This window comes from Promicromonospora iranensis (assembly GCF_028994775.1).
GTDB lineage: Bacteria > Actinomycetota > Actinomycetes > Actinomycetales > Cellulomonadaceae > Promicromonospora > Promicromonospora iranensis_A.
Genome location: NZ_JAJQMN010000023.1, coordinates 1 through 42677 on the forward strand (window position 1 = coordinate 1; position 42677 = coordinate 42677).

A 42677-nucleotide genomic window follows, 5' to 3' on the forward strand; every position below is an offset into this window, starting at 1 on the left:
TCCAGGGCATCATGAAGCGCATCAAGGCCAAGGGCGTCGAGGTCATCGTCTACGAACCCACCCTGGACGAGGACCAGTTCTACGCCTCCGAAGTCGTCCGCGACCTGGACCAGTTCAAGACCCGCTCCGACGTCATCATCGCCAACCGCCGCACCGAAGCCCTCGACGACGTCGCCGACAAGGTCTACACCCGCGACATCTACGGGCGAGACTGAGTCACGGCCTGCCGACATGACGAAGGGCTCCACCCGCATCGCGGGTGGAGCCCTTCTCTGTCCTGAGCGGCCGCTGTCCTGAGCGGCGCATCAACCCGATGCGCCGGCCAGGGAGCGGCGCCGATCAGTGCGGCTGGAACCTGATGGCCTTGCCGACCGCGGCGATCCTGCGCAGACGGCGGTTCCTACGGAGCATCCGGGCGGCGAGCCGACGGGCGCGGCGCTCGACTCGCGCGCGGTACGGCACCGCGACCGGCTCGACCACGGCCACGGCCTTCTCCTCCGCGGGCGGCTCCGGATCCACGAAGTACTTCGCGGCCCACGGCGCCTGCTCCAGGAGCGCCGCACGGCGCTCAGGAGACGGTTCCTCGAAGTGATCGGGCTGCATCGCCTGCGCGACCTCGGCGACGAGCAGCTGCACGTCGATCGCCGGGGGCTGCCGGACCGAGATCGCTCCGACCTCGTCCCACTCGACGCGGTTCAGCCGGACGTCCGTGATCGCCAACGGGATCCGGTTGCTGTCCTTGAAGCGGGGCAGACGTCCGAGAACCTTGTCCACGCCCACGGTGTAGCCGGTCATACCGTACGTCTCGACCGCCGTGGAGAGACCCGTCGAGAAGCAGCCGATCGCCACGGCGGGCCGGAGCCGGTCGTAGAGGATCTCGACGGGGACCGGCTCGTCGAGGACCTTGAGCTCGACACCGAGCGATCGACCGAGGTCGATCAGACTGTGGGTGAAGGCCGGAGGAGCGCTCGGATGCGGCTTGAACGCGATCGAGGAGTAGCCGAGCGCGACCGCGGCGCGGAGGAACTCCCGGTGCAGCTCCTCCTCCTCTTCCTCGGTGACCAGGCCGAGCGCGGCAAGATACTGGCCCAGCATGATCGCCTCGACGGGCTCGTCGACCATCGCACCGACGGAGGCGTTCTCGAACGCCACCTTCCCGTACTCCTGGACGACGGCGCGGAACGACTCGGCGGGTACGACGACGTTCTCGATGCCGTGCTCGCTGAGCAGCACCGGGCGCAGCCCGCCGGCGAGGTCCAGGTACAGCAGGCGGCGCAGGTTCTCCGCGACGCTGGGCCGGATGGGCTTGCGGGTCGGGCCGTAGCTCATCAGGCCGTCCGAGACGACGTCGATGGGCGCACCCCTGAACAGCCTCGTCAGGGTCGTCGAGGGCCGCACGGGCAGCGACTGGAGCGTGATGCCGAACTCGCCCTCGATGCCCGCGGCCTCGAGGAGGGTGTCCCGCCACATCGGGATCTTGCGTGTCGGCGGGTTCCATACCCGCGGGTGGTACGGGAAGATCAGCTCGTTGAGGTACACCACGCGGTCGAACCGGCTGGCCAGGGAGTCGAACCCCTGCTGCTCGATCAGGCTCCGGCCGATCTCGGGAATCTTCGCGTTGTTGATCACCAGCAGCACCCGCTGCTCGGTATCTCGGTAGAGCCCGGAGTCGATCGCGGCGGCCATCGTCGCCGCTGCCATGAACGTGGGTGCAATGAACAGCTGGTCCATTCAGCGAACCTCGATCCGGATAATCTTCTTCAGCACGATCCGCGTCGGCAGGTCGAAGTGAGTGAGCGCGGCCTTCATCGCCTCCTTGGGGAAGGAGTTCAGGAACGCCGAGGACCGGTGGAACAGCTCGCTCTGCAGCTCCGGCGAGAGCCTCGCCCGCATCGAGACATGGAAGGCGACGATCCGGCTCGCGCCGTAGGCCGCCTTCTCGATGTAGTCCCTGTTGCCCGTCTGCAGCGCGAGGTCACGGATGCCCGCGTAGGCGTCCAGGAAGTGGAGCGTGCTCGCGTTACCCGCCTGCGTCAGTGCCGTCGGGTTGGCGTCCTTGCGGTAGAAGTAGCCCTTGAGGCCCACCACCGCCGTGCGCTCCGTGTTCAGGTGGAGCCGCCAGAACCACGGCCGGTCGGCCGCCGTGCGCAGCGACTCGTCGAAGGCGAACAACTCGGGAGCGATGCGCTCCCGGTCGTACATCCCGGCCCACAGGTACGGGTAGTCGACCATCGTGCGGCTTCCGCGCAGCCCGATCTGCGTCTTCGGGTCCAGCGCGACGTCGCGCACCTCCTCAGGGGCGCGGCGCACACTGCGGTTCATGGCGTCGACACGCACGTGGTCGGTCCGGACGAAGTCGACGTCGAGCCGCTTGAGGCTGTCGAGCGTCTCCTCGAGATGTCCCGCCTGGTACCAGTCGTCAGCATCCAGGTACGTGAGGTACCGGCCGTCTGCCTGCTCGAGCGCGAGGTTCCGGGAACGAGCGACACCGTAGTTCTCGGGATTGCGGATCAGCGTGAGCCACGGCATCTTCTCCGCGGCCTGCTCCAGGAGCTCAGGCGTCGCGTCCGTCGAATGATCATCGATAATGATGAACTGGAAGTCGTCCCGATAGTTGCTTCGAATAGTCGCCAGACAATTCGGTAGAAAAGTGGCCGCGTTATACACCGGCACGATCACACTGAGAGTCGTCAAGGCTCCATCCTGAGGTAAGTTGCTACGGCAGAGTACACGGGAGCACATTCGGGGCTGTGCCCGGACTCACGCGTCAGTCGGCAAGTGAGCCTGCTGGCCCAAGTAAAGTATCATCGATCCCCCGCCTCCCCGGCGTGCTGCGCGAGGGATCCTGCAGCCGGCCAGAGCGCGTCCGCGATGTACGGACGCAGGCTGCGAGCATAGGTGTCGGTGATGTGGTTGTGGTCCCGGTAGACCATGACGTTCCCCACCACCGGCATGCACTGCTCCGGGCCGCAGAAGCGGTCGGTGAGGTCCAGCAGCTGCACGTCGGCCGCCAACCGGACCGCCGCGTCGAACGTCGCGTGCCCCGGGTCGGCGAAGGCCACCTCGCGCGGCACCGCACAGTCCTCCGGGACCGTCGAGTGGTCGGCCACGCACTCGAGGACGTCCCTGCGCGGGCGGGGCGCGTCCTTCAGGGCCACGACCCGGGAGCCTGCCTCATGGAGCGCGTTCCACATCCGGACGAGCCCGTCGACACCGTCGGACGGGCTGGCGAACTCGGAGTCACCGTACATCCCCGTCACCACGATGTCGGGGGCGTCAGCGCGCAGCGCGGCCAGGGTCTTCACGTTGGCCTCATGGCAGGGCTTGGCGAACCGCGCCACCCTGGGCTCGAGCGAGAAGATGCACGAGTCGTGCAGGTACGTGACGACGCGCCAGCCCCGCTCCTCCGCCGCGCTGACGATCGGCGAGGCGAACATCCGGACGTGCGAGTCCCCCACCACCGCGATCGTGCGGGTTCCCGCCGGGTCGCCGAACTCGCAGACGGGAGTGACGTCGGATGCGGCGCCGCCGGCGCAGGCCGCGTACGTCCGGCTCAGCTCCTTGTGCACGTCCCTGAGGTTCGGCACGATCACCGGATCCGGTGTGACGAAGGCGGGGACGCGGGTACCGGAGATCGCCTCGGCACCGTAGCCGGAGCCAGGTCCGACGACGATGCCGACCGACTCCTGGCGCCATTCCTGCTCGATCACCTGGGCCCGGATCGTCGGGGTCACGGCGATGGCCGCCGTCATCGCCATCGCCCCCGCCGCGGCGATGAGCATCCTGCCGTTCGGCCTCGCCCAGCGGCCCAGGCGGACCGGTCGCTCCACCAGGACATAGCTGAGCTGGGCCAGGAGCAACGAGAGCGCGAGGAGTCCGAGGGACTCCAGAGCGCTCGGCCTCCGGTCCGCCCAGATCCCGAAGCAGATGATGACCGGGAAGTGCCAGAGGTACAACGAGTACGAGACGTTGCCCAGCCACTGCACCCCGGGCCGGTCGACGAACCAGGTCAGCGAGCCCGGACCAGCCGTGCGACCCGCCGCGACGACCGCCACCGCTCCGAGCACCGGCACGAGAGCCGCGACGCCGGGGAACGGGCTGGCCGCCGTCAGCAGGAACGCACCCAGCGTGATCGTTCCCAGCCCGGCCAGGGCCAGCACCGAACGTGCCGCCACGAAGCGGTCGGTGTGCCGCAGCACGACCGCGAGAAGACCACCGACCCCCAGCTCCCACAGCCGGGTCGTGGTCGCGAAGTACGCCGCGGGGTCGCCGGCGTTCACCTGGAGCACGCTCCAGGCGAACGAGGCGGCCACGATCAGACCGAACAGGACGAGCACGAGCGCGCGCAGGGCACGCGTCCGGTTGCCCCGGACGCGACGCACCGCGAGCGCGGCACCCACGACCACGAGCGGCCAGAGCAGGTAGAACTGCTCCTCGACCGCCAGGGACCAGAAGTGCTGGAACGGCGTCGCGACGTTGTCGGCGGCCAGGTAGTCGACCGCGTCGCCGGCGAGCACCCAGTTCTGCACGTAGAAGATCGACGCCAGCGCCTGGCGCTGCAGGTTCGCCCAGTCGGTGACGGGCACCACCGCGGTCGCCACGACCACGGTCACGCCGATCGCCACGAGGCTGGCCGGCAGGATGCGTCGCGCACGGCCGGCCCAGAACTTGGTGAGCGAGAGCCTGCCCGTCTGCTCCACCTCACGGAGCATGTGGCCGGTGATCAGGAAGCCCGAGATGACGAAGAAGACATCGACGCCGATGAAGCCGCCGGGGAGCATGGTCGGCTCGAGGTGGTAGATCACCACCAGCGCGACGGCGACCGCACGCAGCGCCTGGACCTCCGGAAGGAAGCGTCGCCGCTCCGTGGGGTTCTCGCCCGTGCGCGTGCGTCCGGGCGCGGGAAGAGGGCTGGCCACGGATCCTTGCATGAAGTGCCTTTCGCTCATCGGGCACGAGGGCCCGCTGAATTTTCGGGGCGGCAGGCGGGGGGCCCGCTGCCCTCGGCACTCCGGTCAGAAGTCTCGGACCAGGCCGATCCCGCTCACCCGTACCTCGTCGCCCCCGATCGCCTCCAGCGCGATACCGCCGCTGCGGCTGCTCTCCAGGTCGACCGTGAAGACTCTGTGGTCGGAGGAAGCTCCGGACAGGTCGATGACGCCCACGCTCGATCCGGCGAAGATCACTCGTAGGCGACCGTAACCGGGGCTGGTGGGTGCCACCACTCGGACCTGCGATGTCTGTCGGACGTTGCTGATCTTGATCCGCGCACCGTCCCGCGCTGTCCGGTAGGCGTGCCCCGCGTGGTAGTCCGGGTCGGTGACCTTACGCCACGCGGAGTCGATGGACCACTGTGCCGGAATGGTCTCACGAGACGTCCGCACGAGCGTCCGCATCGTTCCCCGGTGATGGCTGCTGTTCAGGGCCCGGACCGCGTACCAGGTGGATCGCCCCGGATCGCTCTCGAGCACCGCGGACGTACCTGTCACCGTACGTACCGAGTACCAGTACGGCCGCGTCGGCATCTCCGCAGAGTACCGTGCGGTCCGCGCGAGGATCTGATAGCGGGCAGCGCCGGGCACCGGGTCCCAGCGGTAGCGCTGCTTCGCGCTCCATTGGATCGGTGCCTGCGCGGACGTGGGCCGGTGCACCGCCGGGGCCGGTAGCGACCGAGGCCGCCCGTACCGTGCCCGTGCCGCATCGACCCGCTCGTCGACCGCACGGCGGATGTCAGCCAGCCGCTGGTTCAGGTAGCGACCGGGGCAGGCCGTGGCGTTGGTCCGCCCGTGCGGGAGGATGCGCGGTACCCGGACCCGGTCTCCCGGTGAGGTGCGGGACGTGTCGCCGGCCGTGCCCCGGTCGGTCAGCACCGTCGTGCCCAGCGGGTCGAGGCCGTACTGGTACGCCTTCCACGCGTAGACCCTGACCATTCCGGTGATCAGTGCCGAGGACGGCCGCGCGCTGTCGAAGCTGCCGATCGCCGAGACACCGATGGTCCCGGTGTTGAATCCGCCTGCTTGAGCGCCGATCGGGTTGTCGTACACGGCACCGGTACGCCCCTGGAAGATTCTGCCGAACCGGTCGACGAGAAACTGGTACCCGATGTCCGGCCAACCTCGCGACCTCGTGTGATAGGCGTGGATCCCCCGGACGATCGCGGACGACTGGCTCCTGCCGTACGAATTGGTCCCTGCCGTGTGGTGCACGAACATCGCCTGCAGGTCACCCGACACCTCGGGCCACGGCTCGGACATGGACTCGTCCGCTCCCCACGCCGAGCGGCTGACCGTCCTGGGTCGGATCTCGTAGCCGGTGGCCGCGGTGGCGGTCGCCGCTGGGCCGGTGGCCTGCCCCACCGTCGCATCAGCGGCCGAGGCACCCGGATCGATGACGGCGACACGCAGTCCCGCCGGTGTCCGGCCGCTGGCGGTGCGCACCCGCGCCTGCACGGCGTCGGCGCCCGTGGAGACGAACGGCTCGGTACCCGCACGCCCGCCGACCTCCTCGGCGTCGTCGAAGCCCACCGCCTGCCAGTCGCCCCAGGAGCCGTCCTCGCGGACCCGCAGCGCGACCTCGGTGACCTCCTCGCCGGCAGTCGCCTTCCAGGTGACGCCCGCGACGAGGAACTCGATCGTCCCGGTCCTGGCGCTCAGTGCCGCGAGGCGCCCTGGGCTCGCGTGGGCCGCGGCGTCGTGCCCGTGTCGCGCCACGTCGCCCAGCGCCGTCGGGTCGCGTCGCGCCACGGGGTCGACCCCGGCCAGCCGCAGCTCTACGAGCTCCGGCGACACGGCCGTCGCCTCGGGCGCAGGCAACGACGCGACCGGGAGGACGAGCCCACCGAGGGCGAGCAGGACCACGAGTACCGGTGCGGTGAGATGGCGCGCGGGATGCCCCATGTCATGACCGTAGCCAGCAAGGCCTGTCTGCGCCGCTCAGAACCACCGGGGTGCCGGCGAGTGCCCACGCCGCCCGGAGATGCCGCGCCGTGCCGGGTGAGGCACAGTGGCAGGGACGGTGGAGGTGACGTGATGGTTGTTCGACGACGGGCCACACGGCGAACCGCTCAGGGATCCACGGCCCGACAGAGCCGGGCAGGGCCGTTTCGTACGGCCGCCGGAGCGGCGGTGATGACCGCTCTGCTGCTGCTGGCGCACGCGGTGCCGGCGTCCGCCGCCGTGCCGGGAAGCTTCGCCATCAAGGGCTCGGGCTACGGCCACGGGATCGGGATGCCGCAGTACGGCGCCTATCAGATGGCTCGCGAAGGAGCGTCTGCCACACGCATCCTGCGCCACTACTACACGGACGCCTCGGCGAGCCACCGCTCGACGCCTGTCCGGATCGGCGTCCAGGTGCACGGCCCGGACCCCTACGGCTTCCGCGGCTACGGAGACACACGGGACAGCACGAGGATCACCGTCGCGCACGGCTGGTGGCGCCTGGTCGCCGGGGGCAAGCAGATCGAGTCCGGCCCCGCCGGCAGGCTCTCGGTGACGGCGTCCGACGGGTCCGTGGTGGTCCGGGCCGACGGCCGCAAGCTCCGCCGCGACCGGATGGTGCTCGAATGGGCGGGCACGCCGCAGTACAAGCCCACCGCCCGCCCCGCGACCGTCTCGGTCGGGGGCGCGCACGGCACCTACCGGCACGGCCGGATGGTCATCTCCGCGAGCCGCGGGGTACCCAATATCGTGAACGAGCTGCGCCTCACCTCCGAGTACCTCTACGGCATCGCGGAGATGCCGTCGTCCTGGGGCGCGACCGGAGGCCGGGAGGCGCTGCGCGCGCAGGCCGTCGTGGCCCGCTCCTACGCGGTGCTCAAGGCGCGCGACTGGAAGCCGAGATGTCGGTGTCATGTCGTCGACGACGTGCGGGACCAGCAGTTCTCCGGCTGGGAGAAGGAGGCCGAGGCCACGTACGGCAAGTACTGGCGGTCCGCCGTCGACGCGACGTGGACCTCGGCTCGCCGAGGACGGGTCCTCACCTCCGAGGGTCGGCCGGTGGAGGCGCACTACTTCTCGTCCAGCGGTGGGCGGACGGCGAACTCCGAGGACGTGTGGTCGACGGCGCTGCCGTACGAGCGGTCCGTGTCCGACCCGTACAGCAAGAAGGCCCCGGGCAACTCGTACGCCTCGTGGACACGGGTGCTCCACCAGTCCAAGGCCCGGGAGCTCTTCGGGCTGGGCAACGTCGCGTCGATCAAGGTCACCTCCCGCTACTCGAGCGGGCAGGCCCGTACGCTGACGGCGACGTCGGCACGGGGCGCCACCTCGACCATCAGAGGGAAGGCCGACCAGGTCCGGACGACCGTGGGTCCCTACACCGTCGCGGGGAGCCTGCCCTCGGCGTGGATCGGCGCCGTCCGGTCACGCTGACCAGGTCACGCTGACCGGGCGCCGGCCCGCACCCGTCAGAGCGGCCGCGCGTCCGACTCCAGCAGCACCGGGATCCCGTGGCGGACCGGGTAGGCGAGGGGATGGTCGGGGTCGGTCGAGTGCAGCTCCGGCTCGCCCCCGGGCCCGACGCCGTCGGTCAGCGTCGCACCGGTCACCGGGCACCGCAGGATCTCGCGGACCCACGGGTCGAGCGTCTCGGTCCTGCCCGTGCTGGTCTTGTCTGTGCTCACGATGCCTCTTCTTCCTCGGTCGGGACGGCCGGCTCGCGCACGAGCGACAGGACGTCGTCGCGCACCTTCTCCATGATGTCCTGGTCCGCGGCCTCGACGTTCAGCCGTAGCAACGGCTCGGTGTTGGACGCACGCAGGTTGAACCACCACTGGGGGTGGGACTCCCAGTGCGAGACCGTCACACCGTCCAGGGTGTCCACGACGACCTCCGGGTACGCGGCCCGGTAGGCGTGCAGCACCCGCTCGGTCGCGGCGGCGGCGTCCGCGACCGTGGAGTTGATCTCCCCGGAACCCGAGTACGGCTCGAACATCTCCGCCAGCTCCGACATCGTGCGGTCCTGCGAGCTCAACGCCGCCAGGACGTGCAGCGCGGCCAGCATCCCGGTATCCGCGAACCAGAAGTCCCGGAAGTAGTAGTGCGCGCTGTGCTCCCCACCGAACACCGCACCATGCTGCGCCATCTGCGCCTTGATGAACGAGTGCCCCACCCGGGTCCGCACCACCGACGCACCCGCAGCGGACAACAGGTCCGGCACCGCACGCGACGTGATCAGGTTGTGGATCACCGTCGGAGCACGACCCGCGGCCAGTTCCTTGGTCACCTCCGCCAACCCCACCAGTGCCGTCACGGCCGACGGCGAGACCGCACCACCACGCTCGTCCACCACGAAGCACCGGTCCGCGTCCCCGTCGAACGCGAGACCCAGGTCGGCCTCGTTCGCCACCACGGCCGCCTGCAGATCGATCAGGTTGGCCGGCTCCAACGGGTTCGCCTCATGGTTCGGGAACGAACCGTCCAGCTCGAAGTACAGCGGCACCAGCTCCAGCGGCAGGCCGGGCAGGCCCGCCGCGTCCCCCAGGACCGCCGGGACCGTCAGACCGGCCATACCGTTGCCCGCATCCACGACCACCTTCAGCGGCCGAGCCCCGGAGAGGTCCACCAGCGACCGCAGGAAGCCCGCGTAGTCCGCGAGCAGGTCCCGCTCGACGACCTGGCCGGCGTCACCCGCCGGGTCCGGGATCCCGTGCTCGAGGTAGCCCTGCGCCAGCTCGCGGACCTGCGCCAGGCCGGTCTCCTGCCCCACCGGACGCGCACCCGACCGGCACAGCTTGATCCCGTTGTACTCCGCCGGGTTGTGACTCGCGGTGAACATCGCCCCCGGCAGATCCATCTGCCCCGACGCGAAGTACAGGCCGTCGGTCGAGCACAACCCGATCAGCGTCACATCCACCCCCGCCGCGGTCAGACCCTCCGCGAACGCGTCCACCAGCTCAGGACCCGATTCCCGCATGTCCCGGCCGACCACGACGCCGGGCCGGGCATCAGCACCCGCGTCCGGCAGCACCACCGCCGCGGCGAAGGCCGCCCCGATCGCACGTGCCACCTCCCGCGAGAGCTCCGTGGGCACCAGTCCCCGTACGTCGTATGCCTTGATGATTCTGCTGAGGTCGAGAGCCACGTCGCCAGCGTACGCGGATCGGCGGCCCGGGAGGTCGAGTGGCGGGCCCGGGTCTCGTCCGGGCCCCCGCACTTCACCCCTCCCTCCTGCTCCGACAAACTGCTCTCACATCTCCTGACCAGTGGCGGGCTATTCTGGCGCGGTGCTTGCCGTAGCCCAGTTTCACGCGCCCCTGCCACTGACCAACACGATCCAGCGGTACGACTGGGGGTCCGTCGAAGCGATCCCGAACCTCCTCGGCGCCGACCCGGACGGTGGACCGCAGGCCGAGCTGTGGCTCGGCGCGCACACCAGCGCGCCGTCGGTCAGCGTGATCCAGGACGAGGATGTCGCGCTCGACCGCCTGGTGCGCGAAGCACCCGTGCAGACGCTCGGCCACCGCGTGGCGGAGCAGTTCGGCCCGCGCCTCCCCTACCTGCTGAAGATCCTGGCAGCGGGCAAGGCGCTCTCGCTCCAGGTCCACCCGTCGCCGCGGCAGGCCAGGGAGGGCTTCGCGCGCGAGAACAAGGCGGGCGTGCCGCTGTCGTCGCCGAAGCGGTCCTTCAAGGACGACCAGCACAAGCCCGAGATGATCGTCGCGCTGTCGCAGTTCGAGGGGCTCGCGGGTTTCCGCACGCCGCGCATCATCCTCGACGTGCTGGACGGCCTGCCGGGCGACCTCGTCGAGGGCGTCCGCGCCGCGCTGCTGCGCGACCGCAGCCACGACGGCATGCGCGACGCTTTCAACCACCTGCTGTCGGCACGCGGCTCCGATGCCTGCGCCGCCGACATCCAGATCACCCTTGACTCCGTCCGGGCCCGCCTGGCCGCCGGCTCGCCGTTCGAGCGCGCCGACCGCACGGTGGTCGACCTCGCCGAGCAGCACCCGGGCGACCCCGGCGCCATCGCCTCCCTCATGCTCAACCGGTTCTCGCTCGAGCCGGGCGAGGCCGCGTTCACGCCCGCCGGCGTCGTGCACGCCTATCTGTCCGGGCTGGGCATCGAGATCATGGCCAGCTCCGACAACGTGCTGCGCGCCGGGCTCACCACCAAGCTCGTGGACGAGGAGAACCTCGTCGCCTGCACCGTGTTCGCCCCGCAGCAGCCGTCCATCCCGGAGATGACGACGGCGGGCAGCCGTGGGCAGGTGCACACCTACCGCGTACCGGTCACGGAGTTCGCCCTGACGACCGCCGACGTCGACCCCGCCGAGCCGGTCACGCTGCCCGCCACTGGCCCGCGGATCCTGCTGTGCCTGGCGGGCGACCTCAAGCTCGAAGCGGACCGCTCGGAGGACGGGCCGCAGCGCCTCGTCCAGGGCGAGTCGGTCTTCGTGCCCCACGACGCGGGCAACCTGGTCCTCTCGGGCGCGGGTCACGCGGTCTGCGCCTGGGTCCCATAACCGCCTCACCCCCACCCGTTGAGTGCTGGGTATTTGTGCACTCGAACCGTTTCGAGAGCGCAAATACCCAGCACTCAACGAGTTGGGCGGGCGTCAGGCCGAGGAGTCGTCGTCGGCGCGCAGGACACGGAGGTGTCCACGGCGCGCGGTCTCCGTGACCGTCGGCGGCTCGGCCGGCCGGCGCACCTTTCCCGCCTCGCGCACGGCGTCGGCGAGGGCGGACAGGTCGTCAGGGCTGGGCCCGGCGTCCTCGAACTCGGGCATCAGGCGGACCACCTCCCACCCGCGCGGCGCGGTCAGCCGCTCAGCGTGCTCCGCGCACAGGTCGTAGCTGTGGGGCTCGGCCAGGTGCGCAAGCGGACCCAGTACCGCTGTCGAGTCCGCGTACACATACGTGAGCGTCGCTACGGCCGCGTTGGTACAGGCCGAGCGCGAACACTGTCTCACCGATCTCACGCGCCGAGACTACGCCCTGACCGGGCACAACGCGGCGAACACGCCGGGTGGTCACGGGCGTAACGGCGGGGGTTCGACGCCGGCGCTCCGCGCGCCGCGGGCCAGGAACAGCCCGGCACCCGCGAACGCCAGGTCGATCACGGTCAGGACGACCCTGCTGACGAGCACCGCGAGCGCCGCCGCGGGAGCCGGCAGCGCGCCCGCGAGGACCGCGGCGAGCACCAGCTCCCGCACTCCCGCGCCGGCGGGCGCGACGACGAACAGGAACCCGGCAGTCCAGGCGAGAGCCCAGCCACCGGCGGCGAGGGCGAAGGTCCGCAGGGTGGGTGGCAGGCCCAGCCCGGTGCAGAGCACCCAGAGCTGCAGCCCGGCGACGAGCCATCCGGCCACCGACCAGCAGACCGCGCGGCCCAGGCCGCCCCAGGTCATCGGGTGCTCGAGCGCACCGCGCCCGGTGCGGCGGAGGACCGACCCGATCATCCGGTTGAGCACGGGCGGCACGAGCACCACCACGACCACGGGCGCCGCCCACACCACCCAGGACCACCTACCCAGCGCACCGCCGGACACGAACGGCAGCGCCACCGCGCCCACGGCCGCGCCCGACGCCACCGACACGGCGACGGCCACCAGCATCGACGCCGCCGATCGGCCGCGCGGCACGCGGTGCCCCGCTCCGACCTCCGCGGCGGCCACGACGTTCCACACGCCGCCCGGTACGTACTTGCCGAGCTGGCTGATGCCGAACACCGCGACGGCGCTCCGCAACGACAGGGGCGAGCCCAGGTCCGCGAGGACCGCGCGCCAGGCCAGCAGCGTGCACCACACGTACAGGGCGCCGAGGACCACGACCAGGGCCATCTCGGTCCCGGACAAGTCCCGCGCCGCACGGGCCAAGGGCTCCCGGTTGCCCAGCACGTACCAGACCGCCAGGCCCAGGGCGACGGTCAGGAAGCCCCACCGCACCCACGGCGAGCGCAGGACGGCGAGCGCGCCCCGGACCGCCGGGCGGACGACTCCCCGGACGCCCGAACGGCCGGCCGGGCGGCCCACGGGCGCCGGTGTCGTGCCCGCGCGGCTCTCCGTCACAGTGCACCCCGGCGGTGCAGCTCGGCGACCAGCGGCTCGGTGACGGCCTGCGGCCGGATCCGGTCCCGTCCCTGCGCGGCGCGCACCCGGGCGGCGGCCAGGGCCGCGGGTGCGCAGAGCCCGACGAGCGCGTCCGCCAGCGCCCGGGGGTCGGCCGCCGGGACCAGCTCGACGTTCTCCCCCACCGCCCGCCGCTGCGGTGGTGTGTCCGACGTGACCACCACGCAGCCCGCCGCGAGCCCTTGGTACACCTTGTTGGGCACGACCCGCAGGCCCTTCGGGGTGTCGCTGAAGATACCGAGGCAGACCTGGTGGTCCGCGACGAGACCGGGCAGCAGGTCGGGCTCCACCCAGTCGTGCCAGGTGACCCCCGGTGTCCCCGCGAGGATCTCGCGTACCCGGGGTAGCTCCTGGCCTGTGCCGACCATCGTCACGCGCAGCGCGGCGCCCGCGGCGACGGCGTCCCGCACCGCCTCGGCGATGACCGGCGCGCCCTGGAGCGGGGTGTACAGCCCGAAGAAGACGACGGACAGCGTGGGAGCCTCGCGGGTCTCGGCCGACGGGGAGCTTGTCGCGCGCCAGGCGTCCGGCGCGCCGACCAGCACGACCACGCCCTTGTCCGGCTCGGGGAGCATCTGGCGGTGCTCCTCGGTGTCGGTCACGACCAGGTCGGCGCACGCGACGGCCAGCCGGTCCAGCCCGCTCAGCAACCGCACCCGCAGGCCGGCGGCCCCACGGTCGGTGGCGGTGTCCCCGGCGAAGACGAGATGGTCGAGCACGACGACCGAGCGCGGGTACAGCAACCGCGCGAGGATCACGTCGAAGTGCCCCAGGTAGCCGACGAGCACGGCACCCGGGCGGCCTTCCGCCCGCCGCTGCCGCACGGCGTCGCCGACCAGGCCCGCCCAGCACCGCAGCAGACGGAGCAGGAGGGCGGGCAGGCGCCAGGGCTGCTGGAGCAGACGCACCCGCTCGGCGGTGGAGAAGCCGAGGGGCCGGTTCAGCTCGGTGACCTTCACGCCGTGGGCACGCAGCCCGGCGATCAGGACGGCGATGCGGGGGTGGCGTGCCGCGTCGTAGGTTCCGAGAGCGATCACTACACGGCCGCCGGGAGGTCGGCGGAGCCCGTCGACCGGCCCTGGCCGAGCGGCCCGGCCCGATCGACCGGGCCCGGCTCGTTCCCGCCCGACGATCTCCGGTTCTCCGTGGCCGCGGATCCGGCCGGCGCCGCCGTCGTGCCGTACTGGACGTCTTTGAGGCGCTCCAGCGTCTCCTCGAGCAGCACCCGGTTGGTGCGCTGAAGGTCGGCGAGGACGAGCAGGGCGAAGCTGAGCAGGGCGCCCACGAGGGAGGTCGCGCCGAGCACGATGGACTGGAGGTGCTGCCCGCCCGTCCCGGTGGCGAGGAGCACCGCGTACCTGCCGAACGGGATCGCGGCACCGAGCGTGAAGGCCAGGCCGAGCGTGATGAACACGGCGTGCGGCTTGTACATCACGTAGGACCGGCTGATCGCCTGGCCCGACTTGATGATGTGCTGCCCCATGCTCGTGAAGAGCCGCGACTCCCGGGTCTTCGGGTTGGTCGTGACGGGCAGGCTCTGGATCCGCAGGCGCTTGTGGCCGGCCTGGATGATCGTCTCCATGCAATAGCTGAACTGCGTGACGACGTTGAGCCGCATCAACGCCCCGCGTGAATACGCACGAAAGCCGCTCGCGGCGTCGGGCAGATCTGTACCCGCGGCAAAGTTGACGACATTGCTGCCTATCTTCTGCAGCGCCTTCTTCAGCGGGGAGAAATGCTCGATGGTGCCGGTCTGCCGGTCGGCGATCACAATGTCGGCGTCGCCCAGCACCACGGGCATCACGAGGTCGCCGATCCGTTCCTGCGGGTACTGGTTGTCGCCGTCGGTGTTCACCACGATGTCCGCGCCGTGCCGGAGCGCGTAGTCGACGCCGTCGCGGAACGACCTGGCCAGCCCCATGTTGCGGGTGTGGTGGACGAAGTGCCGCACCCCGAGGCGGCGCGCCACCTCGACCGTGCCGTCCGTGGACCCGTCGTCGACGACCAGGATCTCTATCTCGTCGATACCCGGAATACTGCGGGGAATCGTGGCAAGCACCAGAGGAAGGGTTTCTTCCTCGTTCAAGCAGGGGATCTGCACGAACAGCTTCATGGCCCTGTGCTTTCGGTAGCAGGCTTTCGGCACGCAGTTGCGGTCAGGGGATGCGGCAAGCGGTTACGGCAAGCGGTAGTGGCGTCGCCACCGTAAGCACGAAAGGTGGCCGAGACATGAACATCGCGTGCCATGTAGCGACTGTTATCCGGCCGTTATCGCCGGTGCCCGGATCGTCCAGTTCGGCGTGGATACCCTGCTCGCGTGACCCGACCTCGCGCGGTTCCGGTCGTCGTGTGGCTGATCGTGCTCCTGCACCTGGCGGTGATGCTCGGCCAGACCGCCGTCTTCCCCCATCTCCGTTCGCCCGACGAACGCCAGCACGTGGACCTCGTCCTCCAGGTGCGGCAGGGCGACGCCTGGCCGTGGCCCGGCCCCGGCACCACCTACGTGACACAGGGCGTGACGGCGGGCGGCTTCGTCGAGGCCGACAGCCTCGACGGGCCGCTGCACCTTGCCGACCGGGACGACGTGCCGCCGCGCGGCGAGCGGCCCTCGTACCTGGACGCCGGCGGCACCGCGACGCTGACGGCCGAGGCGCCCGACGGCAGCGTCGCGCCGGTGTTCAACCAGCTGGTGCAGCACCCGCCGCTGTACTACCTGCTCGGGGCGGGCGTCGTGAGCCTGGTGCCCGACTGGCAGGACGCGCCGCTGGACCAGGTGTGGCTGCTCCTGCGCTGGTGGAACGCGCTGCTCGCCCTGCCGCTGCCCCTGCTGCTGTTCGCCGCCGCACGGCGCCTGCGGCTCCCCGAACCGCTCCCGGTCGCCGCCGCGCTGGTCCCGCTCGCGATCCCCGAGCTGACGCACCTGGAGTCGGCGGTCAACAACGACAACCTCCTCGTGATCCTCGGGGCGTGCGCCACGCTGCTGGTGATCCGGGTCCTCACCGGCGACCTGAGCCGCCGCACGGCCGCCCTGCTGGGGCTCGTCACGATGCTCGCCCTGCTGACCAAGGGCTTCGCGCTGATGTTCCCCCCGTGGATCCTGCTGGCCTACGCCGTCGTCGCCTACCGGCACCGCGACCGCCTCCGGACCGCGGTGGTGGCGCTGCTGGTGGCCGCCACCCTCACCCTTCCCGGCATCGCCTGGTGGGTGCGCAACGTCGTGGTGCACGGCATGCTCCAGCCGCACGGCACACACGCCACGCCCCCTGACCTCACCCCCGTCCACGGCTGGGCCGACGGCGGTCTCGCCTGGCTCGGTCGGTTCACGGAACGCATGGTCACGCTCTTCTTCGTGCAGGACCACGCCGCCACCCGTGAGCACGACGCCTCGTGGTGGATGGCCCGCGTGGCGCTCGTCGTGGTCCTGGCCGGCCTGGTCACCGCACTGGTGCGCCGACCGGTGCCCCGGCTCGACGCGCTCGTGCTGCTGTTCCCGGTGCCCGCCCTCGCCGGGATCGTCGCCCGCGGCTCGTGGGAGCAGTTCGCGGCGTTCCACGACCTCGGCGCCGCGCAGCAGGGCCGGTACCTGTACACCGGCCTGGTGGGGCTGATGGTCGTCGCGCTCGCCGGCGCGGCGGTGCTGCGCCCCGGACGGCGCCGCGTGGTGCCGGCGGCCCTGCTGGTGCTCGCCTGCGGCATGCACCTGGCGTACCAGCATGACGTCTGGCGCCTGTACTGGATGCCGTACGACGCCGGGCCGGGTGCGTTCGCCGACGCCCTGGCCGCCGTCGGCCACTGGTACGCGTTCCCGAGCGCCGTGCCGGTCGCGGTGCTGGTCGCAGGTGTGGCGCTCGCCGCAGCCGTCGCGCTCTCGCTCACGCGGAGCGCTGTCGGCGAACGGCGGCCCGGGCGCTCCGCCAGCGCCGACGCCGAACCGCTGGCCGCCGCATGATCCGCGCGCTCGTCCGGACCGCCACGCGCATCCGGTCGCGGTCCGAGCAGCTGGCCCGTGGCCGGGCCGAACACCTGGCGCTCGGCTGCGCGGTGCTCACCGGGATGCTCCTCGCCCTGGTGGTCGCCCTCGCGGACGCCCCGTACGCGACCGGCGACGAGCCGCCGCACGTCGACTACGCGTACCAGGTGTGGCACGGCGAGCTGCCGGTCTTCGAGGACGGCCTCGAGCTGCGGCCCGACGGCGCCTGGCTCGCCCCGGTGCAGTGGACGGCCCAGCATCCGCCGCTGTACTACCTGCTGATCGCCCCGCTCGTGGGCCCGCTCGCCGACGCCGGGCACCCCGTGGCCGCCGTCTATGCCGCGCGCGGCGTGAACGTGCTGCTCAGCGGCGTCTTCGTGCTCGCGGTCGGATGGAGCGCCCGGCGCCTGAGCCGGCCGGGCAGCACGCTCCCCGTGCTCGCCGCGTTCCTCGCCGGGGCCATGCCCGCCGCCGCCCACGTCGGCGGCAACGCGTACAACGACCTGCTGGCCGCCACCGGCGTCACCGTCCTCTTCGGGCTCGCGGCGACGGTGGTGCGCCGCGGCCTCGACACCCGGCTGATCGCGCTGCTGTCGCTCGTCGCCGCGGCGTGCGCGCTCACCCGGCTGTCCGCGGCGCTCATCGCGGCGGTGGTCGCGGGTGTCGCCCTGGCTGCCGGCGGGGTCCGGGCCGCGCAAAGTCGCGGCCGATGGGCGCACGTCGTGGCGCTGGCGGCGGCCGGGCCGGGTGCGGTGCTGGCCACCAGCGGCTGGTTCTACCTGCGCAACCTGCGGCTGACCGGCACGATCACGGGGTCACACTTCGACTGGGCGCTGGAGAACCAGAACCGGCAGGTCCGGCCCGTGTGGGCGGTGCTCGCCGACCCCGAGACCTGGCTCCGGCTGCCCGACCTCTTCTGGTGGGCCGGGCGCCTGCCCCCGAACACGCCCCTCACGGTCACCACGCTGGTGGTTACCGCCGTGCTGCTCGTCTGGACACCGCTGGTGATCGCGCTGCTCAGGAGGCGTTTCGTCGGACCGACCTACGGTGGCGGCGGCCCGGCCGACGAAGACCCGACCCGGACCGACGCGCTGCTCCTGCGGGCGCTGCCGGTCGTCGCGGTGCTCGTCGCGGTGTCCGTGCAGGTCGCGTACGCCTCCAGCAGCGGCGGCGTCTACCCGCGTTACCTCCTGGTGGTCTCTCTTCCGCTGTGCCTGGCGATCGCGGCGGGCCTGGCCGTACGGCCCCGGCTGCTCGTTCCGGCCTGGACCGCGCTCACCGTGCTCGACCTCGCGGTCTGGCTGACGGTCGAGCTGGTCACGCCGCCGGAGCCGGGCTACTACTCCGAGCCGCCGCTGCTCGCCGCCGTGGCGGGCGGCGTGGCAGCCGCGGCCGTCGTGTGCTCGGCGGTGCTCGCGCTGGGCGCCGTCCGGGAGATCGGCGTCGCGCGGGTGAACCGGGCCGCCGCCACGACGGCGGCGACTCCGACGAGCAGCGCCACGGATCCGACCAGCGCGAGCTGAACGCCCGTCAGCGGGCTCCACCCGGCCCAGCGAGCGGCGGCGTCGGCCACCGACTGGCCGCTCCCCTGGTAGAAACCCCAGAACCCGTAGGCCAGGCCGCTCGCCGCGGCGAAGGCCGCCGCGCCGGTCACCCACGGCACCGCCCGGTGCAGCCGCCCGCCGAGCAGGGCCTGCAGGCCGAGCGCCGTCCCGGCGCCGAGCGCGAGGAGCCCGGCGAACAGATACCGGCCCTGCACCGCGGAGATCCACCCGTGGGCCGAGTAGTCGGGCCAGGCGTTGACCAGGACCCCGCACCACAGCGCCGCCGGCTGCAGCAGGAGCACGGCGGTGGCCCGCCGCGCGGGACCCCGCACCACGGCCAGGCCGCACAGTGCCGCGACGACGACGGCGGCCGTCCAGAAGACGGCGTCGGGCAGCCGGAGCTCCAGCCAGCCGAAGTTGCCGAAGAACGACCGGGTCAGGCTGGTCACGACGGTCCGCAGGAAGTACCAGAGGCCTTCCGGCTCCGACTCGACGAACCGGTCCGGTATGCCGACCGGCTGGACCGCGCCCAGCACCAGCAGGTTGCGCAGCCACCACCAGCCGCCCACCACGAACGCCGTCCCGCCCGCGACCAGCGCGCCCGCCACGCGCCGCGGACGCGGCCCGGACGCCAGCAGGTAGGCGGCGGCCACCACGGGCAGCGCGAACGCCGCCATGACCTTGGTCAGCAGTCCGACGCCGACCACCACGCCGAGCCCGGCCGCCGTCCGCAGCCGGAGGTCGCCGGTCAGCACCCGGACGCCCAGGTAGGCGGTCGCCGCCCCGCTGAGCGTGACGAGCGCGTCGTTCGTGACGCTGCCCAGGATGTGCCCCGCCTGCGGCACGAACAGCGTGAACGACGCCGCCACCAGCGCCGCGGCACGCGATCCCGACAGCCGGCGCACGGCAGCGGCGGTCAGCAGCGGCAGCGGAAGCAGCAGCGCGACGTCGAACAGCCGCAGCACGAGGAGCTGGATATCCCACCGAGCCTCGGCGGTGCCCGTCACGTGCAGTACGCCGGCCGCCACCGCGTAGTACAGCGGCGGGTGCTGCGTCATCTGGTCGACGGCCTCGGGGTCCATCGCCCGGGTGCTGGTGCCCGGCGGGACGGCGTCCGCCAGCGCGTTCTCGCGGGTGACCATGCCGCGCTCGGCGTCGAGGGTCGGCGGCACCGTGACGAACGCGGGGATGCCCTCCCGGTCGAGGTGCCGGCCGGGGACGTCCGTCGTCAGGGCGGCCTGGTCGCGTGCCGCGTCGACCGCCGGGCCGACGAGCGCCTTACCGGCCGCCGGCCATCCGCCGCCGTACGCGACGCGCAGCACGCTGTTGACGTGCTGTGGCTCGTCGGGAGCCCGGAACGCCGGGGTCAGCACTGCCCAGAGCACGCCCGTCAACGTGACGAGAGCGGTGATCAGGGCAAGCGCCCGGCGGTACGCCGCCTCGGCGGGATCGTCGCGCACGGCAACAGGATAGGGGTGCACGCGGGACTCGGCGCCCGATCCGCGCCCGGAGAGCGATCCCGCACGACGGGCGCAGGTCGGCGTAGTCGGCAAAAGGTCGGGTGGTCGGTAGAAGGTCAGATGGTCGGTAGCTCGGAATGCCGACTACCTGACCTTCTACCGACCACCCGACGTCTTGCCGACCACGCTGGCCCCGGCGAGTCGCATGCCCGATCGTTTCCTCGAAGCGGACAGGACGAGGACCCCTGGTGTACTGGTCGTGGCGGTGACGAACCTGGGCACCGATCGGACGTATCGTCGGTAGGTGCCTCCGTTCTCTCCTCGCGGCCGGAACCGGCGGTCGGACCGCAACGCCGGACCGGCCGGCAGCTCCTCCGGCAGCCCTGGCGCCGGCAGCCCCAGCGGTACCGCCGGGTCGACCGGTATCCCCAAGGCCTCCGAGGCCGATCTGCTGCGGCTCGCTGCGATCCGGCCGGGCGGCCCCGGCGGACAACCGGGCGACTCCTCGGGTGACGCGGTCCGCCCCCGGCGCCGGGACCGCCGCGGCCGGGGGCTGCGTGGCCCGATGTTCCCGCCGGGGACTCCCGCGCACCGCACACGGGCGCAGCGGTTCGACGACTTCGTGCTCGACGTCGTCGAGGACCTCGACCGGACCTGGGCCGCGCAGCTGCGCGGCACCGAGTTCGCCGTCGAGGACGTGCCGCCGTCCGATCCGGCACCGTGGGAGGACGGCGGAGTGCTGCTCGGCCGGTTCTTCCCCGCGGAGGCCGGCCGGCCCGGGCGCGTGGTGGTCTACCGCCGGCCCGTCGAGGTGCGGGCGTTCGACCGGGAGGACCTCGCCGACCTGGTGCGCGACGTCGTCGTGGAGCAGGTGGCGCACATGCTGGCGCGCACCCCGGAGGAGATCGACCCCCGCTTCGGCGACCGGTCCTGACACCCACGCGCCGGATCTGACGCCGCGCGGCCGACCTGACGCCAGCCTGGCGGGGCCCGTGGCTCAGCCGGCCGCGTCGACCCGGCGCACGCGCACGTCCCCGCCCGCGGCGAGCGGCGCCGTCGGCGACAGCACCGAGAACAGGCTCTCGTCGTCGGCCTCGGCGAGGCGCACCGACCAGACGACCCCGGGCTGATCGGCGGGCTGCTCCGCGACCACCGCGACGGTGTCGCCGAGCTCCGCCAGCTCCGCCCGGTCCAGCTCCACGGTTCCGCCGGTGGGCACCTCCACAGCGCGGGTCCAGGCCTCCTCACCGTCCGGCCCGACGCCGCGCAGCGCCACCTCGGTGCTGCCCTCCACGTCGTCGATCCGCTCCGGGTCGCGCTCGTCGGGCACCCCGCTCAACGTCACCTCGTAGGCGGCGTGCTCCGGGACGGCGACCGCGCCGTCGGCCACGGCGCCCCCGCTCGGCACCGCCTGGCCGGCCAGCCATGCCCGGTCGTAGGGGTCGTCGTCGACCACCGCATCCTCGGCCGCCGTGCCCTTCCGGTCCACCGCGGCGCCCGCGACGACCGGCACGTCGGCGTCCACGACCACGGTGTAGCTCCCCTCGGACAGCCCGCCCAGCGGGAGCGTCGTGACCTGGCCCGGTTCGAGAGAGACCTCCTCGCCCCCACGCAACCGGACCGGCCCGTCGGGTCCGAGCACCGCGAGGCTCGCCGTGCCGGCCACGGTGCCCGGCGTCAGCAGGTCGAGCCGCGGTGCGTGCGGGTCGTCGACCGGCTCGCCGGTGCTGACCACACCCGAGACCGCCGTCGTGGACGACGGCGCGCCCCCGCTCACGACGAGGTCGGCGCCCGCGGGCACGAGGCCCTCGATGCGGTGGTGCTGCACGTAGGCGCCCACCCGGCCACCCTCCGCGGTGACGTGCAGCGCGAGACGGCTCTGGTCGGGCGCGATGGCCTCGAGCATGGTGATCACCTGCTCACCCGGCGGCACGACGACGAGCGACTGGCTGCCGAGGACCACGGGTCCGGAAGCGCCCCAGGCCTCGAGTGACACGGTGGCCGGCGTGCGGCCGGGATTCTGCAGCACGAGGCGGCCGCTCGAACCCACCGAGGTGCTGCCGCCGACCAGCCAGTGCTCGACGGACGGCACCGCGCACGGCCCGGCCACCATGCCGCGCAGGTCGCCGTCTGTGGTCACGGACGCGACGGTCGCCGTGGCGTAGGTGGCGCCGCCCGGCGTCACGCGCACCGTGCGCGCCCCGGAGAGCTCGCCCTCGCGCACCGCGGCGACGTCGCCGACGGTCAGCGGGCCGGTGAGCTCGTCGGGTCGTTCCCCGTCGAGGGTGGTGATCGACGGCTCGGTACCCGCCGCGCTGTCCAGGACAGCCGCGGTCAGCGACGTGGTGGTCTCGACGGGCGCAGCGCTGAACTCGTCGTCGCCGACGTCCGGCTGCTCCAGCTCCGCGGGCACGGGGCAGACCAGCCCGCCCTCGGCCGCGGCCACGGGAACGGCGCGCACGTCGTCCGCCGGCGGCGCCGCGGCCCGCCCGGCGCCGTCCGTGACCGTGAGGGCGGCGACCGCCATCGCGCAGAGCAGACCGCCCACCGCGGCGGCCGCCCGGCGGGCGCCGGGCGGGACCACGAGCTTCTTGCGCTTCATCGAACCCTCCTGCGTCCCACCGGCAGGGCCAGCAGGGCGAAGACCACCAGTGTGAACGTCGTGAGCACCAGCCATGCCGTGCGGTGGGGCGCCTCGTAGCGCACCACGAGCTGCCCGGCGTCAGGCCCGAGCGCGAACGCCTGCAGGCCCGCCGGCTCGTCGACGGCGACCGGCTCGAGCCGGCGCCCGTCGAGCGTCGCGTGCCAACCCGACCCTGCGGCCTCCGCCAGCACGACGGTGCGGTCCGCGCCGCCGGCGGCCACGTCCGCGCGGAGGGCCGTCCCACGCGACGGCAGCACCTGCCGCGTGGTGCCGTCCTCCTCGATGCGGGCCCAGCCGGGTGCGGGCTCGTCCACGGGTGCCACACGCCACACCGAGATCGCCTGCCCCTCGGTGACGCGGCTCATGCCGGGCACCATGTCGAGCGTCGCCACGAGATCGGCGACGGCTGGTGCGGCGTCGGTCCCGGTCGCCGCGTCCGCGCCGCCGTCGGACCGCACCTGCACCGCGCCGATCCCGAGGTCGGCCAGCTGCTGCGGCACACCGTCGGTGGCGCCGGAGACCAGCGCCGCGACCGCGGCGTCCAGGGTGGCCGCCGGTTCGTCACCGGCGGCACCCGACGTCGCCCTGGCGGCCGCCGAGACGTCAGCAAGCTGCGAACCGTCGGCCCGCAGGAGCGCGTACTGCACGGTGCCCTCCTTGTCCCCGGCGAACCCCACCTCGAGCACGCGCGCCTGCCGTGGCGGCGCCTGCATCTGTTGCCCGACGGCCGGAACCACCGGGTCGGCCGTCACGTGCAGCATGCCGGTCCGCCCCGGGTCCGCGACGCTGCCGGAGCCGGTCAGCCACGCGGCCGCCTGCGCCGCGGGAAGCAGGAGGGCGACCACGGCCAGCCCGACGGCGACGACCGAGCGCGCCGAGCCGAGGAAGCCCTGGAGCGACGTCGCGCTGTCGGCGAGCGCGCGGACCCCCGCGAGGGCGGCGGCGCCGAGACCGAGGAGGAGCAGCGACAGCCCCGGGCCGGACCACCGGCCGTCGTCCTGGGCCACGACCGCCACGGCGAGGCCGGCCGCGGCGACGAGCCAGCCCACCATCGACATCGCCGCGACGTGCTGCGCCGAGTCCGCCACCCGCTTGCGGCCGAGGCCCAGCAGGGCCGCCACGAGCCCGGCCACCGCGAACGCGAGCACCAGCACCCCCAGGGCCCACGGGCCTGTCGTCACGATCGCACGGACGGTGACCGGCACCGGCCCGTCACCCGGCACGTCGAGCCAGGGGGCGGGCACCGCGGGCAGCCCGAGCAGCAGCTCGAGGCCCGAGGCGGAACCGGGCGCGGGGACGCCCGACCCGGCGAGCGGCTCGGCGGTCAGGAGCCTGCTGTTGCCGTGGCGCAGCGCCGTCCACCAGAGCGGGGCACCGACGACGAGGGCTGGGACGAGCGCGAGCGCGAGGTAGACGCGGCGGCGCGGGGCCACGACCATGGCCGCCGCCAGCACCAGGACAGCCGCCGGGAGCAGCGCCGGCGCACCGGCCACCACGCAGGCGAGCAGCAGCCCGCCCGCCCCCGCCGCGCCCAGCGATCCGGCACTGGTCCGGGAGGCGCGGGCGGAGGCACCGGCCAGTTCCTCGGCGGCGCCGTCGGGCGGGCCGAGCCGGTCGACCGCCTGCGCGCCCACCGCTCGGATCAGCGCGACCGCGGTCCAGGGCAGCAGCGCGTGCGCCAGCACACCGCCGAGCAGGCCGCCGTCCAGCGCCCCGAGGAATGCGGGGGCGACGGTCCACGCGAACGCGGCGAGCGCGCGCAACCACACCGAGCGGGTCACCGCGCCGGCCGCAGCCCATGCACCGACCGCCGCCAACGGCAGAGCCAGGAGGAGCACGGCGTCCACGGCGTGCTGCAGGGAGCCCCCCACCAGCGCCGAGAGGCCGGTCAGCACGAACAGCAGCGGGTCCGCCGGGGCTGCCGTGCCGAGCCCGTCGCGCACCCAGCCGGACGTCGCCGCCGACCACGCGGTCGCCGTGGTGCCGCCTGCCGGGAGCAGGGCGCCGCCGACCAGGCGGCCGCCGGACGCGAGCGCGCCCAGCGCGGGGCCGAACAGCGCCGCCGCCAGGCCCACGGCGGTGAGCAGGACCACCGCCAGCGCCGACCGGCGCCGGACGGCCAGGGCCTGCAGCTCCGCCTGCTCCAGCTCGGACGGCGCGGCGTCGACCCGGTGGGCCTCGCCGCGGGCGAGCCGCTTGTCGCGGCGCTCGGCGGCCACCTCGCGCCAGGTGCCCAGCAGCGGCCGCAGCACGCTGCGCGGCACCGTCGACGTGCGCGCGATCCGGTAGCGGGCACGCAGCAGGGGCCCCAACCGGAACACCGCCCACAGCGGCGCGACCAGCTCGTCGCGCGCCTGGTCGGGCTGCTTCATCGCGAGCCGGTAGCTCGCGGCGAACGGCGCCCACAGCAGCATCCCGAGCATCGCGAACGGCAGGATCCACGGCGCCACCGACGTGAGCCGCAGGTAGAGCTGGCTACGGCGCCGCGCACCGGACGAGCCGGGGGCGTGCAGGGCGACCTGCGCGTGCCGCACCACGGCGTCGGGCACGACGACGACCCGGTGTCCGGCGAGCCGCACCCGCAGGCAGAAGTCGGTGGAGTCACCGAACTGGCCGTAGGCCGGGTCGGTGCCGCCGACCTCGCGCCAGACCGAGGCACGCACCAGCGCCCCGGCGAGGCCGACGGCGAGCACGTCCTCGCGCGCGTCGTGCTGCCCCTGGTCGATCTCCGTGTCGTCGATGCCGGTCATGCGCCGGCCGAGCGGCGAGACCGTGTGCCCCACCTCGACGAGCACTCCCCTGTCGGACAGGTCGGGATCGAGGGGTGCGCCGTCCGGCCCGGTCTCCCAGCGCCGCTGCTTGCAGCCCGCCACGGCCACCGCGTTCGAGTGCTCCACCGCACGGGTCAGGGCCGCCAGGGCGCCGGGCGCGGGCGCGGAGTCGTCGTGCAGGAACCAGAGCCAGCCGTGCTCGGGGGCGCCGGTCGCGGCGAGGGCCGCCCCGATCGCGTCACCGAAGGTGCGGGCTCCCGCGCCGGCCACGTAACGTGCACCACCGAGCTGCAGGTCCTGGTGGCCCGACGTGGCGGGGGCGGTGTCGACGTCGACGACGACCACGTCGTCCGGGGTGCGGGACTGCGTCCGTAGCGCTGCGAGCGTCGCGGCGAGGTAGGGGCTGCTGCCGCGCGTCACGACGACTGCCGTCACGGTGACGGCCACCGGTGCGGGGGCTGCGGTCTGGGCCGGGACCTTGGCCCAGACAGGACCGACCGGGTCCTCGTGGGAACCCCGGTCCGGGCTGGGAGCCGACAGGCTGTCGGTACGTGGAGCGCTCATCTCGCTTCACATCATGCGGCGCGTCTGCGCCGACACGCCGCAGACGCGCCGGTCGAACGGTCAGACTCTCAGACGGCGCGACGCTTCAGCTTGCGCCGCTCGCGCTCCGAGAGACCGCCCCAGATGCCGAAACGTTCGTCGTTCTCCAGCGCGTAGTCCAGGCACTCGGCCCTGACCTCGCAGCCGGAACAGACCTTCTTCGCCTCGCGGGTGGACCCGCCCTTCTCCGGGAAGAAGGCCTCGGGGTCCGTCTGCGCGCACAGGGCGCGTTCCTGCCAGCCGAGCAAGGACTCGTCCGGCTCCGTCAGCTCGTACAGCTCGCCGAAAAGTGGCAGGACCCGTGCTACCGGCGCCACCGCGCTTTCCGCGTCAGTCGGGAACTCCACGTCCGATTCCAGAATGTTCCACATGACGTGCCCCTCCATGCCGTGTCCGTGCTCCGGGGCCATGCCGGCCGACCACGCCGATCACATGCCGATCACATGCCGATCAACTCGACGTGCCGATCCATCCTGACTGGCCAGGCCTGCAGCTTCCCGGCCCCGTTGCGTATGCGCTACGAAAACTGCATACATGGAATTACACGCGTGTCGCCTGGAGTCGTCAAGCGGAAATGTGCTAACGCCCACGGATTCCACGGGTAATTCACGAGTCCTTCCGCAGGTCGTGGCGCACGTCTCACTCGCAGGGCCGCATTTCCTCTGTCGAAACATCCGGCGAGTCGCCACGCCGGAGGTCCGAGATGTGCGGGCCGGACCGCGGGTGTCCGGTCGCACCTCATAGGCTGACGACATGCAGATCGCGCCCCGCAGCGGCGGCCCCGTGCCCGACGTCGCCTCCCTCCTCGCCCGCCTCGCCGCCGACGGCGGCCGCCCCCGCCTCACCTGGTACGGGGACGACGGCGAGCGCGTCGAGCTCTCCGGCGCCGTCCTCGCCAACTGGGTGAGCAAGACCGTCAACCTGCTCGTCGAGGAGTTCGACGCCGCTCCCGGCACGCGCGTCGTCGTCGACCTGCCCGTGCACTGGCGCACGGCGGTGTGGGCGCTGGCCGCCTGGCGCGCGGGCGCCACGGTGGTGCTGCCCGACGCCGGCGCGGCGCACCCGGACGTGGTCGTCACCGACACCCCGGACCGCTGGGCCGACGACGGGGCCGATCTCGTGGTCGTCTCGCTGCCGGCGCTCGCGCGCCGGTACGACGGCGAGCTGCCGTCGGGCGCCATCGACGCGGCCTCCGCGGTGATGACCTACGGCGACGCCATCGGCTGGGTGCCCGAGGTGGAGCCCGACCAGGAGGCCCTGGTGACCGCTACGGGCGGCGTCCGGCACAAGGGCCTGGTCCCCGAGCCCGGCGACGGTGCGCGCGTCCTGGTGGACGGGCGCGGGGCCGTGGCGGAGCTGCTGCGCGACCTGCTCGGGGTCTGGGCGGGCAGCGGCTCGGTGGTGCTCACCTCACCGGCGACCGCCGTGGAGCTGGAGCAGGACGAAGCGCGCCTCACGCGCCTCCTGAGCACCGAGCAGGCACAGCGGACCCGCGGGTAGGCGACAGGGCCGGGGGCGGGCGCGGAACTTGCGCGAACGCATGTCGAACGCACGATTCAGGCGCGTTACCGGTGCCGAGCTGCCCGGTCGCCAGCCGTTCTGCACGTGGCCGCACAAGGGCTTCGGTCTTCTCCACGAACCCTCTACGGTCCGACCCCGGGGGGTGCGCCGCCGTCGAACAGGCAGCACCTATGCTCTGAGGCCGTGACGTTCCCTGACTTCAGCGCCCCCGGCGCGACGACCCCAGCCAAAGGGCCGTCCCATGCCCGGACGCTGAACACGCTGAGCGGCACCTCCCGCGTGGTCGGGATGGTGCTGGTCGCGGTGCTGTCGCTCGCGACGGCCGGTGGGGTGACGGCCGTGACCCGGCTGACGGGGAACATCGACACCGCCGAGATGACGGCCCTCGGCCCCGACCGTCCCGAGGTGGTGCTGCCGGAGGACCCGAACGCCGGCACCCCGCTGAACATCGTGATCATGGGCAGCGACTCGCGCGGCGGGGACAACGCCGACCTGGCGGGCGGCGACGACCCCGGCGCCCGGTCCGACACCACGGTGATCATGCACATCTCCGGCGACCGGTCGCGGGTCGAGATGATCTCGATCCCCCGGGACACGACCGTGGACATCCCGAGCTGCACGACCGAGGACGGCACCACGACGCCCGAGCTCTACAGCACCAAGTTCAACGCCGCGTTCTCCCAGGGCGTGCTGTACGGCGGCGACGTCGCGTCGGGCGCGCTGTGCACGGTCAAGGCGATCGAGGAGCTCACCGGCGTCTTCATGAACGGCTTCATCGTCGTCGACTTCGCCGGGTTCTCCTCGATGGTCGACGCCGTGGGCGGCGTCGACGTCTGCGTCGAGGAGCCGATCTACGCCAAGGAAGCGAACAACCTGTCGCTCGACGTGGGCACCCACACGCTCAAGGGCGTCAAGGCCCTCGACTACGCCCGGGCCCGCAAGGGTGACGGCCTGGGCGACGGGTCCGACCTGGGTCGCATCGGCAGGCAGCAGGAGGTCATGGCCTCGCTCGCCCGCAAGGTGCTGAGCCAGGAGGTTCTGACGAACCCCGCCAAATCGCTCAAGTTCCTCAATGCGGTGACCGATTCGCTGACCATGAACCAAGAGCTGGCCAGCATCGACGGACTCGCCGGGTTGGCTTACTCCATGCGTAACGTGCGGCCTGACACGATCACCTTCATGACTGTCCCCAACGAATACGACCCGGTCCAGACGGCGAACGTGCTGTGGACCGACGAGGCCGTACAGCTGTGGGACAACCTCAAGCACGACAGGCCTGTCGACTTCGACCCGGACGCGCCGTCGGCCGACGCCTCGCCGTCCGCTCCCAGCGACGACGCGAGCGCGGAGAGCAGCGCAGGGACGGGGGACGCGGGCACGGAGACCGGGAACGAGGGCGGCAAGAGAAGCTCTTCGGACCCCGCGCCCGAATCGACCGAGATCAAGCAGGCCGGTGAAGAAGCCTTCACCGGCGCCGACACCACCAAGGTCTGCGGCTAGCCATGTCAGATCCCAGAACGTCGAACCGCTCGGCCCCCGAGGCCGACGACGACGTCACGCGCGTCCGGATACCACCCAGCTTCACGCCCCAGGGCGTGAGCGGGCGTCCCGGCGCCGACGATGCCATCCCGGTGGGTGACACCGGCGAGAGACCGCGTACTCTGCCCGGCGGGGCGTCGAGCACGGAGCAGGGCGGGCTCACAGGCGCGGAGACACCCGGTGTCGGGGTCCCCGGCGTCGGCGGCGCCCACCGCATCGGACGGCCGGAAGGCTCCGACGGAGCCCGCAGCGAACCACGCATACGCAGACAGTCTTCTCGGGAGGTACCGGTGTCCGGCCAGCGCAACAATCCCCCGCCCATTCCACCGCGGAGGTCGGGGATGCCGGCGCGCAACGAGTCCGGCGGGGCACCACGCTCCATCCCGCCGCGTTCCGCGCCGCCGGCCGGAGGGCAGCCGCCGCAGGCCATCCCTCCGGGTCGCCCGGTCCGGGCGAGCGCCGGCCCGGTCCGTCCGACGCCGGTGCGCACCGCACCTCGTCCCCCGGCCGGCGGCGGTCGTGGTGGCGGCACACCGCCGCGCGCGCTCGCCTCCAACGGGCACGGCGGCGGCAACATCCGGATCCGCAAGGGCCGGGTGGCCGGCGTGATCGCGGTGCTGGTGCTGCTCGCCGTCATCGCCTGGCCGGTCGGGCTGCTGATCTGGGCCAACGGCAAGATCCAGCACGTCGAGGCGCTGTCCGAGGCGTCGAACACCCCGGGCACGACCTACCTGCTCGCAGGCTCCGACGCGCGCGGCAGCGGCGGCATCGACGACTCGACGAGCGGCGCCCGCACCGACACGATCATGCTGCTGCACAAGCCGTCGTCCGGACCGGTGGCGCTCATCTCGATCCCCCGTGACACGTACGCGGAGATCCCAGGTCAAGGCGGCAACAAGATCAACGCCGCGTACACCTTCGGTGGCGCTCCGCTGCTGGTCCAGACCGTGGAGCAGCTCAGCGGGCTGACCGTCGACCACTACGTCGAGGTGGGCTTCGGTGGCGTCTCGGGTGTCGTGGACGCCGTGGGTGGCGTGCGGCTGTGCTACCCCGAGGACGTGCACGACGTGAAGTCGAAGCTCAAGTGGAAGGCCGGCTGCCACGTGGCGGACGGCAAGACGGCCCTCGCGTTCGCCCGGATGCGGTATGCCGACCCGACGGGCGACATCGGCCGTGCGCAGCGCCAGCAGCAGGTCATCGCCTCGGTCGGCAAGAAGATCGCGGACCCGGCCGTTCTGCTCAACCCTGCCACGCAGGTCGGTCTTGCCGACGCCGGCCTCGCGGCCCTCGTGACCGACACCAACTCGGGCATCATCGACGTCGCCATGATGGGACTCGCGTTCCGGACCGCGAACGGCGACGACGGCGTGACCGGCACCCCGCCGATCGCCACGATCAACTACCGGACCCCGTCCGGTGCCTCAGCGGTGCTGCTCGACGACAACCAGACCCCCGAGTTCTGGGCCAAGATCCGCGACGGCGAGTACGAGGCGGGCCAGAAGGTCGGCGGCATGCCGGGCTCCTGACCCGTCCGCCGGCCGGACAGGACCGGCCCGGGCAGAACGTCACTCCGCGGGGTGTGTTGCCGTACGTAGACATCCTCTACGCACAGCAACACACCCCGCGGAGTATCTGTCTACCCGACAGCGTCCTGGAATCCCGTGCCGAGCTCGGCGCGCTGTCGAGAGCGGTGTGCTGTCGAGCTCAGTGCGCTGTCGAGATCGCCGCGCTCAACCGCGGACCTGCGACCGCAGCCGCTCACCCTTGGCGTGCGCCACAGCGCTCAGCTCCGTCTGGAACGCCTCCATACGCTCCCGCAGGGCCGCGGCGTCATCCCCCGCACCCGAGGCGAGGATCCGCGCCGCGAGCAGGCCCGCGTTCCGCGCCCCGCCGATCGACACCGTCGCGACCGGCACGCCGGCCGGCATCTGCACGATCGACAGCAGCGAGTCCATGCCGTCCAGGTACTTCAGCGGCACCGGCACCCCGATGACGGGCAGCGGCGTCACGGATGCGAGCATCCCGGGCAGGTGGGCGGCGCCGCCGGCGCCCGCGATGATGACACGCAGGCCGCGGCCCGCGGCCTGCCGCCCGTAGTCGATCATCTCGGTGGGCATGCGGTGCGCGGAGACGACGTCGACCTCCACCGGCACGTCGAACTCGCCCAGCGCCTCGGCCGCCGCCTGCATGACGGGCCAGTCGGAGTCCGAGCCCATCACGATGCCGACCTGCGGGTTGCTGCTCATGCGTTCGCCTCTTCCTCGATGGTCTCGACAGGCTCGACCCGCGACGTGGGCTCGCCCTGTGACGTGGGCTCGCCCCGCAGCAGCGCCGCCGCCGCGATCGCCCGGCGGCGGACCTCGTCCAGGTCGTCGCCGCTCACATTCACGTGACCGAGCTTCCGGCCCGGTCGGACGTCCTTGCCGTACAGGTTCACGCGCGCCTCCGGGAAGGCCGCGAGCACGTCCGGGAGCGCGTCCGTGAGCTCGCCGAGCGTGGAGCCGAGCACGTTCGCCATGACGGTCCAGGTGGCCGTCGGCTCGGTGGACCCCAGCGGCAGATCCAGAACCGCGCGCAGGTGCTGCTCGAACTGGCTGGTCACGGCGCCGTCGATGGTCCAGTGCCCGCTGTTGTGCGGGCGCATGGCGAGCTCGTTGACCAGCACCGTCGGTACCCCGTCCGGCCCTGCGACCTCGAACATCTCGACGGCCAGCACACCGGTCACGTCGAGCCCCTCGGCGACCGTCGTCGCTATCTCGCGCGCCCGGGCGTCGAGCTCCGCGGACAGGCCGGGCGCAGGGGCGACCACCTCCGAGCAGACACCGTCCCGCTGCACCGACTCCACGACGGGCCAGGCCCGCACCTCACCCGATGGGCGGCGGGCCACCAGCGCGGCCAGCTCCCGCGTGAACGGCACCTTCTCCTCGACGAGGAGCTGCGGACCGCCGTCGGCCACCGCGGCGAACCAGTCGTCGACGTCGTCCGCGGACGAGACCACGCGGACACCCTTGCCGTCATAGCCGCCGCGGGAGGTCTTCACGACGGCGCTACCGCCCACCTCGTCGAGAAAGGCGGCCAGGGCGGCGCGCCCGTCCTCGGGCGACGACGCGGGCAGCGGCGCCCACCGCGGGCACGGCACGCCCAGCTCCGTGAGCCGCCGGCGCATCACGATCTTGTCCTGTGCCTGGACCAGCGCGTGCGGGCCGGGCCGCACCGGCGTCCCGTGCTCGATGAGGTCCGTGAGCAGGTCGTTCGGCACGTGCTCGTGCTCGAACGTCAGCACCGAGGCCGGCCGGCCGGCGTCGGGCGCGATGAGGGAGCGGATGGCCGCCTCGTCGGACGCCGCGCCCACGGGCGTGTCGGTCACGACCTGCGCCGCCGACGAGGCCGGGTCCTCCACCAGGACGCGTAGCCGGATACCCAGCTCACCGGCGGCCGGCGCCATCATGCGGGCCAGCTGCCCGCCCCCCACCACCGCCACGACAGGCGGTCCTGCGGCGGACGGGGCGGTGCCGGACGGCTCACCAGAGGACGAGGGCCGGTCGGCCGGAAGGGGATCGAGTGTTGCGCTCACGTCGGTGAAGCCTACCGGCGGCCGCGACCCTTCTTCTGGCCGAAGCTGGAGATCTTCGACCCCACCGGGAGCACCTGGTGCGGGTCGAGCGTCTTGGGCACGCCCGAGAGGAACACGGAGAACACCGGCGGGGTGCGCTGGGTGAGCTGGAGGTTTCCGCCGTCGGCCGCCACGAGGTCCTTGGCCAGGGCGAGCCCGAGGCCCGTCCCCGCGCCCGACGTGACGCCACGGTCGAAGATCTTGCCCTGCATGTCCTCGGGCACACCGGCGCCCTCGTCCATGACCTCGATCGCCATGGCCCCCCGCTGACCCTCGCGGATCCGCAGGGTGGTGGTGCCGTCACCGTGCTTGAGCGAGTTCTCCAGCAGGGTGGACAGCACCTGTGCGAGAGCACCGGGGGTGGCCAGCACACGGGCACCGCCCGAGTCCTCGACATTCAGGTGCCGGCCCGCCCGCTCGAAGGACTCCCGCCACTCCTCCTCCTGCTGGAGGAAGACGACGGCGACGTCGACGGACTCGGTGGTGCCGCCCTGGGCGCGCCGCGACCGGGACAACAGGTCGTCGACCACGCCGACCAGGCGCTCCACCTGCTCGAGCGAGATCCGGGCCTCCTCCTGCACATCCGGTTCGCTGGAGGTGAGAGTGATCTCCTCCAGGCGCATCGTCAGCGCCGTGAGCGGGGTCCGGAGCTGGTGGGAGGCGTCGGACGTGAACTGTCTCTCCACGGCGAGCCGTGCCGCCAGCCGGTCGGAACTTCGTGCCAGCTCGGCCGCGACGAGGTCGATCTCCTCCACGCCGGACGGGTCCAGCCGTGGACGCACCTGTCCCGCACCCAGCTGTTCGGCCGACGCCGCGAGGTATACGAAGGGTTGCGCCAGCCGGTTGGCCTGCCAGGCGGCCGTCACGGCGCCCGCGGCGAACGCGCCCACGCTGCCGAACACGACGAGGACCACGACGTTGATCGCCTTGATGTACGCCGGCCAGGCCGAGACGGACACCAGCACGCCCATGACCGGCTGCGCCTCGGAGATGAGGCCCCGCTCGATCGTCGCGCCGGTGACCGGCTCGCCCGAGGTCAGCTGCTCCCCGTTGGGCTGGTTCACCGTCACGTAGGCGACGATGTCCGTGTCCTGCGGCTGCACCGCCCGGTCCAGCACCGACTGGTCGACGAAACCGGCCTCGGCGGCGGAACGGTTGCGCTCGTAGGAGTTGACGGAGGAGGCCAGGAGGTCCTGCGCCCGGGTCTCTACTCGCTGGACTTCCTGGCCGTAGATGTACCGGGCACCGAAGATCGCGAGCGGGATGCCCAGGAGCAGGACGGCGACCGCAACCGCGGCGATCGTCGCCTGCAGCACGCGGGCGCGCATCTGGCTAGCTCGCCCCGATCTCGAAGCGGAAACCGAGACCGCGCACGGTCGAGACATAGCGCGGTGCGTTGGCGTCGTCGCCGAGCTTGCGGCGCAACCAGGAGACGTGCATGTCGAGGGTCTTCGTCGAGCCGACCGGGTCCGAGCCCCAGACATCACGCATCAGCGTGTCCCGGACGACCACGGAGCCGGCGTTCTGCACGAGGACGCGCAGCAGGTCGAACTCCTTGGTGGTCAGGTGCAGCTCGCGGTCACCCTGGAAGGCCCGGTGCGCGGAGACGTCGACACGCACGTCCTGCGCGTGCAGCTCCTCCTCCTCGCCGGTCTCGCCGTGCGAACGGCGCAGCAGCGCCCGCACCCGCGCGAGCAGCTCGGCCAGACGGAAGGGCTTGGTGACGTAGTCGTCGGCGCCGGCGTCGAGGCCCACGACGAGGTCCACCTCGTCGGCACGGGCGGTCAGCACCAGCACGGGCACGGTGAGGCCATTGGCCCTGATCTCGCGCGCGACATCGAGCCCGTCCATGTCCGGAAGGCCCAGGTCCAGAACTACGATGTCCGCACCGGTCGAGCTCTCGATCGCACCTTTGCCGGTTCCTTGCACGACGACGTCGTATCCCTCACGGGAGAGCGCTCGTGCCAACGGCTCGGCAATGGCCGGGTCGTCCTCGGCTAGGAGTACGTGAGTCATTTCGCCATCGTAGGGCATAACCGACGCTCTGGCGCTACCCGGGCACACACGGGACGACCGTCCTACCGAATCCTTTCGGTAGAGCTGGCCATGGCGCAAGTGCTACCACGGTATGACGCGCCCTCACAAGGGTTCGACCTACTCTGACCTGCATGGGTTGGTACGAACGGTGGGCACAGTGGTCGGAGCGTTACCGGTTCCTTGTCGACCTCGCTCTGACGGTGCTGTGCGTTCTGATCGTGGTGGTGACCGCGGGGGAGGCGGGCCCTTACTTCCTCTCCTCCGTCGAGGCCGCCCTGATCTCGGCCGCGGTGGTCGCACCGCTCGCCTGGTGCCGCACCCGCCCGGTCGCCTCGTGCATCGCCGTCTTCGTGGCGTGCATGGTGCAGCTCCTCGCCTTCAACACCTCTATGCTGCTGCCGGCCGACCTGGCTGTGCTGGTATCGATGTACTGCGTCACGGTCTACGGGCCCCGCTGGGCCTACCTGATGGCGTGCGGGATGGCCGTGGTCGGCCCGCTCACCCTGGGTGCGATGATGTGGTTCCAGATCCAGGACGCACCCTTCACAGCCGATCCGGCCCCGACCATCGGCACGGTCGTGCTGGTCATGACCTTGTTGGCCTGCTCGTTCGCGTTCGGCCTCGTACGCCGGTCCCGACGCACGATGCTCGTGGCCATGCGTGAGCGTGCCGAGCGCCTCGAGATCGAGCGCGACCAGCAGGCGCAGATCGCGACCGCCGCCGAGCGGTCGCGCATCGCACGCGAGATGCACGACATCGTCGCCCACTCCCTGTCGGTGGTGATCGCGCAGGCCGACGGCGGCCGGTATGCCGCGGCCTCCGACCCCGCCGCCGCCGAGCGGTCCCTCGGCACGATCGCCGAGACCGGCCGCGCGGCCCTGGCCGACATGCGGCGCCTGCTCGGGGTCCTCCGGGAGGACCAGCCCAGCGCCACCACGCCGCTGGGCCTGGTGGCGCCGGACACCGTCACCCGCCGGGGCACGACGACCCGGGCACCGTCCGGCGCCGGCCGTGGCGGTCATGTGGCCGGCGCCGGCGGTGCGGGAGCCACCCCGCCGGCCACCGAGTCGTCGTCGGGCGCCGCGGCCCCCTTGCGGCCCCAGCCCGACACCGGCGACATCGGGAGCCTGGTCGAGCAGGCGCGCGCCGACGGTCTGCGGGTCTCGTGGGCCCGGGTCGGCGTCGAGCGGCGTCTGCCGCCCGGCGTGGGACTCACCCTGTACCGGGTGTGCCAGGAGGCGCTCACCAACGTACGCAAGCACGCGGGACCGCGTCCCGCCGTCACCGTCCTGCTGCGCTGGGGCGAGGACGAGGTGGAGCTCCGGGTGGAGGACGACGGCCGCGGCCTGGCGGCCGACGGCTCCCCCGACGCGGACGACCCGGTGCCCACCGCCGGGTACGGTCTGCTCGGGATGCGCGAGCGGGCCGAGATGTTCGGCGGGACGCTCGCTGCCGGGCCACGCCGGGGCGGCGGGTTCTCCGTGCGGTTCGTCGTGCCCATCCCGCGGGCGTCGGACGCCGCCTCGGACACGTCCTCCGACGCGATGCCGGACACGATGCCGGACGAGCCGATCGACGCCCCGCCGGGCGACCTGCGCGACGAGGAGCCCGAGCACACCGCCCGCCCTGACGGTCCCGGCGCACCACCCGGGCCACGTGCCGACCACACCGACCACACGACCCACGCCGTCCAGAACGACACACGAGGAGCACGATGACCTACGCCCCCGCCGGGACCGACAGACCGGTGCGCGTCGCGCTCGTCGACGACCAGCCCCTGGTCCGTGCGGGTCTGCGCATGGTGATCGACTCCCAGCCGGACCTGGAGGTGGTGGTCGAGGCCGACGACGGTCGCGACGCGCTGCGCCGGCTGGCCGTCACGGCGTCCGACGTCGTGCTGATGGACGTGCGCATGCCCGGGATGGACGGCCTCTCCGCCACCCGCGCGCTCCTGTCGGACGGCGGCGCCGCGGCGGCAGGCGACCCCCGCGTCGTCGTGCTGACGACGTTCGACCTGGACGAGTACGTGCTCGACGCGATCCGGGCCGGGGCCAGCGGCTTCCTGCTCAAGGACGCCCAGCCGGAGGAACTGCTGACGGCGATCCGCACGGTGCACCAGGGCGACGCGGTGATCGCGCCGTCGTCCACGCGACGCCTCATGGAGCGCCTGGTCACGGCGCTGCCGCCCGAGGAGGCGGCGGGCCCGCAGGAGGCGCTCGCCGGGCTGACGAGCCGCGAGCGCGAGGTGCTCGTGCTCATGGCACGGGGCCGGTCCAACACGGAGATCGCCGGCGACCTGTTCGTGGCCGAGGCCACGGTCAAGACCCACGTCGGGCGCATCCTGTCGAAGCTCGACGCCCGCGACCGCGTGCAGGCCGTCGTCACGGCGTACGAGACCGGGCTGGTCCGTCCCGGCTCCTGACGTCGCGGGTCGGGTCACACCGCCGTGAGCGCCACCATGGGGTGCGTACGGACGGCGGCCCGCGCCGGCACCACCGAGGCGACCAGCCCGGCGACCAGGGCGACGCCGAGGACCACCGCCAGCTCGGTCCACGGGACCACGAGCGGCACGGTGCCGAGGACGGACAGCGCGGTGGTCGCGCCCGCCCAGCCGTACACGAGGCCGAGCACGACGCCGAGCACCGCGCCCACACCCGCGATGACCACGCCCTCGACGGCGAGCGTGGCCCGTAGCTGTGCCTTCGAGAGCCCGATCGCCCGGAGCACGGCGTTCTCCCGGGTGCGGTCCATGACGGACAGCGACAGGGTGTTGGCCACACCGATCAGGGCGATGAGCACGGCCACGGCGAGCAGACCGACCACTATCGCGAGGATCGCGTCGATGATCTGCTGGTAGGCGGACCGCTCGACGACGATCCCGGCGACCACGACGGTCTCCCCGGTGGTGGACACCGCCTCCTGCACCGCGGCCACGACGGCTGCGGCGTCGTGGCCGTCGTCGACCTCCGCCCACACCTCGCCGGCCGCTGGTCGCGTGTCGAAGGCCGCGAGGTCCTGCGGCGTCAGGTAGGCACGGTCAGCCGTGGAGCCGCTGTGCACGACGTCGAGCGTCACCGTTCCGTCCGGTCCGGTGAGCCGGAGCGTGTCGAGGCCCTCCAGGCCGTAGAGCGCGGCCGCCCGCTCCGGGACGACCACGGTGCCGGGCCGCAGCCGTTCGGCGTCGGTGGGCGTGTTCGCGACGGACCGCAGCGCGTCCGGGTCGACGACGGCGAGCTGCACGGGCCTGCCCTCGTCCGCTCGCTCGGCGGACACGTTGGTCACCTCGGTCACGGCGCCCAGCCCGTCGACGCCGTGCAGGGCGTCGAGCACGGTGACGGGGACGGGGGCGGCCGTGCCGTTCCTGTCGTACGTGGTGCTGGTGAGCTGGAGGTCGACGGGGAAGCGCGCGTCCAGCTCGTCGTCCATGGCGAGGCGGGCGCTGGCGGCGCCGGTGGTCATCATCGAGACCAGGGTGACGCCGACGAGCAGGGCGGTGGACGTCGCCGCCGTCCGGCGCGGGTTGCGCAGCGTGTTGGCCAACGCCAGGCGTGCCGCCGGTCCGCCGACGCCCGCGAGTCGACCGAAGGCGGCGGCGACCCGGGGCAGCCAGAAGACCGAGCCGACGATGACACCGACCAGCGACACGGAGCCGCCGAGAACCGCGGCGAACAGCCCGGCGTCGATGGTGCCGGACATCCCGAGGGCCACACCCCCGGCCATGACCGCGAGGCCGCCGAACGTCGCCAGGGCGGCGAGCACCGCCCGGCCGCGCGCCGTCCCGCAGCCGCTGGGTGCGGCGGCCGGTCGCAGGGCCGTGAGCGGGGCGACGCGCGACGCGGCCCGCGCGGGGGCGAGCGCGGCGGTGAGTGTCACCAGCAGTCCGACGGCCAGCGGGAGCAGGAGTGCCGGTGCGCTCGGGTCGACCGTCCGGGGCAGCGGCACGCCGAGGTCGAAGCTCGGCGCGACCAGGAGCCCGGCCTGCACGAGCAGGGAGCCGACGACGACGCCCGCCACCGACGCGACGGTGCCCAGGATCGCCGCCTCGAGCAGGACGCTGCGGTAGACCTGCCCGGTGCTCGCACCCACGCAGCGCAGGAGCGCGAGGGTGCGCGACCGCTGGGCGACGAGGACCTGGAGCGTGTTCGCGATGACGAGCCCCGCGACCACCAGCGAGACCGCGGCGAGGGCGAGGGCGAACACGAGGTAGATGATGTTCTGGCCGTCCGAGATCGCCGAGACGACGTCCTCCGCGTACTCCTCGGGCGTGGTGACCCCGGTGGCGGACGGGACGGCGGCGACGAGCCTCTCCCGTGCCGTCTCGAGAGCGGCCTCGTCGCCGGGCCGGTCCAGCGCGACGACCAGCGTCCGCATGCCGGCCGGCCCGGCGGCGCCCGCCTCGTCGGCGACCCGCCGCTCCAGCGCCTCCGGGGTCACGACGGCCACGCCGCCGCCCGCCGCGTAGGTGCCCAGCGGGTCGTCGACCAGGCCGGAAACGGTCAGCTGCTCGGCGACCTCCTGGCCGCCGTAGCACTCGGCGCCGCTCTTGTCGGCGGCGGGTCGGCCGCCCCGCAGGCAGCGCGTCGACGCGACGGTGTCCCCGACGTCGACGCCGAAGAGCTCCGCGACGTCCACGGGGAGCACGATGCGGTCGGGCGCGTCCGCCCAGGCGCCGTCGGCCAGGACCAGCGGCGACAGCCGCGGGTCGGAGGGGGTCGCCACGAGCGACTGGTAGACCGTCCTGCCGCCGTGGCTGAGCCCGGCGTACGCGCCGCGGAACCCGTCGGCCGCCGCCACCCCCTCGGTGGCCCGGACCGCTCTCGTGTCGGCCGGCGTCATGGAGCCGTCCCGGTCGAAGACCACGAGGTCGGCGTCCGCGTACTGCGCGGCCACCTGGTCGTACGTCGTGCGGGTGATGATGGCGCCCGCCTGCAGCGTCGCGGCCACGAAGGCGGTGCTGATAACTATCGCGATGCCCGCCGCGGCGAGCCGGCGGACGCTGCGCCGCATCTGGCCCAGGGCGAGCCGGGTCGTGGGGTCGGCGGTCAGCACGCGGAGCCCTGGGGACTCGTCGGGGCGTGCACGGTGGTGTCCACGAGATCTCCTTCGAGTCGTCGTTCGGGCTGCCGCGCGCTGACCGGTACTGCTGTCGAGCTACCTCTGTCGAGCTACTCGGCCGCGAGCGCCGCCACGGGGCGGGTGCGGACGGCGGCCCGCGCCGGCACGACCGAGGCGACCAGGCCGGCCACGAGGGCCACACCGAGCACCACCGCGATGTCGACCCACGGGACCACGAGCGGCACGTTGCCGATGGAGGACAGTGCCGTGGTGGCACCGGCCCAGCCGTACAGGAGACCCAGCACGACGCCGAGCACGGCGCCGACACCGGCGATGAGCATCCCCTCGATGGCGAGCATGGTCCGCAGCTGTCCCTTCGAGAGCCCGATCGCCCGCAGCATGGCGTTCTCCCGGGTGCGCTCGATGACGGACAGCGACAGGGTGTTGGCCACGCCGATCAGGGCGATCACCACGGCGACGGCGAGCAGGCCCACCACGATCCCGAGGGCGACGTCGATCACCTGCTGGTAGCTCTGCCGCTGGACCACCGCGCCGGTCACCTCCACCACCTCCTCGGTGGTGGACACCTCGTCCTGCACGGCGGCGAGCGTGTCGGCCACGTCCTGTCCCTCGGCGACGCTCGCCCAGACCCGGTTGGGCTGCAGGTCGGGGTAGATCGTCGCGAGGTCCTGCGGCATGAGGAACGCGTACGCGTACTGGGCGTCCACCGTGACGACGTCCAGAGTCGTCTCGCCGCCGGGGCCGGTCAGCTCGACCTCGTCGACGCCCTCGAACCCGTAGTTCTCGGCGACCGCCTCCGGGACGACGAGCGTCCCGGGCCGCAGCGCATCGAAGTCCTGCGGCGTGTTCACCACGTCCCGCAGCGCGTCCGGGGCCGCGGCGACCGCCGTGACCGAGATGTCCTCGTCGGTCGTGGTCAGCCACGCCTCGGTGACCGCGGCCGTCGACCGCAGCCCCTCGACGCTGTCGACGGCGGCATTGACCGCACCCGGCATGGCGGCCATCTGGTCGCCGTCGTAGGTGGTGGTCGCGACGTCGACGTCGACGGGGAACTGGGCGTCGAGCTCGTTGTCCAGGGTGATGCGGGCGCTGGCGGCGCCCGTCGTCATCATGCCGACGAGGGTGACGCCGATGAGCAGCGCGGTGGAGGTGGCGGCGGTCCGGCGGGGGTTGCGGAGCGTGTTCGCCGCCGCGAGCCGGGCCGACGGTCCGGCCGCGCCCACGAGCCTGCCGATGCCGGCGGCGACCTTCGGCAGCCAGAACACCGATCCGATGATCACGCCGATCAGCGAGACGGACCCACCACCGACGGCGGCCAGGAGGCCGACCTCGAGGGCTCCCTGCATGCCCTGTGAGACGCCCAGAGCCATCGAGGCGAAGCCACCGACGGTCATGAGCGTGGCGAGGACCGCACGGAACCGGCCGGCGCCCTTGCGCAGGGTCGGTGCGTCGGTCGGCCGGAGGGCGGCCAGGGGCGCCACACGGGAGGCGGCACGCGCCGGGGCGAGTGCGGCGACGAGCGTGACGAGGATGCCGACGGCGAGCGGCGCGATGAACACGGGTGCGCTCAGGGTGACGCTCTCGGGGAGCGGCACGCCGAGATCGAAGGCCGGGGCGACCATGAGGCCGCCCTGAACCAGCGCGGTGCCCAGCACGATGCCGGCGAGGGACGCGAGGGTGCCGAGGATCGCCGCTTCCAGGAGGACGCTGCGGTAGAGCTGGCCGGTGCCCGCACCGACGCAGCGCAGCAGGGCGAGGGTGCGGGAACGCTGCGCCACGAGCACCTGGAAGGTGTTCGCGATGACGAGGCCTGCCACGACGAGCGCCACGGCGGCGAAGGACATGACGAAGATGAGGAAGATCAGGTCCTGGCCCCCGGACATGCTGGCCACCACCTGCTCGGCATGCTCCTCGGTGGTGGTGACTTCCGTGGCGGCGGGTACGGCGTCCGCGAGCGCGGTGCGCACCGCGTCGGCTGCGCCGGGGTCGTCGAGCGCGACGACGATCGTGCCGATGTTCGACGTCTCGGGCCCCGCCTCGTCGGTGCGCCACTGCGTGAAGGTGGGCGCGCTCACGACGGCGGCGCCGCCCATGGCGCTGTAGGCGTCGAACGGGTCCTGGACGAGGCCGACCACCGTCAGCTTGTCGATGACCTCCTCACCCTCGTAGGTCTCCGAGCCGTCCTCGAGCTTCGTCGGCTCGCTGTCCATGACCCAGCGCGAGGACGAGACGACGTCGCCGAGGCCGATGCCGAGACGTTCGGCGACGTCCTCGGGCAGCGCGATCTCGTCACCCGTCGCGGGCCATTCGCCGTCGGACACCTCCAGCGGTGTGAGTCGCGCGTCGGACGCCCCGCCGACGACGATCTGGAAGATCGACCTCCCGGCGTGGTTGAGCTCTGTGTAGGTGGTCCCCTGGGCATCGGCGGCGGCAACGCCCTCGACTCCGCGGGCGGCCTCGACGTCGGCCTGGGTCAGTGACGCGGCGTCGTCGAAGACCACCAGGTCAGAGCTGGCGAGCCCCGCCGAGACCTGGGCGTACGTCGTCCGGGTGATGATGTTGCCGGCCAGCAGCGTGGCGGCCACGAAGGCGGTACCGATGGCGATGGCGATACCTGCCGACGCCAGCCGGCCCGCGCTGCGGCGCATCTGCCCCAGGGTGAGCCGGGCGGTGGGCATGGAAGTGGCCATCAGGCACCCGCTCCGCTGGTCGTGCCGCCCGGACGGGTGGTGACGGCGGGTTCGAGGGTGCGCAGGGCATCCAGACCGGCCATCGCGGACTCCGGCGTCGGATCACTGATGTCACCCGCGATCCGACCGTCAGCGATCAGAAC

At 72.7% G+C, this 42677-nt stretch carries 29 protein-coding genes and 2 pseudogenes; 10 read left to right on the forward strand and 21 right to left on the reverse strand.

The annotated features are described in order from the left end of the window. Positions 1-215: pseudogene (locus LUU90_RS25865) on the forward strand (UDP-glucose 6-dehydrogenase); the annotation flags it as partial. Positions 216-339: 124 nt separating this feature from the next. On the opposite strand, the gene LUU90_RS25870 reads toward LUU90_RS25865, so the two are convergent. From LUU90_RS25870 to LUU90_RS25885, 4 genes are all read right to left on the reverse strand, one after another. After that, a complete protein-coding gene (locus LUU90_RS25870; RefSeq protein WP_275007184.1) occupies positions 340-1731 on the reverse strand; it encodes a polysialyltransferase family glycosyltransferase in 1392 nt (463 codons plus the stop codon). Beyond that, the gene (locus LUU90_RS25875) at positions 1732-2694 is read right to left on the reverse strand and encodes a glycosyltransferase (RefSeq protein ID WP_275007186.1); all 963 of its coding nucleotides are present in this window, start codon (positions 2692-2694) and stop codon (positions 1732-1734) included. Positions 2695-2804: 110 nt separating this feature from the next. Continuing rightward, positions 2805-4919, reverse strand: a complete 2115-nt coding sequence (locus tag LUU90_RS25880; protein WP_275007187.1) for an acyltransferase family protein — start codon at positions 4917-4919, stop codon at positions 2805-2807. A 96-nt stretch (positions 4920-5015) separates the two neighbouring features. After that, positions 5016-6896, reverse strand: coding sequence for an N-acetylmuramoyl-L-alanine amidase (locus tag LUU90_RS25885; protein WP_275007188.1), 1881 nt, complete (start codon positions 6894-6896; stop codon positions 5016-5018). 231 nt (positions 6897-7127) lie between these two features. On the opposite strand from LUU90_RS25885, the gene LUU90_RS26435 reads away from it, so the two are divergent. After that, a complete protein-coding gene (locus LUU90_RS26435; protein WP_342471260.1) occupies positions 7128-8369 on the forward strand; it encodes a SpoIID/LytB domain-containing protein in 1242 nt (413 codons plus the stop codon). A 35-nt stretch (positions 8370-8404) separates the two neighbouring features. Here LUU90_RS26435 and LUU90_RS25895 read toward each other — a convergent pair whose 3' ends face one another. Both LUU90_RS25895 and LUU90_RS25900 read right to left on the reverse strand, forming a co-directional pair. Next, a complete protein-coding gene (locus LUU90_RS25895; protein ID WP_275007223.1) occupies positions 8405-8623 on the reverse strand; it encodes a Trm112 family protein in 219 nt (72 codons plus the stop codon). Then, positions 8617-10080: a phosphomannomutase/phosphoglucomutase gene (locus tag LUU90_RS25900; RefSeq protein WP_275007190.1), complete on the reverse strand. Its 1464-nt coding sequence runs from the start codon at positions 10078-10080 to the stop codon at positions 8617-8619. The genes LUU90_RS25895 and LUU90_RS25900 overlap by 7 nt, the downstream gene beginning before the upstream one ends. A 142-nt stretch (positions 10081-10222) precedes the next feature. On the opposite strand from LUU90_RS25900, the gene manA reads away from it, so the two are divergent. Continuing rightward, on the forward strand, positions 10223-11461 hold the full coding sequence (manA, locus tag LUU90_RS25905; RefSeq protein WP_275007192.1) for a mannose-6-phosphate isomerase, class I: 1239 nt from the start codon (positions 10223-10225) through the stop codon (positions 11459-11461). A 93-nt stretch (positions 11462-11554) separates the two neighbouring features. Here manA and LUU90_RS25910 read toward each other — a convergent pair whose 3' ends face one another. The 4 genes from LUU90_RS25910 to LUU90_RS25925 are packed head-to-tail and all read right to left on the reverse strand — an operon-like array spanning position 11555 to position 15125. Beyond that, positions 11555-11917: a DUF3499 domain-containing protein gene (locus LUU90_RS25910; RefSeq protein WP_275007194.1), complete on the reverse strand. Its 363-nt coding sequence runs from the start codon at positions 11915-11917 to the stop codon at positions 11555-11557. Positions 11918-11968: 51 nt separating this feature from the next. Then, positions 11969-13006: a lysylphosphatidylglycerol synthase domain-containing protein gene (locus LUU90_RS25915; RefSeq protein WP_275007195.1), complete on the reverse strand. Its 1038-nt coding sequence runs from the start codon at positions 13004-13006 to the stop codon at positions 11969-11971. Further along, positions 13003-14103: a glycosyltransferase gene (locus LUU90_RS25920; protein ID WP_275007197.1), complete on the reverse strand. Its 1101-nt coding sequence runs from the start codon at positions 14101-14103 to the stop codon at positions 13003-13005. Before LUU90_RS25920 ends, LUU90_RS25915 begins: the two co-directional genes overlap by 4 nt. Then, a complete protein-coding gene (locus LUU90_RS25925; protein WP_425596306.1) occupies positions 14103-15125 on the reverse strand; it encodes a glycosyltransferase family 2 protein in 1023 nt (340 codons plus the stop codon). The genes LUU90_RS25920 and LUU90_RS25925 overlap by 1 nt, the downstream gene beginning before the upstream one ends. 258 nt (positions 15126-15383) lie before the next feature. Here LUU90_RS25925 and LUU90_RS25930 point away from each other — a divergent pair, with 258 nt between their 5' ends. After that, a complete protein-coding gene (locus tag LUU90_RS25930; protein WP_275007200.1) occupies positions 15384-17015 on the forward strand; it encodes a glycosyltransferase family 39 protein in 1632 nt (543 codons plus the stop codon). A 1360-nt stretch (positions 17016-18375) separates the two neighbouring features. Here LUU90_RS25930 and LUU90_RS25935 read toward each other — a convergent pair. Beyond that, entirely contained in the window at positions 18376-20040 is a 1665-nt protein-coding gene (locus tag LUU90_RS25935) for a DUF2142 domain-containing protein (RefSeq protein ID WP_275007202.1), read from the reverse strand. 304 nt (positions 20041-20344) lie between these two features. Here LUU90_RS25935 and LUU90_RS26440 point away from each other — a divergent pair, with 304 nt between their 5' ends. Then, positions 20345-20974 (forward strand): metallopeptidase family protein, encoded by a 630-nt coding sequence (locus LUU90_RS26440; RefSeq protein WP_342471266.1) that lies wholly within the window; start codon positions 20345-20347, stop codon positions 20972-20974. 63 nt (positions 20975-21037) lie between these two features. Here the strand turns inward: LUU90_RS26440 and LUU90_RS25945 are convergent, their stop codons facing one another. The 3 genes from LUU90_RS25945 to LUU90_RS25955 all read right to left on the reverse strand — a co-directional run bounded on the left by LUU90_RS25945 (position 21038) and on the right by LUU90_RS25955 (position 26429). After that, positions 21038-22642 carry a DUF5719 family protein gene (locus LUU90_RS25945; RefSeq protein WP_275007203.1) on the reverse strand — a complete coding sequence of 535 codons (1605 nt, stop codon included), beginning with the start codon at positions 22640-22642 and terminating at the stop codon, positions 21038-21040. Then, positions 22639-26019, reverse strand: coding sequence for a glycosyltransferase (locus LUU90_RS25950; RefSeq protein ID WP_275007204.1), 3381 nt, complete (start codon positions 26017-26019; stop codon positions 22639-22641). The genes LUU90_RS25945 and LUU90_RS25950 overlap by 4 nt, the downstream gene beginning before the upstream one ends. A gap of 68 nt (positions 26020-26087) precedes the next feature. Next, entirely contained in the window at positions 26088-26429 is a 342-nt protein-coding gene (locus LUU90_RS25955; RefSeq protein ID WP_275007206.1) for a WhiB family transcriptional regulator, read from the reverse strand. Between the two features lie 382 nt (positions 26430-26811). On the opposite strand from LUU90_RS25955, the gene LUU90_RS25960 reads away from it, so the two are divergent. From LUU90_RS25960 to LUU90_RS25970, 3 genes are all read left to right on the forward strand, one after another. Beyond that, complete coding sequence (locus LUU90_RS25960; RefSeq protein ID WP_275007208.1) at positions 26812-27558, forward strand: TIGR03089 family protein; 747 nt, start codon at positions 26812-26814, stop codon at positions 27556-27558. A gap of 204 nt (positions 27559-27762) precedes the next feature. Next, on the forward strand, positions 27763-29079 hold the full coding sequence (locus LUU90_RS25965) for an LCP family protein (RefSeq protein ID WP_275007210.1): 1317 nt from the start codon (positions 27763-27765) through the stop codon (positions 29077-29079). Positions 29080-29459: 380 nt separating this feature from the next. Beyond that, positions 29460-30644, forward strand: a complete 1185-nt coding sequence (locus tag LUU90_RS25970) for an LCP family protein (protein WP_275007212.1) — start codon at positions 29460-29462, stop codon at positions 30642-30644. 204 nt (positions 30645-30848) lie between these two features. Here the strand turns inward: LUU90_RS25970 and purE are convergent, their stop codons facing one another. The 4 genes from purE to LUU90_RS25990 form a co-directional block, all read right to left on the reverse strand. Further along, positions 30849-31364 (reverse strand): 5-(carboxyamino)imidazole ribonucleotide mutase, encoded by a 516-nt coding sequence (gene purE / locus LUU90_RS25975; RefSeq protein WP_275007214.1) that lies wholly within the window; start codon positions 31362-31364, stop codon positions 30849-30851. Continuing rightward, positions 31361-32566 (reverse strand): 5-(carboxyamino)imidazole ribonucleotide synthase, encoded by a 1206-nt coding sequence (locus LUU90_RS25980; RefSeq protein WP_275007225.1) that lies wholly within the window; start codon positions 32564-32566, stop codon positions 31361-31363. Before LUU90_RS25980 ends, purE begins: the two co-directional genes overlap by 4 nt. A 137-nt stretch (positions 32567-32703) precedes the next feature. After that, complete coding sequence (locus LUU90_RS25985; protein ID WP_275007215.1) at positions 32704-34059, reverse strand: sensor histidine kinase; 1356 nt, start codon at positions 34057-34059, stop codon at positions 32704-32706. Positions 34060-34063: 4 nt separating this feature from the next. Continuing rightward, positions 34064-34747 carry a response regulator transcription factor gene (locus LUU90_RS25990; protein WP_026366105.1) on the reverse strand — a complete coding sequence of 228 codons (684 nt, stop codon included), beginning with the start codon at positions 34745-34747 and terminating at the stop codon, positions 34064-34066. Between the two features lie 152 nt (positions 34748-34899). Here LUU90_RS25990 and LUU90_RS25995 point away from each other — a divergent pair, with 152 nt between their 5' ends. Then, positions 34900-36486, forward strand: coding sequence for a sensor histidine kinase (locus LUU90_RS25995; protein WP_275007217.1), 1587 nt, complete (start codon positions 34900-34902; stop codon positions 36484-36486). After that, a complete protein-coding gene (locus tag LUU90_RS26000; protein WP_275007218.1) occupies positions 36483-37190 on the forward strand; it encodes a response regulator in 708 nt (235 codons plus the stop codon). Before LUU90_RS25995 ends, LUU90_RS26000 begins: the two co-directional genes overlap by 4 nt. Positions 37191-37204: 14 nt before the next feature. Here the strand turns inward: LUU90_RS26000 and LUU90_RS26005 are convergent, their stop codons facing one another. From LUU90_RS26005 to LUU90_RS26015, 3 genes and pseudogenes are all read right to left on the reverse strand, one after another. Next, on the reverse strand, positions 37205-39817 hold the full coding sequence (locus LUU90_RS26005; RefSeq protein ID WP_275007219.1) for an ABC transporter permease: 2613 nt from the start codon (positions 39815-39817) through the stop codon (positions 37205-37207). 116 nt (positions 39818-39933) lie between these two features. Next, the gene (locus tag LUU90_RS26010; RefSeq protein WP_275007220.1) at positions 39934-42534 is read right to left on the reverse strand and encodes an ABC transporter permease; all 2601 of its coding nucleotides are present in this window, start codon (positions 42532-42534) and stop codon (positions 39934-39936) included. Continuing rightward, positions 42534-42677, reverse strand: a pseudogene (locus LUU90_RS26015) (ABC transporter ATP-binding protein); the annotation flags it as partial. The pseudogene LUU90_RS26015 and the gene LUU90_RS26010, both read right to left, overlap by 1 nt.

Coding starts and splice junctions, on each gene's coding strand:
- LUU90_RS25870 (WP_275007184.1), bottom strand. CDS start 1,731: ATGGACCAGCTGTTCATTGCACCCACGTTCATGGCAGCGGCGACGATG.
- LUU90_RS25995 (WP_275007217.1), top strand. CDS start 34,900: ATGGGTTGGTACGAACGGTGGGCACAGTGGTCGGAGCGTTACCGGTTC.
- LUU90_RS25970 (WP_275007212.1), top strand. CDS start 29,460: ATGCCGGCGCGCAACGAGTCCGGCGGGGCACCACGCTCCATCCCGCCG.
- LUU90_RS26010 (WP_275007220.1), bottom strand. CDS start 42,534: ATGGCCACTTCCATGCCCACCGCCCGGCTCACCCTGGGGCAGATGCGC.
- LUU90_RS25950 (WP_275007204.1), bottom strand. CDS start 26,019: ATGAGCGCTCCACGTACCGACAGCCTGTCGGCTCCCAGCCCGGACCGG.
- LUU90_RS25990 (WP_026366105.1), bottom strand. CDS start 34,747: ATGACTCACGTACTCCTAGCCGAGGACGACCCGGCCATTGCCGAGCCG.
- LUU90_RS26000 (WP_275007218.1), top strand. CDS start 36,483: ATGACCTACGCCCCCGCCGGGACCGACAGACCGGTGCGCGTCGCGCTC.
- LUU90_RS25960 (WP_275007208.1), top strand. CDS start 26,812: ATGCAGATCGCGCCCCGCAGCGGCGGCCCCGTGCCCGACGTCGCCTCC.
- LUU90_RS25955 (WP_275007206.1), bottom strand. CDS start 26,429: ATGTGGAACATTCTGGAATCGGACGTGGAGTTCCCGACTGACGCGGAA.
- LUU90_RS25885 (WP_275007188.1), bottom strand. CDS start 6,896: ATGGGGCATCCCGCGCGCCATCTCACCGCACCGGTACTCGTGGTCCTG.
- LUU90_RS25945 (WP_275007203.1), bottom strand. CDS start 22,642: ATGAAGCGCAAGAAGCTCGTGGTCCCGCCCGGCGCCCGCCGGGCGGCC.
- LUU90_RS25985 (WP_275007215.1), bottom strand. CDS start 34,059: ATGCGCGCCCGCGTGCTGCAGGCGACGATCGCCGCGGTTGCGGTCGCC.
- LUU90_RS26435 (WP_342471260.1), top strand. CDS start 7,128: ATGACCGCTCTGCTGCTGCTGGCGCACGCGGTGCCGGCGTCCGCCGCC.
- LUU90_RS25980 (WP_275007225.1), bottom strand. CDS start 32,566: ATGATGGCGCCGGCCGCCGGTGAGCTGGGTATCCGGCTACGCGTCCTG.
- purE (WP_275007214.1), bottom strand. CDS start 31,364: ATGAGCAGCAACCCGCAGGTCGGCATCGTGATGGGCTCGGACTCCGAC.